The organism is Rhodococcus sp. NKCM2511, from assembly GCF_014905595.1.
GTDB classification, from domain to species: Bacteria; Actinomycetota; Actinomycetes; order Mycobacteriales; family Mycobacteriaceae; genus Rhodococcoides; species Rhodococcoides fascians.
On the sequence record NZ_BNHJ02000006.1, the window covers coordinates 1 to 56,543 of the forward strand.

Genomic DNA, 56,543 nt, shown 5'->3' on the forward strand with positions numbered 1-56,543 from the left:
GCTAAGCCCTCCAGCGCCGATGGTACTGCACTCGACAGGGTGTGGGAGAGTAGGACACCGCCGAACACAACATCCCAGAATGCCCCTGACCACTCCTGGTCAGGGGCATTTTGCATTCGAAACCACTATCCACACAACAGTATTCACCGCTCGCGCTGCTGAACGCGCAGGCATCGACACCTGCACCCCCAGTCCCATCATCGCCATACGGACCGCCCGTCCAGCCACACCCGGTCGCACACGCGAGCGCACTCGCCGGACGCGAGCAGAACAGCGACACCAGACTGCACGCACCCGACAAACGCGCGCGCATTCGCATAGCACCAGAGGTGCCGGCACCACGTCGCCTCCGGCAGTGCCGGACGTTCACTCGCAACACCCACCCCCCATCGCATACGCGAGCGCATCGCGCAGACAAAGGGGATCGGTGATCCCCAACCGTGTCGCCCGCTGCGGCGCGCCACCCCACCCCGTTCGCACACGCGAGCGCGTTCGCCACACACGAGCAGAACAGCGACACCAGACTGCGCGTACCTGACAAACGCGCGCGCGTTTGCGTATACCTGGAAGGTCTACCGACGGATCGAATCGGAGTAGTCGGGCCACACTCCACCACTCGTTCGAGTGCGCCCCTGGAACGCCCAGCTGCACAACAATTCTCGAGCGCCGAATTTAATCAGTGGAGTTCGATGCCTCGGCAGTGCATGATCGTCGTACGGGTACATCGCATCGATCGTGGAGGTGGACAATGGCAGCAAATTTCGAGCTCGCAGGCCGGGGCGTCGTCTACACGCGATCCGCGGCTATTGCCGATCACGCTCTCTGAGTAGAGCTTTCGCGCATCGAGGCCGATGAGCCTCGACAACGACGCGTCGACTATTTTGCGCGGCACGGCTGTGCTCCGTGTGAGGCGTCCATTCTTTCTGTAGGAGAACAGATGTACTACGAACATGTCTCGAGTGAACATCGACAACGGGTTGCCCGGGGTGTCGAGAACTACGAACGGCGTCGGGTAGCAGCCGAGCGGGCTGCGGAAAGTGTTGCGGCACAAGAACGAATCGAACCCGTTCAGGAATCGGTCGGGAAAACCACTGGGAACGACGAGGGAACACCCGGAAACGGTAACAGTTCTGAATCCGGTACCGGGTCCGGATTCGTCTCGGCAAATCGCTGACCGGTCAACGTTTGACCAGATGTGCATATCGATCGCCGGCTGCGTCGATGAAGTCGCGCACGAACCAGCACGCAGGGACCACTTCGAGGCCCTGTGTGCTGGTGTCGTCGAGAGCGTATTCGGTGAGCGCGGCGGCCAGCCCTCGGCCGCGGAACCGAGGCACTGTCACGGTGTGGTGGAAGGTTCGGACGCCGTTCGACTCGAAGTACTCGGAGTACCCGGCCGGCTCGGAGTCGACGTGAATCTCGAATCGGTGGGCGGCGGTGTCATGGGTGATCGTCACCGGCATTGCGGTACCTCCTGGCAGTGTTCGATGTCTCCACGGTAACCGGCAGCCGAACGGCGATCTTTCGGTAGTTACTCGAGCACGCATCGACGCAGTAGGCTGAGGGAAACCGAGTCGTGCGAGCGCCACCCGTCGCAACACCTCTCTTCATAAGTACGGGGCGCTCGAGGCTTAAGGCGGCAAACCGTGGAAGACACATCCGACCGGGGAATCAAGGCTTTCATCAGAACCGTCGCGCAGCGCGGTGGACGCGCGGAGCGTCTGACCACCTCGCGTCGTAATCCCGTTCAGGTCTGGTCGATGGACGGTAAGTCCTCGTGCATCGTGCGGGTGCGATCGAAGGTGACGGGCGACTGGAAAGCCCGCAGACAGGACGAGTCGCTCGAGAGCGACGACACGGGGTCGTCGTACTGGGTGTTCGTGGACCTGGCAACCGAGGAACCGCGGTTCTACATGGTGTCCTCCGAGGAGATGGCGTCGGATATTCGTGGAGAAGTGGATCTGTGGGTACAGGATTCGCCGCTGCGGACGCGAACCGGGCATCACGCCATTGCAGTCGACAGGGTGGCTCACGGCAGTGAGCGCTGGGAACTGCTGGGACTGAGCGCCACCCTGGACACGTCCGTCGACGTCGGACCCGAGCAGACGTGGGTTCGCACGCCCAGGGTCAAAGCAACGCGGAAGTCCAAGGTCGTCGTCGAAGAAGAAGTGATCGACAACCGGGTACGGGTGGTGGCCGATTGCGAGGGATACCGGCTCAGCGGGCGATTCGACCCGCAGACTCAGCGCCTGGAAATCACGGCCGGGCCGATGGAGGGTCGACGCTTCGACAACCCGTCCGTCGCCGCCAGTGCCGTCGCCACGCACATCAGCGGAGATGTCGAGGAGCGGGACGGCTGGCAGTTCTGGCAGTTGGACACTCCCGATCGCGCCCCTCTCGGTTCCTTTCAGTAAGAACTAGCAGGTGAACGCGGTGATTTTGTGAGCTTTCACCAACTTCGCGCAACGTGCGGAAACCGTCGAAGTGTCTGATTAACCTGGCGCTTGTACGACGAGCTCCCTGTTTCAATCGCTGGGTCGAATCGATGCTCGAGAGTTCGTCTGTGCATCGGGTTTCGGGTCTCAGCGAGCTCGACGGTCGACAGTGCGAGGGGTGCTGTCGACCGTGGGGAGAGGTATTCACCATGGAGCAGTCATACCGAGCGGCATCCGCTCATTCGTCCCGCTTCCTTTTTCTCATCGCACAGTTCGTCGACCGGAGAATTCCGGCGGAATTCTTCTCGACGCAGTTTCGAGAACTTCAGAACACGCGGGTGACGTACCTCGATGCAGAGGTGTCGTCGGTGATCGGGATGCTGTCGGTCGACGTCGGGGCGTATCTGGGAGACGTCGACCTTCGCGGCGTGGACTACATCGATGCGGAACAGCTGTGGCGTGCAGCCGGCCACGCGTTTCGTGACCTCATGACATTGCAGTCCGAGCAGTTCGAGCGCGAGGCCGGCTGATCGGCCGCCGCAGCCCGTCAGCGAAATCGATCACGGTGTCGCAGAAGGTCTTCCAGCCGGAAGCGTCGGTGGGTGCCACGCATTTCGATCGGTAGGTCTCCGGCGTCGGCCAAGCGCCGAACGTAGGTGTCGGAGACACCGAGTACCTCTGCCGCTTGCGAGGTCGTCAGCAGTTCTTCGACGGTTCCGATGGCCACAGCCCTGGCGGTGGCCAGCTGGGTGAGCAGTTCGAGCACCGCAGCGCGCGCGGAGTCGTCCAGGTCCACCGACACTCCGCCGAGACGGACATCGACGTCCGTGTCCGTGTTCTCGTGCAGTGCCGTCGTGATTCGTGCGGCGGAGCGCGAACTCAGCGCGCGGGTGACGAATCGGAAGTCCATCCGACCAGGATAGGAGCGTCCGGTTCGCCTAGGCTCGGGACACCCACCATCCGAGGAGTGTTTCAGTGCCGCAGTTGTTGCACCTGGATTCGTCTGCCGACCTGTCCCGTTCGATCAGCCGTCGGGTGACAGCCCACTTCTCGGACGCGTGGCACACCATCGGAACCGATCATTCGGTGATTCGCCGTGATCTGCACGTCAATGCATTGCCACATCTGCCGACCTCGGCACTGCATTGGGCACCGCACCTGCGGACTGCCGACGAGACCGTGGACGCGGCAGCCGAGGCTCTTCAAGTCGAGCTGATCGAGGAACTGATCTCCGCGGACGTCGTACTGATCGGTGCGCCGATGTACAACTGGTCGATCCCGTCGACGCTGAAGGCGTGGATCGACTACGTGCACGTTCCCGGCATCACGGTGCCGTTCGACGGCGACACAGCACCACTCGTCGGCAAGCCTGCGGTTGTGGTCACCAGTCGGGGGAACGAGTACACCCCGGGCTCGGAGGCAGCGTCGATCGACCACACCACGGGGCAGCTGCGGCAGGTTCTCGGTGCCGCACTGGGCATGGACGTGCATTTCGTCCCGATCGACCTGACCCTTGCCGAGCGGGTTGCCGGTCTGGCACCGAAGATTCCGCAGGCTCGGGCCAGCCTCGACGCGGCATTCTCGGCCGTCGACGAGCTCGCGCGGCGTCTGGGCACGATCTCGCCCGTGTGAGAGCCGAGTAGCCTGTCAGGGTGCAACCGAACGGCCCTGGTAGCGGCATCGAACGTGGACCGGGACGCCACCGGTTGGCGCGTCCGTCCGGCGACCACGCTGTTGCGCTGCGGATCGGCCGAGTGCTCGTTGCGACGGCGGCGGTGGCGTCCGTTGCAGTCAGTGGCGTCGGATTCGCGGTGTACCGGGAGGCAACCACCGGACTGACCACCTCCGATGCGCTCGACGGTATCGCGAACAACGATCCGGATGTCAACGGTGCCGACACCAACATTCTGCTGATCGGGCTCGACAGTCGTAAGGACATGGACGGCAACGATCTGCCGGCCGCGTTCGTCACCGACACCCTGCATGCCGGTGACAGCGACGTCGGGGGATACAACACCAATACGCTTCTGCTGGTGCATCTTCCGGCCGGCGGTGGACGAGCGACAGCGCTGTCGATACCGCGCGACGACTACGTCGACGTTCCCGGGTACGGCAAGCGCAAGATCAAGGAGGCCTACGGGCTCGCCAAGGCCGATGCCGACACCCAATTGCTCGACGAGGGTGTCACCGACGCGGCCGAGCGTGAGCGTCGAGCACGCGAGGCGGGGCGCCGCTCCACGCTGACGGCCGTTCGCGATCTCCTCGATGTGCCCATCGACCATTTCGCCGAAGTCAATCTTCTGGGCTTCTACGACGTGGCGACGGCAGTCGGCCCGATCCAGGTCTGCCTGAACAACCCGGTGCACGATACGTACTCGGGTGCGGACTTCCCTGCGGGTGCGCAGGAATTGAGCGCGACTCAGGCGTTGTCCTTCGTGCGTCAACGGCACGGACTCGACAACGGTGACCTCGACAGAACCAAGCGGCAGCAGGCGTTCGTGGCCGGGGTGATGGCCAAGCTCAGCGCATCCGGCGTGCTGGCGAACATCAGCGAATTGCGTGCGCTGATCGCGGGAACCAAGAACGACATCGTCATCGACGCAGGCCTCGACCCGATCGGCCTTGCCGGGGGAGCCGGTGCCGTCATGAAGGGTGATATCGACTTCTACACGCTGCCGATCACGGGCTACGACACCGTTGACGGTCAGGACGTCAATCTCGTCGACGTCGACGCCATCAGAGCCGAGGCAGCGCGATTGATCGGTCCCGCGCAGCCGGCACCCGCAGCCCTCGATCCGACGTCGGATCCGGCACCACCACCGCTCGAGGTAGCCATACCCGAGCCGTCCCAGGATCTACCGGCCGCCCCGGATCAGGGTGTGCACAGCAACGGCGGCATCCCCTGCGTCGACTGATCCCTGCATCGACTCGGTCAATGGTTCGGCGTGCTCGACAGAACATCCATCAACTGCTTCTCGACGGCGGCGAACTGTGGCGTCGTCACGATCTCGAGCTCCCGGGGTCGAGGCAGCGGTACGTCGACCTGCCGTCGAACGTGGGCGGGTCGTGGCGAGAGGACCACCACCCGATCGGACAGGTAGACCGCCTCGCGGATGTCGTGGGTGATCATCAGCACCGTCCACCTGAACTCCGACCAGACCTGCTGCAGCCAGGCCTGCATGTCACTACGGGTCAACGAGTCCAATGCCCCGAAGGGCTCGTCCAACAGCAACACCGACCGTCCCTGCACCACGGTGCGCAGCAGTGCTGCTCGTTGCCGCATGCCCCCGGACAGTTCGGACGGGCGAGCGGACTCGTACCCGTCGAGACCGAACACCGGGAACAACTCGCGTGCCCGCGCTCGTGCCTCCTTCTTGGCGACGCCTTGTACTTCGAGGCCGAGCGAGGTGTTGTCGAGCACCGATCGCCACGGGAACAACAGGTCCTTCTGCGGCATGTACGCGCACGGCGGAACTCGGACCGAGCCCGAATCGGGTGTATCGAGGCCGGCGAGCATGTTGAACACCGTGCTCTTGCCCGACCCGCTCGGACCGATGATCGACACGAATTCACCGGGCCGGACTCCGAACGACACGTCGTCGAGTACCGGTTTTCCGCCGAACGATTTTCTCAGGGCCGAGATGTCGATGCTGTGCTCGACGTCAGACATTGTGGGCTCGAGTTCAGACATTGTGGCCCGCCGACCCCTGACGTGCCCACGGGGCGACGACGCGTTCGACCACGAACGTCGAGACGAACAGGAGCACGCTGATCACCGCGGTGACGGCAACGGCTGCAAGTACCAGGTCGGTACGGAACGAATTCTTCTGCTGACTCATGTAGATACCGAGTCCTGCGGTGGCTCCGGCGTATTCGGCAAAGATTGCGCCGACGACGGCGTAGGTGATGCCGATGCGAAGCGAGGTGAAGAACCGAGGAAGTGCCGACGGCAGCCGTACGTACCGGAACTGCTGCCAGCGGCCGGCCCCCATGGTGGCCAGGAGGGCTCGCGCGTCGCGATCTGCGGCGGCGAACCCTTCGATGAGCCCGATGGCCATGGGAAAGAACGTTGCCAGTGCGATCACGAGAATCTTCGGCAACAGTCCGAACCCGAACCAGATGATGAGCAGCGGTGCGATGGCGATGATCGGCAGTGTCTGCGAGACGACGAACAAGGGTACGAACGCACGGCGCAGCCACGGCGAGAAGTCCACGGCGATGGCGAGCAGCCAGGCCAGCACGAGAGAGACCGCGAACCCGACGAGTGTCACCTGCAGTGTCGCTGCGGCATTCTCGGCAATCGCCTCGCGTTGGGCCCAGCCCTGCGTGAGAACGCGGCCGGGGGAGGGCAGTACCTGTGGCCTGATGCCGCTGACCTCGACATAGATCTGCCACACCGCGATCGACAGGACGACGACGGTCACCGCGGGCCATGCCCACCGCAACGAAGCTCGGACACCGCTGAGCGAGAACGTATCTCGCTCGGCGGTCACCGGCTCATCGATCGCCGAGGTAGTCATCGGTGAAATAGGTGGACCAGTCCGGTTCGGCGCTCAGCGGTGCACCGTTCTGATCGGTGAGTACCCCGCTGTCGTAGAGAAACTTCGAGTACGCGGTCCACGTGTCGATACTCTGTCGTCCGACCTCGCCCGCGGAATCCTTCATGTACTTCTCTGCGAGCATCTTCTGACTCTCGAACACCAACGATTCGTCGGTGAACGTACCGGGATTGGCGTCGATCAGATCCTGAGCCGCCTTGTCCGGATCGTCCGCTGCGAGTTGGTAGCCACGCTGCAGCGCCTGCACGAACTTCTTCGCCTCGTCCGGATGCGCAGCCAGCCACGGCTCGTTCCCGCTGATGGTGATGGCGTAGGCGTCGGGGAACCCGTAATCGGTGTAGTCGAAGTACTTCATCGGCGTTCCGCTGTGCTCTGCCTCGATGCCCTCCCATGCGAGGTAGGACACGGTGAAGTCCGCAGTGCCGGAGTACACCGCCTCGTAGGCAGATGTGCCGAGTACGACGGTCTCGTATTCGCCTGTGCCACCGTCGTTCTCGATGACCTGCCGGAGTCCGGCCTGCTCGCCGGATTCACCGAAACCGGCGTAGACCTTGCCGTCGAGTGCGCGTGGGCTCGCGATGTCGTCGCGATCCGCACGCACTCCGATGCCGGTGGCCCAGTGCTGCAGTGGTGCGAGGACGGACACGGTCCGGGCGCCGGCGGATCTCGCGAAGACCGTCGAACTCTGGGTGCTGATACCGAATTCGGCGTTGCCTGCATCGACGAGCGTGTCCGCGGCGGTGTTGTTGTACGGCAGTACTTCCACATCGAGCCCGGCGTCGGCGAAGTAACCCTCCTGAAGGGCGACGTAGAGGCCGGTGTGATTGGTGTTGGGAGTCCAGTCGAGGGCGAAACGGATGGTGTCGGAATCCGTCGACTGCGAGCAGCCGGCCATCACCGTGGTCGCGAGGACTGTCGCCACCATCACCGTGAGCAATCGAGACGTTCTCATGCGTGCACCGCGCTCTCGGTCGATGGCCACGGAGTGGGGTGTAATGCGCTGTCCCAGAACATCAATTCGTACCTCGACGCAACGACGAAGGCGTCGATCATCTGCTCACGCTGCAGTTCCGTCGCAGAGTCGGCCGCGTCGTCGACGAAGCCCTTGGCGGCATCGACGATGGCATGGAATTCGGGTGCGTCGTAGTTGGCCACCCACTGTGCGTAGGGATGACCGGGATCGCGTGCGAGCACGGCTTTCGCCGCTCCGGCGAGCGAGCGGCCGACGTCGGCGTAGATCCAGAAGCACGGCAGAACAGCTGCCGCCGCAACGGGATACGGCTCGGTCGCGGCGACGGCCGTCAGGTAGGAGGTGTAGCCGAGGCATGCCGGTGAAGGCGTCGGCGTCTCGGTGGAGGGCGGAAGAACGTCTCCGGTGAGCATGGCCTCGTGCGAGGCGGCCTCGTCCATCGCGCTCGCTGCAGCGCCGGCCCAGAAGGCTCCGGCCACCGGTGTCGGCGCGTGCGCTGCCAGCAGGGACAGCGACTTCACGTAGCCACCGAGATACAGCGAATCCTGTTCCAGATATCGACGGAACGCGTCGAGGGGAAGGGTTCCCGCACCGAGTCGGCGGAGGAATTCTAGATCGTCGATCGCGCGTCTGATGTGCGCGGATGCGTCCCAGAGTCGATCGGTGAAGCGGACCGGGTCCGCAGATACAACAGGCGTCATCGCCTTGACATCCCTTCGTCAGTATTACCTGCATCAGGTTCGGCGGGTTTGATCTCAGCATCCGCATCGGCGGACACACCCCGTGTCAGAACGTCAGTGACAGTAACACCGGTCACGATCTGCCGGTGTTACTGCCCCTTCACCTCGGTCTGGGTCTAGCCCAGCATGTCCTCGAGCTCCATGCCCTTGGTCTCACGGATGTTGGACTTGACGAAGAGGAACGACAGCGCAGCGAAGAGCGCGAAGCCGGCGTAGATGACCCACAATCCGACGGACGACGTCAGTGGTGGGAAGGCAAGCGTGACAGCGAAGTTGGCGATCCAGTTCGCAGCCGTACCGATACCGAGAGCCATGGCACGCATCCGGTTGGGGAACATCTCGCCGAGCATGACCCACATGATCGGCCCCCAGGTCGATGCGAAGAAGATGACGAAAAGATTCGCCCCGACCAACGCGATCGCACCCCACGGCGACGGCAGACTGACCTCGTCGCCGCTGCCGGTCGCCTGCGAGAAGGCGACGGATGCCATGACGAGTCCCACGAACATTCCGATGGACCCCGCCATCAGCAGCTTGCGCCTGCCGATGCGATCGACGAACAGAATCGCCACGAACGTCATGGCCACGTTGATGACCGCGGTGATGACCGAGGTGGTGAAAGACTGGTCCTCGGTGAACCCGACCGACCGCCACAGCGTCGTCGAGTAGTAGAAGATCGCATTGATGCCGACGAGCTGTTGCAGGACGGCCATCGTGATGCCCACCCAGACGATCGGCTGCAGACCGAACTTGGGGCCACGGATGTCGGCGAACGACGATCGGGCCTCCTTGCGCAGCGTCAGCCTGATCTCGTGCACTCGCTCGTCGGGATGCAGCTCGCCGGTGATGTTCGCCAGAACCGCGGCGGCTTCCTCGTCCAGATGCTGACCCACAAGGTAGCGGGGTGACTCCGGGATCAGGGTGGCCAGGATTCCGTAGACCAGAGCGGGGACCACACCGACGAGGAACATCCAGCGCCACGCCTCAACACCGAACCACAGGTCGTTGGAGGCTCCGTCGGCCGCACCCGCGAGAAGGGCGTCGGACAGCAGGGCAGCGAAGATACCGATGGTGATCGCCAATTGCTGCAGCGAGGCCAGCGCGCCACGCCATTTGGCGGGCGCGATTTCGGCGATGTAGGCCGGTGCGATGACCGACGCGATACCGATGCCGAGACCGCCGAGCACACGCCAGAGCATGAGATCGGGAACGCTGAACGCGAGCCCGGAGCCGACCGAGGAAATGACGAACAGGGCCGAGCCGAGCAGCATCACCTTCTTGCGGCCCCAGCGATCGGCGAGGCTACCGGCGAACCAGGCACCGATCGCGCAGCCGATCAGGGCGATCGCAACCACGAAGCCGGTGGTGAACGAGCCGAGAGAGAAGTGGTCTTCGATCGAATCGACAGCTCCGTTGATGACCGAACTGTCGAAGCCGAACAGGAAGCCGCCTACAGCGGCGGCGACGCTGACGCCGATGACCTTCGCTGTGTGACGGTCCGAGGTCTGATTCATGTGTGATGCACCTTCTGGCCGCGCGCGGGCGCCGGCCGCTGGGGAGACCGTACGGCAGGGATTGTCGTACCGTCCTGGGACATTACGCCTGGTCTTTCGCCGCGCGAACGACGCCGTCAGCGAAGGTCGAAATCGTCGTCCGAGACGGTGAAACCGTGGCCGACCTGATCGGTGCAGGTGACTCCGGTCTGCTCGTCGACGCTGCATCGAAGCCCGTTGGTGGATCCGCTACCCGCGACGGTGAGTTCTTCGCCGTACGGGAGTGCCGCCGCGGGTCCGTCGAATCGGTGGAACTTGGGATCGCCCAGGCTCTCGAACTTCGCGGGGGAGCCGGCGATGATCTGCACGGAATTGGGTTTCACCCGGTCGGAGGATGCACTGTCGGTCACCTCGGGGGCCGAGTCGGGCAGCGAGCCGTGGCAACCGGCGATCGACGTCTCTTGTACGGCTATACCGCACTCGAACTTGCCGCTGGGGCTCGTGAAGTAGTACCAGCCCGGAGCCTTGCCCGCGTACTGTGTCGGGTTCGCTTGCTGCGCAACGGCACTCGGCGTGGTCTTCGTGGTGCTGGACGGTGTGGTGCTGGACGGTGTCGTGGAGGACGGTGTGGAAGGCACACTGCTCGACGGCAGGCCACGGTCGGTGGTCGGAACCGCGGTGATCGGCTGGGGGCGGTCGGTGATGACCGTCGCCATGGGTCCGTCACCTCCGCCGCCCGAACCGCAGGCAGACAACAGGCACACTCCGACGACCGCCGCCAGGGCGGATCCAATTCTCTTCATGACTCGTTCCTCGGTTCGATGGGAGCGCTGCCGGGGGTTTCGAGGAGGCCGGCGTCGGGGATGGAGTTGGTACGTTGAGCAACGACCCGAAGGGAGGTGCGATGGACGACACCACGTCCGACTCCACCGTGCGTGTGAGCACGCCGTACGGCGACGTTCTCGGCTACCCGGTTGCGGCCGACGCATCGCCGACAGTCGCCTGGAGGGGTATTCCGTACGCGACGCCGCCGGTGGGTGAGTTGCGGTTTCGAGCACCGCGTCCCATGCAGCCGTGGAACGGCGTGCTCGACGGTCTGCACTTCGGTGCGATGGCACCGCAGGGCCGCGACAGCCCGGTCCCGATCGATCCGTCGTTGTCGATCTCCGAGGATTGCCTGTCGCTCAACGTGTGGGCACCACGGCCGGACGGCGAACTGCGTCCGGTGCTGGTGTGGATCCACGGCGGCGCGTATTCGCTCGGTTCGTCCGCGCAACAGGTGTACGACGGGCGACATCTGAGCGAGAACGGCGACGTGGTCGTGGTCTCGATCAACTTTCGTCTCGGCGCATTCGGCTTTCTCGATCTGTCGTCCTTCTCCACCGACGAACACGTCTTCGAGACCAATCTCGGCTTGCGCGACCAGATTGCGGCGCTGCACTGGGTCCGGGAGTGCATCTCCGCCTTCGGTGGGGACCCCGACGAGATCACCGTCTTCGGCGAGTCCTCCGGGGGCGCGTCGGTCACCACTCTGATGACCTCGCCCAAGGCCGAGGGGCTCTTCCATCGAGCGATCGTGCAAAGTGCCCCGGCCACGTCCGTGTACGGTCCCGAACGCGGCGCTGCGGTGGCCGCCCGGTTCCTCGAGCTCGTGGGGGTCGACCGCGAGGACGTCGGCGAGTTGCTCGAGATGCACTTCAGCAGACTGGTCACCGCGGGGGACACCCTCTGCTACGAGATTCCGACCACAGTGCCTGGGACGCTGGGGCTTTCGCCCGTCGTCGACGGAGACATCGTGCCCCGCTATCCGGTCGCGGCCTTCCAGAAAGGTCTGTCGCACAGAATTCCGTTGATCATCGGCACCAACCACGACGAGCCCTCGATCTTCCGGTTCATGAAGTCCCCGTTGATGCCGATCACGTCCGACACCGTCTCGGAGATGTTCAAGGCCATCGCGCACGATCACGCGGACATGCCCGCCTCGCGCATCGCGGAGATCATGGCCGCCTACCCGGACAGGAACAAACCCGCTGGGGCGCAGGCGATCTCGCGTGATGCAGGCTTCGTCATGCCGAGTCTGTGGATCGCCGACGGGCACAGTAGACATTCGCCGACCTGGATGTACCGTTTCGATCACGCGACGCCGATGCTCAAGGCCGCGCGAGTAGGGGCCGGCCACGCGACCGAACTGCCGTACGTGTTCGGCAATTTCGGAACTCTCAACCGAGATCCCACCTTCTGGCTGGGGGGTCGCAAACCGGCGATGGCGGTGTCGGCCCGGATGCAGCGGCGGTGGCTGGCCTTCGCGCGGTACGGAGTACCGGCCGCGCTGGACGCGTCCAAGCACTGGGCCCCGTACACCGAGAAGAATCGATGGACTCTGGTGATCGATACGTCCGACACGCTCGTCGACGATCCCGACGGAGACATGCGCGCTGCCTGGGGCGACCGGGTGGTGGGATTCAGCTGACCCGTCGCCGGCCCGCCGCCGGGTCGTTCCGCAGGCTTCACTCCTGCTCGGGACGTCACAGGCATGCATCGAACGTAACAGCAAGAACACCGGCCGCTGGAGTCACAGCGGTAACAATTGAATGTCAGGCAGGAGTGGAGCCTGCGGAATGACCCGGTTGGGTAGGCCAGTCGGTGGGTGCGGTTATGTTCGATGAGTGCTGATGTCCAGGATTGTCGAAACCTCTCGGGCCGTGGCCGCGACGCGTTCGCGCAAGGTCAAGATCGAGGTGCTCGGTGCTGTGCTGTCCGAGGCACAGGCGGGTGACATCGAACCGGCGGTGTCGTGGTTGTCGGGCGAATTGCCGCAGGGACGGATCGGGGTCGGCTGGCGCACACTCGCAGATCTGGATGTCCCGTCCGCATCGGAGTCGACACTGACCGTTGCCGAGGTGGACGAGAAGTTGTCCGAGGTGGCGGCGACGTCGGGCGCTGGTTCGGCTGCGCGACGTTCGGCCCTGCTGCTGGGCTTGTTCTCGCGGACCACGGCCGACGAGCGTGCGTTCGTCATCAGGTTGGTCACGGGCGAGCTGAGGCAAGGTGCGCTCGAGGGCATCATGGTCGACGCTGTCGCCGCTGCCACAGCTCTGCCGCAGGCGTCGGTGCGGCGGGCGTTCATGCTGTCCGGTCGATTGTCTGCCACTGCCGTCGCCGCCATGACCGGTGGTGTCGAGGCATTGAACGCCTTTCGACTCGAAGTCGGTCGGCCGGTTCGCCCGATGCTGGCGTCGCCGGCGGAGTCTCTTCGGGGTGCCTGGGAGCAGCTGGCGGGGGATGTGACGGTCGAGTACAAGCTGGACGGTGCCCGAATTCAGGTGCATCGCTCGGGATCCGACGTGAGCATCTACACCCGCACCCTGCGCGATATCACCGCCGGTGTGCCCGAGCTGGTGGAACTGGTCCGTGCACTTCCCTGCGAGTCGGTGGTCCTCGATGGCGAAACACTCGCACTGGACGACAGTGGCAGGCCGCGTCCGTTCCAGGAGACGATGAGCCGGTTCGGTGCCGAGAGCGCACACGAATTGTTGCTGCAGCCCTACTTCTTCGACTGTCTGCATCTCGACGGCGTCGATCTGCTCGACGCTCCACTCGAAGAGCGCCTCGCAGCGCTCGACAAGGTGGCGTCGGGCCATCGGATTCCGAGTGCCGTCCGGCCCGACGCCGACGGGGCGGCCGGCCACTTCGATGCTGCGCTCGATGCCGGGCACGAGGGAGTCATGCTCAAGGCCCTGAGCGCCCCGTATGCGGCAGGCCGGCGCGGAAAGAGTTGGCAGAAGGTCAAACCCGAACACACTCTCGATCTCGTTGTTCTCGGCGCGGAGTGGGGATACGGCCGACGTACGGGCTTTCTGTCCAACCTGCATCTGGGGGCCCGCGATCCCGACGGCGGTGAACCGATCATGGTCGGCAAGACGTTCAAAGGCCTGACCGATGTGCTGCTGCAGTGGCAGACGGAGGAATTCCCGAAGCACGAACGCGAGCGAGATCAGCACACCGTGTACCTGCGGCCCGAGTTGATAGTCGAAATCGAACTCGACGGAGTACAGGTCAGCTCGCGCTATCCGGGCGGGGTGGCGCTGCGTTTCGCCCGAGTGTTGCGATACCGACCGGACAAGAACCTTGCCACCGCGGACACCATCGATGCCGTCCGCGCGTTGTTGCCCAACTCGAACTCGTGAGTGCACCGAGAGCTGTGCACGATTAATACATACGAAACCGGACGAACGATCCCGTAACACGGCGCAAAATACCTTGAGGGTGCAAGCCAGCGAGAGATGGAGTGCCGATGATGTCCACAGTTCGAGCTGCGTTGGTCCAGAGCACGTGGACCGGTGACAAAGAATCGATGATCGAGGCACACGAGGGGTTCGCTCGGTCAGCCGCCGAGCAGGGCGCGAAAGTTGTCTGCTTTCAGGAGCTTTTCTACGGTCCGTACTTCTGCCAGCTCCAGGATGCGAAATTCTACGAGTACGCCGAATCCGTACCGGGCCCGACGGTCGACCGGTTCGCGGCGTTGGCGAAAGAGCTCGGGATCGTCATGATCCTGCCCGTCTACGAGCAGGAACAGCCCGGGTTGCTCTACAACACCGCTGCTGTGGTCGACGCAGACGGCACGTATCTCGGTAAATACCGCAAGCATCACATTCCCCACGTCAACGGATTCTGGGAGAAGTTCTATTTTCGCCCCGGCAACCTGGGGTGGCCGGTGTTCGATACCGCCGTCGGCCGCATCGGCGTCTACATCTGTTACGACCGGCATTTTCCCGAAGGCTGGCGTGCTCTCGGACTTGCCGGTGCCGAGATCGTCTTCAATCCCTCGGCAACCTCACGGGGTCTGTCGAATTATCTGTGGAAACTCGAGCAACCGGCCTCGGCCGTCGCGAACGAGTACTACGTGGGTGCGATCAACCGCGTCGGAATCGAATCCGAGTACGGCGACGACGATTTCTACGGCACCAGCTACTTCGTGGACCCCGAGGGCAAATTCGTCGGCGAGGTGGCGTCGGATTCCAAGTCCGAGATCGTCGTTCGAGACCTGGACATGGACCTGATCAAAGTGGTTCGTGACCGATGGGCGTTCTACCGTGACCGCAGACCCGACGCCTACGGCCCGCTGGTGCAACCCTGATGGCCACCACCTTCGTGCACGGCGGCACTGTCGTATCCACCACCGGCGCACAGGAACTGGATGTGCTCATCGACGGTGAGACCATCGTCGCAGTGCTGGCACCCAGCTCGGTGTCCTTGGCCGCAGATCTGAAGACATCGGCGGACGTCGTCATCGATGCCACCGGGAAGTACGTGATTCCGGGCGGCGTGGACGGACACACGCACATGGAGATGCCGTTCGGTGGCACGTTCGCCTCCGATACCTTCGAAACCGGGACGCGCGCAGCGGCGTGGGGTGGTACGACGACCATCGTGGATTTCGCCATCCAGACTCCCGGCCAACGCGTCCAGGACACTCTGGCGCAGTGGCACGACAAGGCCGCCGGTCGGTGCGCGATCGATTACGGGTTTCATCAGATCATCGGCGACGTCACCGATGATTCGCTGAAAGCCATGAGCGAGTTGGTCTCCGAGGGTGTCACCAGCTTCAAACTCTTCATGGCGTACCCGGGGGTCTTCTACTCCGACGACGGCAAGATCCTGCGCGCCATGCAGTCGGCGGCGGAAACGGGTGCGCTGTTGATGATGCACGCGGAGAACGGGATTGCCATCGATGTCCTCGTGGCCCAATCCATCGCACGCGGCGACACGGCCCCGTACTTCCACGGGACATCGCGTCCGTGGCAGCTGGAGGAAGAGGCGACGCATCGAGCGATCATGCTGGCCGACGTCACCGGAGCGCCGCTGTACGTCGTGCACGTATCGGCAAAGCAGGCTCTCGAACAGATCGCGCAGGCTCGGGGCAACGGGCAGAACGTGTTTGCCGAGACGTGTCCGCAGTACCTCTATCTCTCGCTCGAAGAACAACTCGGTGCACCCGGCTTCGAGGGGGCCAAATGGGTCTGCTCGACGCCCCTGCGGTCGCGAGCCGAGGGCCATCAGGACGAATTGTGGCGCTACCTGCGCACCGGTGACGTGGCAACCGTCAGTACCGACCACTGCCCGTTCTGCATGAAGGACCAGAAAGAAATGGGAATCGGCGATTTCTCCAAGATTCCCAACGGAATCGGTTCGGTGGAACATCGCATCGACTTGATGTTCCAGGGGGTCAAGAGCGGCCAGATCACCCTCGAGAAGTGGGTCGACGTCTGTTGCACCACCCCGGCCCGGATGTTCGGTATGTATCCGAGAAAGGGCGTCATCAGCCCGGGAGCAGATGCCGACATCGTGATCTACGACCCGAACGGGCACACCAGCATCGGGGTCGAGAAGACCCACCACATGAACATGGACTATTCGGCGTACGAGGGTTTCGAGATCGACGGGCACGTGGACACCGTGATGTCTCGCGGGCGCGTCATCGTCGACAGTGGATCCTATTCCGGCACTGCGGGACACGGCCGCTTCGTTCGCCGCGACCTGTCACAGAATCTGATCTGAGCATGGACATCGGGGTGGTGCTGCAGTGCAATCCGCCGGCGTCGCGGGTGATCGATCTGGCCAGACAGGCCGAGACACATGGGTTTTCGCACGTATGGACGTTCGATTCGCATCTGCTGTGGCAGGAACCGTACGTCATCTACAGTCAGATTCTGGCCGCGACCAGGCGTGTGACCGTGGGTCCGATGGTCACCAATCCGGCTACCCGCGATTGGACCGTGACGGCGTCGACGTTCGCGACACTCAACGACATGTTCGGCAATCGAACCGTCTGCGGCATCGGTCGGGGTGATTCCGCGGTCCGCGCTCTCGGAGGGAAGCCGACAACACTTGCCTCGCTTCGAGACTCGATCGAGGTGATCCGAAATCTGGCCAACGGGCGCAGCGCCCGGGTGGGTGAGACGACGGTGCAGTTCCCGTGGGCGGAGCATTCGACGCTGGAGGTGTGGGTCGCGGCGTACGGACCGAAAGCCCTCGAGCTCACCGGGCAGGTAGCGGACGGATTCATTCTGCAATTGGCAGATCCGGATATTGCTGCGTGGACGATCGGCCGAGTGCGTGCTGCGGCCGAGCAGGCGGGCCGAGATCCGGATTCGATCTCGATCTGCGTGGCAGCTCCCGCCTACGTCACCGACGGTACCGAGGCCGGGCTCGAACATGCCCGCCATCAATGTCGTTGGTTCGGTGGGATGGTCGGCAATCACGTCGCCGATATCGTCGCACGCTACGGCGGTGACGGCGGCGGTGTTCCGCAGGCACTCACCGACTACATCGCGGCGCGCAAAGGATATGACTACAACGAGCACGGTCGAGCCGGAAACTCGCACGCAGAATTCGTTCCGGACGAGGTGATCGACAGGTTCTGCCTACTGGGCACCCCGGCCGATCACATCGCCAAGCTGAAGGAGCTCGAGGCGCTCGGCGTCGACCAGTTCTCGGTGTACCTGCAGCACGACGCCAAGGCAGCGACGCTCGAAGCGTACGGAGAGAGCATCATCCCGCAGATTCGCACATCTGTCACGGCTACGTCGTGACGGGCGACGGGACTGTTGCCGTCGGCCAGTCGTACGCTCCGGTGAGTGTCACACCGAAGAAAGGCGGCAAGTAGATGGATCACGTGTTCTACTCCTGGTCGGCGCAGGCCGAACTGAACCCGATCACCGTCGAGGGTGCCGAGGGGTCGTGGTTCTGGGACGACAAGGGCAATCGGTACCTGGACTTCTCGTCCCAGTTGGTCAACGTCAATCTCGGGCATCAACACCCCGACGTGGTGGCCGCCATCGTCGAACAGGCCCAGGTTCTGACGACCATCTCTCCGACCGTGGCCAACAACAAGCGCAGTGAACTCGCCGCTCTGATCGCCGAACGCGCTCCGGGTGATCTGAAACGGGTGTTCTTCACGACGGGCGGTGCCGAAGCCGTCGAGCACGCGGTGCGGCTGGCGCGCCAGCACACCGGACGCACGAAGATGCTTGCCGCCTACCGCTCGTACCACGGCGGAACCGGAGTCGCTATCGGTCTCACCGGCGAGCCGCGGCGATGGGGTACCGAGCCGACCAACGTCGACGTCGTACGCTTCTTCGGGCCGTACCCGTACCGGTCGCCCTGGGGCACAACGACTCCCGAGGACGAGACAGCCGCAGCGCTGGCGCACCTCGAACAGGTCATCGTGCTCGAAGGCGCGCAGAACATCGCCGGGCTGATCCTGGAATCGGTCATCGGTACCAACGGTGTGCTCATCCCGCCGCCCGGATATCTGGCCGGCGTTCGAGCGCTGTGCGACAAGTACGGAATCGTCTACATCGCCGACGAAGTGATGGTCGGGTTCGGGCGAATCGGCGAATGGTTCGCGTGCCAGGCCTGGGATGTGACACCGGATCTGATCACCTTCGCCAAGGGCGTCAACTCCGGATACGTGCCCCTCGGCGGGGTCGTGATCTCGGAGAAGATCGCCTCGCAGTTCGACCACAAAGCCTATCCGGGCGGGTTGACCTACTCCGGCCACGTCCTCGGGTGCGCCGCGGGTGTGGCATCCATCGGAGTGTTCGAGCGCGACAAGATCCTTCCGCACGTGCGTCACGTCGGCGAGGACGTACTCGGTGCGGGCCTGTCCAAGCTGGCCGAATCTCACCCCAGCGTGGGCGAGGTGCGCGGCAAGGGATTCTTCTGGGCCGTCGAGTTGGTCAAGGACGGCACGACGCGGGAGCCGCTGGTGCCCTTCGCCGCGTCGGGCAAGGACGCGGCGGCGATGGGCACCGTGACCGCCGCGGCGAAGTCACGGGGTCTGTGGCCCTTCGTCGCAGGCAACCGTCTGCAGATCGCGCCGCCGCTGACGACGACCGAGGACGAGATTCGTCAGGGACTGGAAATCCTCGACGAGGTATTGACGGTGGCGGACGGGTTCACCGTCTGACTCGGGGTCGTGCGCGGAAACTCGACTCCTGCTACGAGGCAGGAGTGGAGCCTGCGGAACGACCCGAAAACACTGCGCGCACGTGCGGCGTCAGCCGCTCTGATCAGAGCACAGCACCGGGGTTGAGGATTCCGGCCGGATCGAGAGCGGTCTTGATTCGCCGGGTCAGTTCCATGACGTCTTCGCCGACTTGATCGGGTAGCCAGGCCTTTTTGAGGCGACCTACGCCGTGTTCCCCGGTGATGGTGCCGCCCAACGAAATTGCCAGATCCATGATGGCTCCGAATGCGACGTTGGCCCGGCGAGTCATGTCGGCGTCCTCGGGGTCGAACACGATCAGCGGGTGGGTGTTGCCGTCACCCGCGTGCGCGATGACGGCAACCAGCACGTCGTACTTCTTCGACAATTCGGCGATACCGTCGACGAGAGCCGGGAGGGCGGGTAGCGGAACGCCGACATCCTCGAGCAGCAGGCTGCCGAGTCGCTCGACCGCTGGGATGGCGAATCGTCGTGCGGCAGCGAAGGCCTCACCCTCGTCGGGGTCGTCAGTGGTGAAGACATCCGAGGCACCGGCCTCGGTGCATGCTGCGGCCATGATCTCGATCTCACGCCCTCGATCGGCACCGGGGGAGTCGGACCGAGCGATGAGCATCGCCGCTGCCTCGCGGTCGAGTCCCATGTTCATGGCGTCTTCGACGGCACCGATGGACGCACGGTCCATGAACTCGAGCATCGACGGTCGCAAGGTACGGGTGATGGCCAGAATGGCAGTCGTCGCATCGTGCACGGAGGCGAACGAAGCGACCACGGTGCTGGCCGGAGGTTGGGCCGGGATCAGCCGCAGAGTGATCTCGGTGATGATGCCCAGGGTGCCCTCGGATCCGACAAACAACTTCGCAAGAGACAGTCCCGCAACGTCTTTCAGGCGTGGACCGCCGAGTCGGACGGCCGTTCCGTCGGCCAGGACGACCTCGAGTCCGAGAACGTAATCGGTGGTGACGCCGTACTTCACGCAGCACAGACCGCCGGCGTTGGTCGCGGCATTGCCGCCGATGGAGCACATCTCGAACGACGACGGATCCGGGGGATACCACAGGCCGTGTTCGGCGACTGCCTTCTTGACTTCGGCGTTGAGCAACCCGGGTTGTACGACGGCTATGCGGGTCACCGGGTCGACGGTGATCTCGCGCATCAGCTCGGTGGTGAGCACGATCCCGCCGTCGACGGCCGTGGCACCACCGGACAGGCCCGAGCCGGCCCCGCGCGGGACGACCGCCACCGCGTGTTCGGTGGCCCACCGCATGACGGCTCTGACGTCGTCGGTGGACTGCGCGCGGACCACGGCCAATGGGATACCCGCGTCGGGGTCCTTGGCCCAGTCGCGTCGGTATCCCTCGGTGATGTCGGGGTCGGTGACCACGGCACCGGCGGGAAGCAGCGCTTCGAGCTCGTTCAGGTGGGCATCTGCATCGGTAGTCACCGACATCCGGTTCTCCTCACGTCGTACATGTGACCGTCGCCACTCGAGTCTGTCACGACTCGCAGTGGGGCGTGAACGAGGACGACTCCGAGAATGTCCGAGTCACATCAGTAACACCAGCCCCAGGCGTTACCAGATCGATGCGTCGTCGACACGCAATGTTGTAGTTCGCAGCGCTAGCGTCCAGCGCAGCGCATCTCGCACCCCATGCGGTGCGGGTCGACAAGGAGGCTGCACGATGATCGATCCCGGAAGTGACTCCTGGAACTATGTGGCGGCGATGTTCTCGTACGAATTTCTCGGGGGCGGAGTCGAATACGACACCATCGAGCGCATTCACCGCGGCGAGGTCGACGAGTGGGTGCACGCGTTGCTGCAATCCGGGATGTTCGAGAGCGCGACCGTCGCGGCCATCGCCGACTCGTGGCGTGCAGCACCCCGCCGATTGTTCGACATGCTCGTCCTCGATGCCGACGAAATGACTGCTCGGCGTTGCTCTCTCGCGTGGTCGTCCCTCGATCGGCTCGCGCCGCTCGCTCGGCTGGGCTGATCGCGGGTCACACGGATCGCAGGTCACGTGCCCAGAATTGTCGTCCCGGAGTGGTCGACCACGATTGCCTGGCTGTCGGTCAGTCCGTGAGTTTCGATTCCCTCGCGTCGCAGACGGCGCAGCGTCGCCCACCCCGAATCCTTCTCGTTTAGCACGGAATCGAGATGCGGGACGACGGAGAAGTCGACGAGACCGAGCCCGCTCCACATCGGATCGATGCCTGCGACCGGCCGTACCTCGTTCGGGTCGTCGGCATCCTCGACCCCGGCCAGCGACGGCGCAGCGACACACGCTCCCGCGCTGTACCCGCCGTAGGCGATGGTGTCGGCCCGAACGCGCCCGCGGATGACGTCGTCCGCACCGGAACGAGCCATCTGAGCGCGCAACACGAACGTGTTGCCACCGCGGACCCAGACTGCGTCGAACGCTGCCAGGGCGCGCTCGAATGCGGCCGGCCTCCCGGCGAAATCGCGCAGATCCAACTCCGACGGCCGGTATCCCAACGCGCGCAGGGGTCCGAACTCGCTGCGGAGCGAGGATTCGCGGGCGGTGGCGGGCCAGGCATCGGCCGCATTGGCGATGACCGCGAGATCGGCGGGCGGGCCGGTGAGGCGGGCGAACTCGTCGGAATGGCCGCCGAATCGATACGAAGACAAGAACAACCTCACGGGGTCTGCTCCCCGGCGACCCTGGCCATTCCGGATCGAATTGCCTCGGCCACCCGTTCGGGTTCACGCAGGCGACGGGTGACGAACCCCGCCGCGAACTTCAGCCGGTCGCGGTCCCAGCGCGGCACCACGTGCAGATGCAGGTGAAAGACGGTTTGGAATGCGGCGACGCCGTCGTTGATCACCAGGTTTGCACCGTCGGCGCGGAGGTCGGAGTCGCGCACTGCGCGCGCCAGCGTGTGCCCGACGCGGAAAACGTCGGCAGCTGTGTCCGGTCCGGTGGAGGTCAGGTCTGCGGAATGCTTGCGCGGAACCACCAGAACGTGGCCCCTGCTGATCGGTCGAATATCGAGAAAGGCGACGGTGTGCTCGTTCTCGAACACGCGGTGGGCAGGTGCGTCGCCGGCGACGATGGCACAGAAGATGCAAGATTCCACGATTGTCACTGTAAGGTCCGATCATCACGGATAGACCTGTATGGCGTGCATCACAATTGCTCGCCCTGTAGTCGCGAAATGTCGAAACGGACTCGATTCAGAACGAATCGGACTGTGTTCTGGGTTACCCGCGCTCCATTACCTGTGGCTACTATCAGGAACCTCGTGCCTTGTCGCATGGGTTCGTCCACTCGTCGCAGATTTCGAGCCATTGGCCGATCGGTGGGCACCATTCAACGCAGGAAGACGGAGATTTGGATACATCGCAGAGCACTGAAAAGGGTTCGGGATCCACGACGGTCGTCGGTGTGGTCCGCGAATCGGGGGAAGGTGAGCGACGTGTCGCTCTGGTCCCGAAGATCGTTGCCGCGCTCACGGGCAAGGGTGTCGAGGTCGTCGTGGAATCGGGTGCCGGACTCGGCGCTCTGATCCCGGACGAGCTCTATGTCGCAGCCGGGGCCACGATCGGCGATCCCTGGGGCTCGGAGGTCGTGGTCAAGGTCGCGCCACCCACCGACGCAGAGATCTCGAGGCTGAAGTCGGGCTCGACGCTCATCGGTTTCCTCGCCCCACGCAATGCCGAGAACAGCATCGGCGCGCTGAAGGCCGCCGGAGTACAGGCGTTCGCGGTCGAAGCCATTCCGCGTATCTCCCGCGCTCAGGTGATGGACGCCTTGTCTTCTCAGGCGAACGTCGCCGGGTACAAGGCCGTTCTGTTGGCCGCGTCGGAGTCCACGAGGTTCTTCCCGATGCTGACCACCGCCGCCGGAACGGTCAAGCCGGCGACTGTGCTCGTTCTCGGTGTCGGTGTGGCCGGCCTGCAAGCCCTGGCCACCGCGAAGCGTCTCGGTGGTCGACCCACCGGCTACGACGTGCGACCGGAGGTAGCCGACCAGGTCCGTTCCGTCGGCGCGCAGTGGCTCGATCTGGGGATCGATGCTGCCGGCGAAGGCGGCTACGCGCGTGAGCTGACCGAGGACGAACGCGTCCAGCAGCAGCGTGCCCTGGAAGAGGCCATCAAGGGATTCGACGTCGTGATCACCACGGCGTTGGTGCCCGGCCGTCCCGCACCGCGTCTGGTGACGGCCGCCGCAGTCGAGGGTATGAAGCCCGGCAGCGTCGTAATCGACCTGGCCGGTGAGACCGGCGGAAACTGCGAACTCACCGAGCCCGGCCAGACCGTCGTCAAGCACGACGTCACCATCTGCTCGCCGTTGAACCTGCCTGCCACGATGCCCGAGCACGCCAGCGAGCTGTACTCGAAGAACATCTCGGCTTTGCTCGAGCTCATGCTGGTCGACGGCGCACTCGCTCCGGATTTCTCCGACGAAGTGCTCGCCGGTGCCTGCGTGACACGTGAGAAGGAGAACTGATGTACACCCCGCTTCTCGCGAACATCGCGATCCTGGTGTTGTCCGGGTTCGTCGGTTTCGCGGTGATCTCCAAGGTGCCGAACACCTTGCACACCCCGCTGATGTCGGGAACCAACGCCATCCACGGCATCGTCGTGTTGGGTGCGTTGGTCGTCCTGGGGAAGGTGCACGATCCGTCCATCGGACTGCAGGTCATCCTGTTCGTCGCGCTGGTGTTCGGAACCGTCAACGTCATCGGTGGCTTCGTGGTCACCGACCGCATGCTCGGCATGTTCAAGTCCAAGCCGGTGCCCGCCAAGACCTCGAAGGGTGCTGACTCCTGATGGACAACCTTGTCAACATTCTCTACATCGTCGCCTTCGGCATGTTCATCTACGGTCTGATGGGTCTGACCGGACCGAAGACAGCCGTGCGGGGCAACCAGATCGCCGCGGTCGGCATGTTCATCGCCGTGGTGGCCACGCTGATATCCATTCGCGACACCGGTAACTGGATCCTGATCATCGTCGGACTCGTCGTCGGCGTGGCGCTGGGAATCCCGCCTGCGCGACGGGTGAAGATGACGGCGATGCCGCAGCTGGTGGCTCTGTTCAACGGCGTCGGCGGTGGCACGGTCGCACTGATCGCGTGGGCCGAGTTCCTCGACACGTCCGGATTCTCGAACTTCAACCACGGAGAGTCGCCGACGGTGCATATCGTCATCGGCTCACTCTTCGCGGCGATCATCGGTTCCATCTCGTTCTGGGGCTCTCTCATCGCCTTCTTGAAGCTGCAGGAAACTCTGCCCGGCTCGCCGATCACCATCGGTAAGTTGCAGCAGCCGCTCAACGCTCTGCTGCTGATCGGCGCTGTGGCCGCTGCAGTGGTCATCGGCATCAACGCCACTCCGGGCGGCGGCGTATCGCAGTGGTGGATCGTCGCGGTTCTCGTACTGGCAGGCATCCTCGGTCTCACGGTGGTACTGCCCATCGGCGGCGCGGACATGCCGGTCGTCATTTCGCTGCTCAATGCTCTGACCGGTCTGTCTGCTGCGGCTGCGGGTCTGGCGCTCAACAACACCGCGATGATCGTGGCGGGCATGATCGTCGGCGCGTCCGGCACGATCTTGACCAACCTCATGGCCAAGGCCATGAACAGGTCCATTCCGGCGATCGTCGCAGGTGGATTCGGCGGCGGCGACGCGGCTGCAGGCCCGGCCGGTGCAGGTGGGGGAACCGCCAAGGCGACCTCGGCGGCAGACGCAGCGATCCAGATGGCCTACGCCAACCAGGTCATCGTCGTGCCCGGCTACGGCCTTGCCGTCGCTCAGGCACAGCATGCCGTCAAGGACATGGCCAAGTTGCTGGAGTCCAAGGGCGTGGAGGTCAAGTACGCCATTCACCCCGTCGCCGGTCGCATGCCGGGACATATGAACGTGCTGCTCGCCGAGGCCGACGTCGCGTACGACGCGATGAAGGAAATGGACGATATCAACGACGAGTTCTCTCGCACCGACGTCACGTTGGTCATCGGAGCGAACGACGTGACCAACCCGGCGGCGCGCAACGATCCGTCGAGCCCGATTCACGGGATGCCGATTCTCAACGTCGATCAGTCGAAGTCGGTCATCGTCCTCAAGCGGTCGATGTCGTCCGGCTTCGCCGGAATCGAGAACCCACTGTTCTTCGCGGAAGGCACGTCGATGCTGTTCGGCGACGCAAAGAAGTCGGTGTCCGAGGTGACCGAGGAGCTCAAGGCCCTCTAGTCGGTCGCCATCTCGGCCCGGATGGGACGCTTCCGTGTCAACGGAAGCGTCCCATTCTGCGTTGGGCGACGAGGGCAGCGGTATCGAACGGGTTTCGAGCCTCGCGGGCAGCGGCTGCGGGTGAGAAGAGCATTACCACCGAGCACGCCGGCCACCACACGCCCGTGATCAGCAGTGCGCTGACAATCCCGACGGGGGAGACGGACCCGACGGCCAGTTGTGCCACTCCGACAGCGAGGGCGGCGACGGTCCCGAGTCCGAGGATCATCGGCCGCCACGTGGCCGATGCCACCATCGACGCGGCCCCCACGAGCGCTGTGACAGCGACGAGCTGCCCGCTCGGAAGGTCGGTGGCCGTTGTCGACGACGCCGCGAGGTGACGCACCAGAGCTGTGGTCACTTCCGCGCCGACGACGCAGGCAATCACCACCCCGATGCCGTAAGGCAGTTTTCGGACCAGGGCGACAACGGTGAGGGCGGCGAGGACGGTCAGCACTGCGGTGACGTCAATAGTGCTCAGTGCTCGCGAGGCCAGGGCGGCAGCCGGGCTCGTGGAGACGGGCCACACCGGTGCCATGTTCGGCACCCACATCAGTAGTACCGACAAGAGCGCCGCGCAGAGGCCCGACACCGTCAGCCGGGTGCGGATCGCCCGTCGGTGCGCTCGCTCGCTCGTGTTCGCCGAACGGCTCTCGTTGCCGGCTCCACGGGGTGACCGGATCGGTCCGCTGTCGAGACTCGGTGATCGCATGGACGCCAGACTGCCGCAGTCGGCTGAGCGTGAGGTGTGAGCATCGTGGGAGCCGGCTGAGCATCTGCGGTAACGGTCGGATCACGACGAAGAAGCGTCGATTCCTTGTTGTAGCCGCAACCTAGTAATGGCGATCTGTCAAATTCCTGGAGTCTGTAAACAGCCGAAAAACCGAACCGAAAGTAGAATTTGACCCTGCAACCAACCGATCGGTCGGAGTGCGTGGTCCAGTGCGGTGTAGGGGAGGCTACTCGACTGCGGCTCCAAGTAGTTGCTCTCGAGTGTCGCACCGCGCCTACCTGGACTTTTGTGCGGAGTTTGTCTCCTGTCACAGTATTTTGAAATGCGAACTATGAATTCGTTGCAAGTCGTTGATCGGATGGGCCGATCTGTGTGACTATGGTCACATAGTCCAGTTCACCCTGGGCGAGACCGTCGAAAAGGGCGTAGTTTCAGCCGCATCGGAAAACCGTATTCCCCCGTTACGGCCAAGTTGGTAACGATCTGAACACGGTCTGGTCGGCTCATCGCAACTCGTGAACGGGCATTCGGCACCAACAGAAGTCGGAAACTCGAAGGAGAAGAACATGACCACAATGTCGCAGGGGCAGCTCGATATGGTCCGCGCGTTCTTTTGCAACGAGTTCCAAGCGGACTCGCTGGACCGTACGGTGATGCCGGAGCCCACGGCCGATGCCGTTGCCGAATGGATCGACGCGCTGTCCACCAGTGGACTGTTCGCACCCGCGGAGGTGCACAACATCTCGTCCGTCTGGTGTGCTGAGCCCGAGTCGATGACCGCACTGCTCGTCGGCGAAATCGACGAAATTGCTGTCAAGCGGCACGAGGCCGCTGCCGTTGCTACTCCGGCGCTGATCTCCGCGTTCGGTCGCGCCAGCTGACCGTCTGTGCTCGTGCCACCGGCATCCGTTGGCACCGCTTCGTTACGATCACCCGAACCGGTGATGTCCGTCGGCAACGGTGCCGCACAACGAAGTGAGGGTTTTGTATGGGCGTGGTGGGCTTGGACGAAGATGCAGTGTCGACGTGGATCGCGGAGCTGGGGATAGGCGCAACATCGCCGCTCTCGTTTCAGCGCATCGGTAACGGCCAGTCCAACCTCACGTATGCGGTTCGCGACGCCGGTGGCAGTGCGTGGGTCCTTCGCCGGCCGCCGTTGGGCAAATTGTTGGCGTCGGCCCACGACGTCGTGCGCGAGCACCGGATTCTCTCCGGTCTGCAGAATTCGCCGGTCCCTGTGCCGAAAATGATTGCGATCACGCAGGATCCAGGCATTTCCGAGGTTCCGTTGGTCCTGATGAGTTTCGTCGACGGGGTCGTCGTCGACTCTGTGTCGGCTGCCGAACAGTTGGACCCCGATCAGCGTCGACGTGTCGGACTCGGTCTGACCGCGGCGTTGTCCGACATACACCGTGTCGACCTCGAGTCGTCGGGTCTTGCCGACCTCGCCGGCCGCAAGCCCTACGCTGCGCGTCAGATCGCGCGGTGGACCACGCAGTGGGACTCCTCCCGAACCCGGGAGGTTCCTGGAATCGACTCGCTCGCAGCACGATTGACGGCCAAGATCCCCGAGCAGCACGAGGTGACGCTGGTTCACGGCGACTTCCATCTGAGCAACGTCATCACCGCTCGAAACGACGGCCGCGTGGTTGCCGTCGTCGACTGGGAGTTGTGCACGCTCGGAGACCCGTTGGCGGATCTGGGTGGTCTGCTCGCCTACTGGCCTCAGGCGGACGACGGGGTTGCCGGTCCTTTCATGGCATCGACTCTGCCCGGTTTCCCTACCCGGGCGGAGCTGGTCGAGTCCTACGCGCACAACACGGGCCGCGATGTGACCGATGCCGGATTCTGGGAAGTGCTGGCGCTGTGGAAGTTGTCGATCATCGCCGAAGGCGTCATGCGCCGGATGGAAGCCGATTCACGCAACCGCGCCGTGGGCGGCGCGCCGACCACCACGCTGATCGACGACATCGTCACCCGAGCGCTGCAGCGCGCCGACGAAATCGGGCTCTAGATTCAGGCGTCTACTGACGTTCCGATCACCAAAGTGCGTGCCGCAGTTTCGATTTCGGAGGGAATGGGGACGGGGCGACGGGAGTTCGCGTCGACGTAGACGTGAACGAACCGTCCCCGAGCGGCCAATGTCAGTGCGTCGTCCTCGGCTTCTCGGAACAAGGCCAGCGAGTAGACGATGCTGCGGGTGCCCAGCTTCTCCACCGCAAGACCGACCTGAAGGCGATCGGGAAAACTGAGCTCGGACAGGTAGCGGCACGAGGTTTCGGCCACGACGCCGATCGCGGGCAGAGTCCTGATGTCCACACCCGTCGTTTCCATGAGCCACCCGTTCACTGCGGTGTCGAAGTATGCGTAATACGTCACGTTGTTGACGTGGCCGTAGTGGTCGTTGTCGTCCCATCGGGTCGACACCGGCCATAGCGCCGGGAAATCCGACGCATTCGACAATTCCACGCTGTCCTTCGGCGACTCCGTCATGGCACGACGCTAACCCGTCGCCACGTCGGCAACAAACGCGACCGGATTCGAGGCATCGGAGAGGCTGAGTCCGGGCGAATGCTTCCTCGGTATCGCCGTTGTGACGTAGTCTTTGGTTGGACCGGACCAGTCCGTACCGCTGGTTCTGCGAGTGATCGAAAGGCCGGCGCAGTGGTGATGCCCGTACACCTGAGGGACAGTCAGATCCCGAAGCACGAACAGCTACGCGCAATACTGTTGCACCGCTGCACCAAGGAGCTTTCGCCGGGGGATCTGATGCCGAGCGAGCGTCGGTTGATGGAGGACTACGGCGTCAGTCGCATCACGGTACGCGAGGCGATAGGACAGCTCGTCAACGACGGACATCTGGTTCGGGTACGTGGGAAAGGGACGTTCGTTGCTTCTCGTACCGTGCAGTCGCGGTTGCACCTGGCGTCGTTCTCCGAGGAGATGCGTGCCCAGGGGCTGACGCCGACGACGGTGGTCCTGTTCGCGCGACTCGAAAAGCCCTCGGCAGCAACGATTCGTGCTCTGGGCCTGGTCGACGGTGATCGGACGTACCACATCAAACGGCTACGGCTGGCCGATGCCGAGCCGGTCAGTGTCGACGACGGGTGGTACCGGGCCGAACTCCTTCCGGGGCTGATCGACCACGATCTGAGTCAGTCGGTGTACGAGGCCGTGCGCAACCACTACGGCCTGACCATCGATCGAGCCGAGCAGACCGTCAAAGCGACAGCCGCCGACAGTGACACCTCCACGCTGCTGGGGACCAAACGCGGCGCACCGGTGCTGTACTTCGACCGAGTGTCGTTCAGCGGCGACGAGCCGATCGAGCACACGGAGAGTTGGTACCGGTGCGACCGGTACCAACTCTCGATGGAGGTGCAGGGGGAGCGGCGCACCACGCAGCGCCGCTAGGCTCAGGGCAACACGAACAGCGAGTCACCCTGTGCCACCGACGTTCCGACGGCCGCGCTCGTGACGGCATCGGGCTCGGAGTCCATCAGGACCACGGGAATCACGTCGGAGTATCCGGCCTCCGCGATCGCCGCAGGGTCGTAGGTGATCACGAGATCGCCGGATTGAACCCGATCGCCCTCTGCTGCAACGAGTTCGAAACCCTGGCCCTTCATCTTCACGGTGTCGATGCCGATGTGCACCAGCACTCCCGCCTTGTCGTCGGTGAACACGACGAACGCATGTGGGTGGAGTTTGAGGATCTTGCCGGCTATCGGAGACCGCACCTCGACGGGCCCGCTACCGGCCGCCGGGCGCACGGCGACCCCGGAGCCCACCATCTGCGAAGAGAAGACCGGGTCGGGGACGTCGGCGAGCGAGATGACCTCACCGGCAACAGGACTGGAGATCGTCGAGGTCCCGCTCACAGAATGTCGCCGATGTCCTCGGCGAGGGTGTCGGCCTCCGGGCCGACGATGACCTGCACGGCTGTCCCCTTGTGGAACACTCCGTGCGCACCGGCTGCCTTGAGCGCAGCCTCGTCCACCAGCGACCCGTCCTTGACCTCGGTACGGAGCCGGGTGATGCACGCTTCGATCTCTACGATGTTGTCGGCACCGCCGAGGCCCTTCACGATCGCGTCCGCCTTGGCCATGTTCTGTTCCCGCTTCCTTCTCGTGTGCAGTGGTGTCGGCGAGGTCACATCTCCGGGTTGACATGTGGTCGTCACCTGGCCAAACTACAACTGGTAATGACCGGACAGTACCCCTGATGTCATCCGGTCACAACAGTAGAACTCCCTTGCCGGACCAGCCTCGAAGAGAAGGTCGCCATGACCCTGAAGAAGACGGACTCGGCCGAAGCCGAACCGAAGAAGGAATCCAGATCTCTCGCCGGGTTGCAGCGATTCGGGCGCAGTCTCATGCTGCCCATCGCGGTTCTTCCTGCGGCGGGAATCCTGTTGCGGCTGGGCCAGGACGACCTCCTCGGCAGATTCAGTGCTCTGGGCACCGCGGCGGCCGTCATCTCCGCTGCAGGACAGGCGGTGTTCACCTGGTTGCCCTTGATATTTGCCGTGGGCATCGCCATCGGCTGGGCCAAGAAATCGGACGGCTCGACCGCCCTCGCCGCCGTCGTCGGCTACATGGTGATGAACGGTGTCTTCACCGCGATGTCACCGGTGGTACTGGAAGGCAAAGTCGACGCGAACGGCGATCCGGCCGTGATCGACTACGGCGTGTTGGCCGGCATCGTCATCGGCTTGCTCTCCGCCATTCTGTGGCAGCGGTTCTACCGCCAGAAACTGCCGGATTACCTCGGCTTCTTCAGCGGACGACGTCTGGTTCCCATCCTGACCGCTGTCACCGGCCTCGTCGTCGCCGTCGTCATGTCGTTCGTCTATCCGCTCTTCTACAGCGCACTGAACTGGGTCGGAAACACCGTTGCCGATCACAGTGTGGTGGGTAGCGGGATCTACGGTTTCGCCAATCGCATGCTGATTCCGACGGGACTGCACCACATTCTCAATTCGGTCGTCTGGTTCCTCGTCGGTGATTATCAGGACGCGAGTGGTCAATTGGTGCGTGGCGATCTCAACCGATTCTTCGCGGGAGATCCGTCCGCGGGAGTCTTCATGACCGGCTTCTTCCCCATCATGATGTTCGCTCTGCCTGCCGCTGCATTCGCGATCTATCGCAACGCCAAGCCGTCGCAGAAGAAGATCGTCGGCGGAATCATGTTGTCCACCGGTCTGACTGCGTTCGTCACCGGCATCACCGAACCGCTCGAGTACTCGTTCATGTTCGTCGCCTGGCCGCTCTACATCATCCACGCCGTGCTGACCGGAACCTCCATGGCACTGACCAATGCCCTGGGAATCCATGACGGCTTTTTCTTCTCTGCCGGCGGTATCGACTATCTGTTGAACTACGGAATCGCCACGAAGGCATGGCTTCTCATTCCTATCGGCCTGGTGTATGCGGTGATCTACTACTTCCTGTTCAGCTTCGTCATCAAGAAGTGGAACCTGCGCACCCCCGGCCGCGAGGACGACGCGGTGCTCGAACCCGACCGGGCATGAGCGAATCCATCACGACGGCGCTCAGGGGGCGGGTCGTCACACCCGACGCGGTCATCGACGACGCCGTCGTGGCATTGTCCGGCGATCGAATCTCCTGGGTGGGTCCGGTGGTGGCGTGGCCCGACGAGGCTCCACCGCAATCGAATTCGACAATCCTGCCGGGCCTGGTCGATGTGCACTGCCACGGCGGCGGCGGGGCGTCGTTCCCGGATTCTGCCCGTGCCGATCTGATGACCGCGGTATGGCACCACCGTGGCCGCGGCACCACCACGATGCTCGCATCGCTGGTGTCGGCATCCCCTGGGCGACTGGTCGAGCAGACGTCGACGCTCGCCGATCTGTACGAGTCGGGGGACATCGCCGGGGTCCACCTCGAAGGGCCGTTCCTGTCTGTTGCCCGCTGCGGGGCGCAGGACCCCGCGTCACTCCGCGGCGGCGACACCGGTCTGCTGGCAGACATCATCGACGCCGGGCGGGGATCGGTACGGTCGATGACACTTGCTCCCGAAGTCGACGGCTTCACGGCCGTCGGACACATGTTGCGAGAGAACGGCATCGTCCCCAGCATCGGGCACACCGACGCCGACGCACGCACCACTCGCAGCGCAATCGACGCCCTCGGAGAGGGTGCCATCGGTGCCACGCACCTGTTCAACGGGATGCCCACCTGGCATCATCGGTCGCCGGGGCCGGTCAGCGAATGCTTGGCTGCCGCGGCGCGAGGGTCGATGGTGCTCGAATTGATCGGCGACGGAGTACATCTCGCCGACGAGACCGTGCGAGCGGTGTTCGATCTCGTCGGCGGTGGGAACATCGCGTTGGTGTCCGACGCGATGGCTGCAGCGGGAATGGCCGACGGCCGCTACCGGCTCGGGCCGCTGGATGTCACCGTGCACGATTCGGTCGCCCGCCTGTCGCGGGAGAACGATCCCGAGTCGGCCCCGATCGCGGGCGGCACGTCGAGTGTGCTCGACCTGGTACGCCGCGCAGTGCTCGACGCCGGCGTGCCATTGCTCGACGCAGTGCGTGCCGGGGCAACCACCCCGGCAGCATTGATCGGGATCGGGGCCGAAACCGGTTCTCTCGTCGCCGGATCGAGAGCGGACGTGCTGGTGGTCGACGCATCCTTCGAGCCGGTGCAGGTCATTCGCGGCGGACGCGCGATCGAGGAGGAAAGTTAGATGGAGATCGTCGTACTCCCTACAGCTACCGACGTGGACCGAACCGCGGCCGACGTCGTCGAGCGCGTCGTGCGAACCGACTCGGTCCCGGGATCGGGCCCCGTCCTCGGGTTGGCGACCGGGTCGAGTCCCGTCGGCACGTATCGCGAGCTGGCCCGCCGACATCGCGAGGAAGGGCTGTCCTTCGCTGGGTGTCGAGCGTTTCTGCTCGACGAATACATAGGGCTACCCAGAACTGCTGAGCAGTCGTATTTTTCGTTCATTCGCGAGAACTTCGTGGACCTCGTCGACCTAGACGATTCCGCGGTGTTCTCGCCGGACGGTGAAGCCGTCGACATCGCTGCCGAAGCGCGACGATACGACGCCGCGATCGGGGAGGCCGGTGGTATCGATGTGCAGATTCTCGGCATCGGCACCGACGGACACATCGGCTTCAACGAGCCCGGATCGTCACTTCGGTCGAGAACCCGGGTCAAGACGCTCACCGAACAGACTCGGGTCGACAATGCGCGCTTCTTCCCCTCGCCGGAGGAGGTGCCGCACCACGTGCTGACGCAAGGCCTCGGCACCATCGACGAGGCGCGTCATCTCGTGCTCATCGCTACCGGAGAATCCAAGGCAGACGCGGTGGCCGCGGCCGTCGAGGGGCCGTTGTCGGCACGCTGTCCTGCGTCCGCGATTCAGTGGCATCCACACGTGACGGTACTGGTGGACGAGGCAGCTGCCGTGTCCCTCGCTCTCACGGACTACTACCGCCACGCCTACGCGAACAAGCCCGCGTGGCAACGCCTGTGAGTCAGCGACGGGAGAATTCCGACGCCCGCTGGATCTGATCGTCGGACGGGCGAACTCCGGTGTAGAGAACGAACTGTTCTGCTGCCTGCAGGGCAATGACCTGAGCGCCGGTGATCACCGGTTTGTTCGCCGCACGCGCCGCGGTGATCAGCGGTGTCTCCGACGGCATCGCGACCACGTCGAACACTGCCTGTGCCGCATGGATCTGCGACTCGGTGAAGGGAGTCGAATCGGCAGCGGGGCCGCCCGCCATTCCCACCGGGGTGACGTTCACCAGCAAGTCGGCTTCGACGGACTCGGCCGACCAGTCGTATCCGTACGCCTCGGCGAGAGCCGGACCGGTCGACGTGTTGCGGGCAACCACGGTGCCGCGGGTGAAACCCGAATCCCGCAGTGCGGCAACGACTGCCTTGGCCATACCGCCGCTGCCGGTCACGGCCACCGAACAGTCGGTCGAGATATCGCTCGACGCGAGCAGATCGGCCACAGCCTGGTAGTCGGTGTTGTAGGCGTGCAGCACGCCCGCCTCGTTGACTATGGTGTTGACCGATGCGATCGCGCTCGCAGATTCGTGCATGACGTCGACCAGCTCGATCACGTCTTCCTTGAACGGCATGGAGACCGCGCATCCCCTGATACCGAGTGCACGGACTCCACCGACCGCGGCCGCGAGATCGGTGGTGGTGAACGCCTTGTAGACGAAGTTCAATCCCAGTTCGTCGTACAGGTAGTTGTGGAAGCGGGTTCCGATATTGCTCGGCCTTCCCGACAGAGACATGCAGAGCTGGGTGTCACGGTCGAGAAAGCTGCGCGACGACGTCGTTGCCATTGGCCAGACTTTACCGCCCGCGTTCGCATCGCTGGATCAGCAGCCGGGGGCCACCGAAGCGAGGGCGCGGCGGTCGGCCTCGGTGATCGGCAGCTCGTACTGGGCCGCCACCGACAGATATTTGCCCGCGTAGAAACAGTGGTACGCCGCGTTCGGCGGCATCCACTGCGACGGCGTCTTGTCGCTCTTGCTCTGGTTGTCCGGCCCGTTGACCGCCAGCAGATTGAACGCGATGTCGTTCGCGAAACGAATGCGCTTGTCCGCTGCCCAGCTGTCGGCACCCATGTCCCAGGCGGCAGACAACGGATAGACGTGATCGATCTGGATCTTGCCGGCGTCGGACTTGGTGAACTGCAACCGTTCACCGGAGTAGGGGTCGTCCAGGGAGCCCGAGAGCACCACGCAGTCTCGGGTGCCGGCCTTGAACTCGACTTCGGTCATCGACAGTGCCAGCACGTTGTCGCGGGTTCCACACCCGTCGTGCCCGCCCGGTCCGTCGTAGTCGTCCGTCCACGCCGGTCCGAACACGCACCCTTCACCGCTCTTGCATCCGCGCTCGTACCCACGAGGATCGGGTCGTGCGGCGACGACGGCCACCCGATCCAACAGCGTTTCGATCTGGGCGCGGGTGGGGCTGCCCGGAGCCGGGGGCGGGGGAGCCAATCCCGGTATGTCGGACCGGTCACAGGATTCGAACGTCGCCATGACGATCGCGGCGATCACCAACGCCGCCGCTACCCACAGCTTCTTCACACACGCCCCATCGTGAAACTTCGATCTTGCCGACTCTCGTACCTCGCGACAGCAGTGTGCCGGACGGTACCGACACCGCCCGACACGGTCGGGTGTCAGCGGACCTCGATGACGACCTTGCCGAGTGCGTGCCCGTTCTCCACGAGCGCAAGAGCCTCGCCTGCGCGGTCGAGTGGAAACGTGTGATCGATGCGTGGACGAAGGACGCCCGTCACGACCAGATCGGCCAATCGGGTGAACGCCGCAGTGGTGCGCTCGCGCACTGCTCCAGACCCACCCCACTGGGCGGCGAGCACCGGGTCGGCCACGCTGACGATCGGAGCGCCGGTCTTCGCAGCGGCCGCGCGAAGAGTGTCGCCGCCGACCAGATCGACGATGCCGTGCACCGGCCGCGATATCGAACCGACGTACTCGGGTCCGGACTCGACGAACTCCGCACCGAGGCTCTCGATCCACTCCCGCTTGCCCGAGCTCGCCACCCCGAGAACGTCGATACCGTCGGCACGCGCCAGCTGCAGAACCGAAGAACCCACACCGCCGCCTGCGCCGAGAACGAGAACCGTGTCGCCTGCAGTCAGCGCCAACCCTCGCAGTGCGTCGAAGGCGGTCCCGGCCGCCACCGGCAGTGTCGCCGCGACCGACCAGGACACGGCCTCGGGCTTGTGTGCCGTACCGGCCGCGTTGAGCAGCGTGTACTGCGCATAGCCGCCGTGACCCGACGCCGTTGCCCCGAAGACCTCGTCACCGACCGAGAACCCGTCCACTCCCGAGCCGACGCCCACAACAGTGCCCGACACCTCCCGCCCCAGCACCGCAGGCAAAGTGATCTGCACGGTGTCCTTGCGATTACCCGCCCGCACCTTCCAATCTGCGGGATTCACCCCCGCGGCATGTACCGCCACGAGAAGCTGCCCCGATCCCGGTTCCGTCACGGGGAGGTCCAGAAATGTCTCGGTGTCGGGGCCGCCGTATTCGTCGAAGCCGTACGCGATCATGGGACCACTGTGCCTCATCGATGACACATCGGTGCCTCATCGAAGACACATCGGCGCCGGGTATGTCGGTGCGTGCTGGTTGGATGGACCGATGCTGCACGGTCTCTGGTCTCCCGGTGCCGGATTGCTGCTCTGGGACGACGAGATCAGCACCGGAGACGAACCCGACCTACCGGCGACACACTCGCACGTGCTCACCCGCACGTTCCGGCATCGCGCCCGAGTGACGTTTCCCGACTCCACTCGACGCGCCACCCCTCGGGATCCGGTCGAACTGCCGGCGATCGCGCTGGCTCCGCACGATGCGGCCGACCTGTTGCTCCGCACCCCGTCGACCCACCCGCTGATCTCCGGAGACCTCCGGTTCCTGGGCCACGTCGCCCAGGGCATCGAACGGTGGGTCCGAGCCGGACGAGTGGTGCCGGCACTGAAATTGATGGACGGCCAGTGGTGGCCGCGTTGGCGGCTGGTCGGCGGCGAGCGTCAACGCGCGTGGCTCAGCGAGCTCGCTGTTGCGATGCCGTCGGTGCAGCGGGCGAACGAACGGCCGAAGAAGCTTCTGGACGACATGGTCGAGGAGCTCACCGACCCGATCGTCAGATCGGTGCTCGGCAAGCCCGACTCCGAGCATCCGTTGCTGTCGGCCCTCGTGCGTGACGATCCGTATCTCGATGGGACGCAGAAGATCTCGACGCTGTTCGACAATTGGCGCGCCAGCCTCACCGTCGACGAACCGGCGCTGGTGCTGCGCCTGCTCGAACCGGACGACCAGGACGGCGAGACGGGTGATGCCGACGGTGCCGCGGACGATGCCGTCGAGTCGTTCTGGACACTTCAGGTGTGCCTGCGCGCGGACGGGGAGGCGCCGCGTCCGGTCCCGATGAGCCGCAAGGTCGACGCGACCTTGCTGTCGACGGCAGTGCGCAAACTCGGCGAGGCCGTGGCTGCCTACCCGAGGCTGCGTGATCTGCCCACCCAGGAGGGCACCCTCGACCTGTTGTTGCCGACGTCGGTGGTCATCGATCTCGTCGAACACGGTGCCACTGCGCTGCAGGCCACCGGCACGACGGTCCTGCTGCCGAGGGCCTGGACCAGGTTGGATCCGTCGATGCGGTTGCGGGTCGAGTCACCCGCGGTGACCAAAGCTGCGGCCGATCGTGCCGTCGGGATGGACGAGCTGGTGTCGTACGACTGGCAACTGCAGCTGGGCGACATGGTGCTCACCGAGGCGGAGATGAACCGGCTTGCCGTCTCGAAGGGCGACCTCGTCCGGCTGCGCGGGCAATGGGTGCTCGCCGACGGGGGACAGCTGGCGCGGGCCGCGAAGTACGTCGCCGAGCATCACGGTGACGGGACTGCGCTCAGCACGTTGATGCGTGAGATGACGTTGGCCGATCCGCCTCCGGCTCCGGTCCAGGACATCCGCGCCACCGGCTGGGCGGCTACGTTGCTCGAACCCGGGGCGGTTCCGGAAACTATCCCGGTGCCCGACGGTGTCCGGGCGACTCTGCGGCCCTATCAGCAACGCGGTCTCGACTGGCTCGCGTTCATGAGCCGGCTCGGTCTCGGTGCCGTGCTCGCCGACGACATGGGCCTGGGCAAGACACTGCAGGTGCTCACGCTGCTCGCCCACGAGAACAGTGCGACTCCGACGCTGTTGGTGGCCCCGATGTCGGTGGTCGGTAACTGGCAACGTGAGGCCGCGAAATTCACTCCTGCACTGCGTGTTCTGGTGCACCACGGTCCGACGCGGTTACGCGACGAGGAGCTCGATCGAGCGATCGCGGAGCACGACCTGATAGTTACCACGTACGCATTGATGGCCAAGGACCGCGCGCAGTTGGCCGCACAGACGTGGCGCCGTGTGGTTCTCGACGAGGCGCAGCACATCAAGAATGCAGGCACCGTGCAGGCGAAGGCGGCGCTGGCCATTCCGGCCGATCACAAACTGGCGCTCACCGGGACGCCGGTGGAGAACCGGCTGGACGAGCTGAGGTCCATTCTGGATTTCGCGAACCCGGGCATGCTGGGACGGCCGTCGGACTTCAGGAAGCGGTTCTCGGTGCCTATCGAGCGGGAGAACGACGAGAACGCGGTCTCGCGGCTGCGTGCCATCACGTCTCCGTTCATTCTGCGTCGCGTCAAGACCGATCCCACGGTCATCTCTGATCTGCCGGAGAAGAACGAAATGACCGTGCGCGCCAACCTCACTGCCGAGCAGGCGGCGTTGTACAAGGCGGTCGTCGACGAGATGATGGCGCAGATCGCCGACGCGAAGGGCATGAAACGCAAGGGTGCGGTGCTCTCGGCCCTCACTCGCCTCAAACAGGTGTGCAATCACCCCGCGCATTTCCTGTCCGACGGCTCGTCGGTACTCAAGCGAGGTCAGCACCGTTCCGGAAAGATCGGATTGGTGGAGGACATGCTCGATTCCGTTCTCGGTGACAACGAGAAGGCGTTGTTGTTCACGCAGTTTCGAGAGTTCGGTGAGCTCGTGGCACCGTACTTCGCCGAGCGTTTCGGAGTTCAGGTGCCGTTCCTGCACGGCGGCGTGAGCAAGGGCAAGCGCGACGAGATGGTCGAGAAGTTCCAGAGCGACGACGGTCCGCCGATCATGATGCTCTCGCTCAAGGCCGGTGGTACCGGGCTCAATCTCACTGCCGCCAATCATGTTGTGCACCTCGATCGTTGGTGGAATCCGGCGGTGGAGAACCAGGCGACCGACCGCGCTTTCCGTATCGGCCAGCGCAAGAATGTGATGGTGCGCAAGCTGCTGTGTGTGGGCACCGTGGAGGAACGCATCGATTCGATGCTGGTGTCGAAGCAGGATCTGGCGGATCTGGCGGTGGGCACCGGTGAGAGCTGGGTGACCGAGATGGACACTGCGGAACTGCAGGAACTGTTTCGTCTCAGCGAAGACGCGGTGGGGGAGTGATGGCCGACTTCTCGCAGTACGGTAAGCGTCGACAAGCCAAGGGCGGCATCGAGTCTCGTAACAAGCGCGGAGCCTTCGGGCAGACGTGGTGGGGCAGGCACTTCGTGGCCGCGATGGAGGATCTGGCCGACCCGGGCCGGATCGCACGGGGCCGGACCTATGCCCGCCAGGGTCAGGTGCTCACTCTCGGCGTCGAACGCGGGCAGATCTACGGCGAGGTGCAGGGCAGTCAACTCGAACCGTTCTCGGCGTCGGTCAGCGTGGAGCCGCTCACCGAAGGCGAGGTGGCCGCGCTCGTCGGCCGAGTGCGATCCAACCCCGGCATGCTGGCGGAACTCGCGTCCAACGCGATTCCTCAGGCGCTGGCGTCGGTGCTGCTTCCCCACGACAAGGGGCAACTGGATTTCGACTGTTCGTGCCCCGACGACGGGTGGCCGTGCAAACACGCGGCAGCGCTGATGTACATCGCCGCCGAGCACATCGACGCGTCCGCGGGGACGATCCTGACGCTGCGCGGTGTCGATCTGGATCAGTTGATCGAGGGGGTCGGCGACAGCGACGAGGAGTTCGACCCGGACGACTGGTTCGGCGATCGTGCGGCGTTCCCCGAACTTCCGAAAGTGTCGTTCGCTCCGGCGACGGACGATCTCGATCCGCTGATCCTGCGCAGAATCTTTCGCGCCGACGGTTCGACGGAGGCGGAAGTCAGCCGGGCCTGCGCTGATCTGCGCGCGTTCTACGACCGAATGTAACCGCTCCTGGACTTACATGGACATCCGACTATAGGATGAGCGTACTTAATTCCACGCTCGAGGACGGACACCCATGGCTCGCGAACTCACGCACTTCATCGGCGGCAAGCATGTCGCCGGCACCTCCGGACAGTTCGGGGATGTGTTCGATCCCAATACCGGTGAGGTGCAGGCCCGGGTGCCCCTGGCCGACGTATCCGAGGTCGAGGCCGCCATCGCCGACGCCGAGCAGGCGCAGCGTGAGTGGGCGAAGTGGAACCCGCAGCGACGCGCTCGGGTGCTGATGAAGTTCCTCGCGCTCGTCACCCGCGACACCGAAGAACTCGCGCGGCTGCTCTCGTCGGAGCACGGCAAGACCATCGCCGACGCCAAGGGCGACATCCAGCGTGGCGTCGAGGTCGTCGAGTTCGCCGTCGGTGTTCCGCACCTGCTCAAGGGTGAGTACACCGAGGGTGCGGGTGGCGGTATCGACGTCTATTCGATGCGTCAGCCGCTCGGTGTCGTTGCCGGCATCACCCCGTTCAACTTCCCGGCCATGATTCCGCTGTGGAAGGCCGGCCCGGCCATCGCCTGCGGTAACGCCTTCATTCTCAAGCCGTCAGAGCGAGACCCGTCCGTACCCCTCAAGCTCGCCGAGCTGTTCCTCGAGGCAGGTCTACCGCCGGGCGTGTTCAACGTGGTCAACGGCGGCAAGGACGCGGTCGACGTGCTGCTCACCGACGATCGCGTCAAGGCGATCGGCTTCGTCGGATCGACGCCCATCGCGCAGTACATCTACGAGACGGCGGCGCAGCACGGCAAGCGCGCGCAGTGCTTCGGTGGAGCGAAGAACCACGCTTTGGTGATGCCCGATGCCGATCTCGACGAGGTCGCCGACGCTCTGCTCGGAGCTGCATACGGTTCGGCCGGCGAGCGGTGCATGGCGATTTCCGTCGCGGTTCCCGTCGGTGAGGAGACCGCCGACGCGTTGGTCGCCAAACTGACCGAGCGAGTGGCGAAACTGAAGATCGGCCGCAGCGACGACGAGAACGCGGACTTCGGCCCGCTCGTCGGTAGCGATGCGTTGAAGCGCGTGAACGACTACACCCAGATCGGTGTGGACGAGGGTGCCGAGTTGGTCGTCGATGGACGCGGATTCAGTCTCGAGGGCCACGAGGGCGGATTCTTCGCCGGCGCAACGCTGTTCGACAAGGTGACCACCGACATGCGCATCTACAAGGAAGAGATCTTCGGTCCGGTGCTGATCGTCGTGCGCGCGAAGGACTACGAGGACGCACTGCGTCTGCCGTCCGAACACGAGTACGGCAACGGCGTCTCGATCTTCACCCGCGACGGCGACACCGCTCGCGATTTCTGCTCCCGCGTCCAGGTGGGCATGGTGGGAGTCAACGTGCCGATTCCGGTGCCGATCGCGTACCACACGTTCGGTGGTTGGAAGCGTTCGGGATTCGGCGATCTCAACCAGCACGGACCGGATTCCATCCGCTTCTACACCAAGACCAAGACCGTCACTCAGCGTTGGCCGTCGGGCACCAAGGAAGCAGCTGCGCAGAATCACTTCGTCATTCCGAACATGGACTGATCGACGATGTTCACGTTGAACGAGGACGAGCGTGCCATCAACGACACTGCTCGTGATTTCGCGGACGAGTTCCTCGCACCGAACGCCGTCGAATGGGATCAGCAGAAGCACTTTCCGGTGGACGTGTTGCGCAAGGCTGCTGCTCTCGGGATGGGCGGCATCTACATTCGTGAAGACGTGGGCGGATCGGGCCTGACCCGCGTCGACGCGGTGCGCATCTTCGAGCAACTCGCCACCGGTGACCCGTCCATCGCGGCCTACATCTCGATCCACAACATGGTCGCCTGGATGATCGACACGTACGGCGACGACGAGCAACGGCAGCGCTGGCTTCCGGGGCTGTGCTCGATGGACCAGCTCGGTAGCTACTGCCTCACCGAACCCGGCGCTGGATCCGATGCGGCAAAGCTCGGTACCAAGGCCGTCCGCGACGGTGACGAGTACGTGCTGGACGGCGTCAAGCAGTTCATCTCCGGCGCAGGCACTTCCGAGGTGTACGTCGTCATGGCCCGCACCGGAGCGCCGGGTCCCCGCGGCATCTCGGCGTTCATCGTGCCGAAGGACACGGCGGGACTGTCGTTCGGAGCGAACGAGAAGAAGATGGGATGGAACGCTCAACCCACCCGCCAGGTGATCTTCGAAGGTGCCCGCGTTCCTGCTGCCAACTTGCTCGGCGGCGAGGGCGACGGATTTCGGATCGCGATGAACGGGCTCAACGGCGGACGCATCAACATCGCCGCATGCTCGATCGGCGGCGCACAGTCCGCTCTCGACAAGGCCGTGTCCTACCTCGCCGACCGCAACGCATTCGGCGCCAGGTTGCTCGACTCGCAGGCCCTGCAGTTTCGACTGGCAGATTTCAAGACCGAGCTCGAAGCTGCCCGAACTCTGCTGTGGCGAGCAGCGGACGGGTTGCAGAACAATGCAGCCGACAAGGTCGAGATGTGCGCGATGGCCAAACGTTTCGGTACCGATACCGGCTTCGAGGTCGCCAACGGGGCGCTGCAGTTGCTCGGCGGATACGGTTATCTCGCCGAGTACGGTGTCGAGAAAATCGTTCGCGACCTTCGGGTCCACCAGATTCTGGAAGGTACCAACGAGATCATGCGCGTGGTCGTAGCTCGCTCCATCGTGGGTGCAGCATGAGCGATGTCCTACTGGAGGTTTCGGGCGGGATCGGTCGCATCACTCTGAACCGCCCCAAAGCGATCAACGCACTCTCGCATGCGATGGTGCAGCAGATAGCTCCGGCGTTGGCGCAGTGGGCATCCGACGACAGCGTCGACGTAGTCCTGTTGACCGGAGCCGGCGAGCGCGGATTGTGCGCGGGCGGCGACATAGTCTCGATCTACCACGACGCCAAGGACGGCGGCAGCGGGAGCAAAGACTTCTGGCGCGACGAGTACGTGCTCAACGCCGCGATCGCCCGCTTCCCGAAGCCCTTCGTCGCGATCATGGACGGCATCGTCATGGGCGGTGGCGTCGGGCTCTCGGCCCACGCGAACACCCGCATCGTGACCGAACGTTCGAAGATCGCGATGCCCGAGGTCGGCATCGGATTCATTCCCGATGTCGGTGGCACCTACCTTCTTTCGCGTGCGCCCGGCGAAACCGGTACCCACTTCGCGCTCACCACGGCGCGGATGAATGCGGCCGACGCCATCGCGGTCGGATTCGCCGATCACTACATTCCGTCGGACAAGCTCGAGGAGTTCTACACCGCCCTCGAGACGGTCAGCGTCGGGGAGGCCGTCGACGCGTTCAGCGAGTCGGCTCCGGAATCCACCGTCGCGGCTCAGCAAGAATGGATCGACGAGTGCTACGCAGGTGACGACATCCAGGGCATCGTCGACGCTCTGGCTGCATCGCCGGTGCCGGAGGCGCAGCAGGCCGCAAAGGACATCGCGTCCAAATCGCCAGTGTCTCTTGCGGTGACGCTGCGGTCGCTGCGACGGGCGGCGACGCTGCCCTCCCTCGAGGCCGTGCTCGACGAGGAGTACCGCGTGTCGGTCGCGTCGCTGAGCAGTCACGATCTGGTCGAGGGAATTCGGGCGCAGGTCGTCGACAAGGATCGCAACCCCCAGTGGCAGCCGGCCACGTCGGCGGATGTCACTGCCGAGGATGTCGACCGATACTTCGCGCCCCTGGGCGACGCCGAACTCGGTCTGTCGAAAGCACTTACAGAAGGTGAGCAGTCATGAGCGAGAAGACGATCGGATTCATCGGCCTCGGGCACATGGGTGGACCGATGGCCGCCAACCTGGCTGCGGCCGGGTACACGGTGCAGGGCTTCGATCTTGTTCCCGCGGCGCTGGAGCAGGCCACGAAGGACGGCGTCACTGTGGTGGAGTCCGCGGTTGCGGCCGTCGCCGGAGCCGACATCGTGATCACGATGTTGCCGAACGGGAAACTGGTGCTCGGGCTGTACGGGGACCTGCTTCCGGCCGCGGCACCGGGGACGTTGTTCATCGATTCGTCGACCATCGACGTCGCCGACGCGCATGCCGCGCACCGGCTGGTGCACGAGGCCGGACACCGTAGCCTCGACGCTCCGGTCTCGGGCGGTGTCGGGGGAGCGGCCGCAGGCACGCTCACGTTCATGGTCGGTGGTTCGGAGGACGATTTCGCCTCCGCCGCTGCCGTTCTCGATGTCATGGGCCGCAAGGTCGTGCACTGTGGACCGGCGGGCAACGGTCAGGCCGCCAAGATCTGCAACAACATGATTCTCGGCGTATCGATGATCGCCATCAGCGAGGCCTTCGTGTTGGGCGAGAAGCTCGGCCTGAGCAATCAGGCGCTCTTCGACGTGGCATCGACTGCGTCCGGCCAATGCTGGGCGTTGACGACCAATTGCCCGGTGCCCGGTCCGGTTCCGACGAGCCCGGCGAACAACGAGTACAAGCCCGGATTCGCGGCGGCCCTCATGGACAAGGATCTGGGTCTGGCTGCGAATGCACTGCGCGACAACGGGGTCGAGGGAGTACTCGGACTTCGCGCAGCCGAGCTCTACGCTCGGTTCAAGGAAACGTCCGGCGGCGGAACCGACGTGGACTTCTCCGGCATCATCAACGACATCCGCGAACGCTCGAACGGAGCTGCTCAGTGACCGACTACGAAACCATCCTGCTCGAACGCCGGGGACGCGTCGGCATCATCACGCTGAACCGTCCGAAAGCATTGAACGCGCTGAACTCTCAGTTGATGCGTGAGGTCGTTTCGGTGGTCGAGGAACTCGATGCAGATTCCGAGATCGGTGCCATTCTGATCACCGGATCCGAACGGGCCTTCGCGGCCGGGGCCGACATCAAGGAAATGCAGCCCAAGTCGTACATGGACGTGTACCTCGACGACTTCTTCGCGGCGTGGGATCGACTGGCCGCGGCGCGGACGCCCCTCATCGCCGCGGTCTCCGGTTATGCACTCGGTGGCGGCTGCGAACTCGCGATGCTGTGTGATGTGCTGATCGCCTCCGACACCGCGGTATTCGGACAACCCGAGATCAAGCTCGGCGTCATTCCGGGAATCGGTGGCTCGCAGCGCCTGACGCGTGCGGTGGGCAAGGCCAAGGCCATGGAGATGTGCCTGACCGGCCGGAACATGAAGGTCGAGGAAGCCGAGCGAGCAGGATTGGTCTCGCGCATCGTGCCGGTCGCGGATTTCCTCGACGACGCCATCGCAACCGCGACCACGATCGCCGAGATGTCGCTACCGGTTGCCATGATGGCGAAGGAAGCAGTGAACCGATCGTTCGAGTCGAGCCTTCGTGAGGGAGTTCTGTTCGAGCGCCGCGTGTTTCATTCGACGTTCGCCACGGAGGATCAGAAGGAAGGCATGTCGGCTTTCATCGAGAAGCGCACGCCCAACTTTCAGCACCGGTAAAGCTGGCCGCTCTTTCGTGTCGTTCCGCGGGCTCCACTCGCGTGCTTTCGGGTCGTTCCGCAGGCTCCACTCGTGCTTTCGGGTCGTTCCGCAGGCTCCACTCGTGCTTTCGGGTCGTTCCGCAGGCTCGACTCCCGGGGCCGTCCTACCTGTCGGGGGACAGGAGGGCGGCCCCGCGGGCCGAGACCAGCTCGGGCATCGTCGGCACCAGGGTCGTCAGGCCGGTCCGCAGTTCGAGAGACCGCGCTATCGAGGCGATGTTCGCGCCGCCGCCGACCACGACGATGGACTGCGGTCTGGCACCGGACAGTTCGATGGTCTGCTCCACCAGCATGCCCGCGTAACGGACGGGTCCCGCGATCAGATCGTCGAAGTCGCGCCGTGTCAGCACATGCCGTGCAGTGCCGGCTGGGTCCGTGGTGCTGACGACGGAATCGATGCTCAGTTGCTCCTTGATGGACCGGCTGGCGTCGATTCCGACGCGAACGCCGTTGGACGAGAGCAACCGGCGCACCGAGTGATCGAGATCGTCGCCGCAGAACGTGGCAGTGCGCCGCGTCATCAGGGTGCGAGTGGACGCGAGATCGATGACGGTGACCGTGGTCCCGGTACTACCGATGTCGCACAGCACGGTGACGCCGTGATTGGGGACCAGCCCGATGAATCGTAGAAACCTCACTTGCGCAGCGGTTTCCGGAACGAGTGAGGCAGTGCGAGCGGTACCTCGGGTGGCGACCGTGCCAGGATCGGTGGCCACCCGGTAGGCAATCGCAGAGAACTGGACCGGGAGCGCCATCGTCGCGGCGATGGCATGGATGGCGTCGACGCCGGTGGCGATCGTGGTGGCCAGCGACTGCCCGGGAGCGCGGCGCACCGTCCGCGACACGATGGGTGTGCGGTGGGGGCTGTCCAGATACGTCAGAATTGCGCGTGCACCGTGCGCACCCGCTCCGACCCCCAACACCAGCACCCCGCCCCGCCCTTCAGCAGACCGACTCCGACCTGTTCCCGGAGCAATTGGACCACGAACGGTACGGCTGTGCCATTGTCTTGTGACGAGTCACCATCGAACTCAGAACGATGTGGTGATGTCATCACTGTCGAAATCGCCTGCATCCGAACGCAGTTCCGCGAGGATGCGCACCAGCGCCATCAGCTTGTCGCGCGCGAGCCCGGGCTTGGCGAACACCAGCGTGTTCAGGCGCTCGGTGGCTTCGACCGCCAACGTGCGCCCCTGCTCGGTGATTTCGACCAGGGTTGTCCGTCGATCGCTGGGATGGGGAATGCGGCGCACGTAGCCGACCGATTCGAGGCGGTCCACCGCGTTGGTCACACTGGTGGGGTGCACTTGCAGTCGGGCACTGGCCTTCGCCATCGGTAGCGCGCCGTTCTTGGTGAACGTCAACAACGTCAGCAACTCGTAGCGCGAAAACGTCAGTCCCGTCGGCTTGAGCGCTTCCTCGACCCGCGCCAGCATGATCTGCTGCGCGCGCATGAGCGAGGTGACCGCGGCCATACCGTCGGCGGCATCGGACCACCCGTGCTTGGTCCACTGACGGTGGGCCTCTGCAATGGGGTCGAGGGGAAGCGGCGACGGTGCTGGCATACACACCATCCTCCCACGGTGCCCGGTTCGAGCGTCTACCGAATGACGGTGCGAAGTACCGCGAGTGGTACCCGATCGGTGATCGCTGCTCGAGTCCGCGAAATCTGCTCGCGGGCATCGGCTGTGCGCGCGCTGTCGGTCTCGTCGACGGTCAGGGCGGCGTCCAACAGGCTCAATTGCGCCAGCACGGCGTCGACATCGTCGGTGGAGCGCGCCGCGCGGCCGACCCTCTCGGCGAGACGAATTCCGGCCTGGACCACCATAGGACTGCCGGTCCCGTAGATGCGCACCGCATCGAGCGCATGGTCGATCAGGATCGAGACGGGCACCCGCCGCACGATCAGTCGTACCTCTCCGTCGGTTCCACGCCGTCCGCGTGACGGTGCCGGCCGTTGGACCAGTGCAACGAGTCCGACGGAAAGATCGTCGATGGCGTTACGCGCCGTGTAGGGATCCTTGACCCCGGTGGACAGCGCCCGGACCGCCATTTCCGTCATCTGCTCGACGGCGAACGCGATGTCGTGGCGCGGCGTCCTACTGGTACCGATGTCGAAGGATGAGCGGACTCGGTCGATCGATGCGTCGGAGATGTCGGCCGAGCGATCGGCGAGAATGTCGACGAGCGGCTCGCCGGAGACGATGTGCTCGCCCGAGACCCGATGAATCTCGATCAGCGTGCCGTTGTCGCTCGCGATGCCCAGCAGTGCGTCCTCGTCGATGTCGATGATCACCCCGGATGTCTCGGCCAGGACTGTCACGTAGACAGGTGGTTTCGAGATGCCGTCGATCGAAGCGGCGTCGTCGGGACGATCGGTCGGGTAGAGGGAGTCGACGGATTCCGACAACTCGTCGCGGACTCTCGCGGACAGGGTGGCCACTTGAATCGACTGCGCGATGTGGTGGATGAAGTAGACGAGCACGCCCACGTCGACGACGGCGAGCGCGACTGCCACGTTGACGGCGATGTCCGGGACGAACACCGAACCATCGGATTCGATCGAACGAATCGACCGCAGCACCATCAGCGAGTACAGGAACGTCGCCCCGAAGATACCCAGAACCACCTGATTCCCGCGGTCCGCCATGAAGTTTCGCACCAGGCGGGGGCCGTACGAGGAACTGGCCGTGGCGAGGACGGAGATGGTGATGGAGAAGGACGTGGCGGCCACCCCCAGCATCGAGCCACCGATCGCCCCGAGGATGTCCCGGCTGCCACTCGCTCCGACGTGATAGAGCAACGAACCCGTCAGGTCCACGCGGGTGTCGAGTAGGTAGCGATCGAGGGTGACGAGCGCCTGCGCCAGTAGGAGTGCGAGAACTCCGAGGACGGCGGGAATGAACCAGAACGACTCCCGCAACCGCGCTATGTGTTCCTTCATGAGCGACAGTCTTCCCGCCCAGGAACGAATCGACACCCGCACTTGGAATCGCGGCGCTCGCTTCGTTCGAACGAGGCCTGCCGGCACAGGCCGGTCTCGTTTCGTCTCAAGCGAGCAGAGCAGACTTTCGTGCCACGGTGACGGCCCAGTCCGCGTCGGCGCGCCAGGGCCGCAGGTCCCAGGTGGAGAATCGATGTTCGACGAAAAATCCGACGGCAGTGAGATCCTCGTGGAGTTCGTCGGCTGTGTATGCCCGGTCGGTGGCGAAGCCGGTGACGAACACTCCGCCGTCCTTCAGATGTGCCCAGATGCGTTCGAGCGCAGCATGTTCGGTGCCGGGCTCCAGAAAAACCAACACGTTGCCGGCCGCGACGACCGCGTCGAACGTGCGATTCAACTCGAGCGTGGTCAGATCCGCGAGATGCACGTCGAGTTCGGGGTGACTACGCGCCTTCTCGACCAGAATCGGATCGAGATCCACGGCGGTGACGTGGTGGCCACGTCGCGCCAGTTCGGCACCGAGTCTGCCCGTACCGCAGCCGGCGTCGAGAATGTCCGACGCGGGGGAGACCACCGCGTCGACCATGCGGGCCTCACCGTGCAGATCCACGCCGCGTTCGGCCAGACGATCGAATCGCTCGATGTACCGGGCGGAGTCGTCGGCGGAGTTCTCGGCTTGCCAGCGTGTGGTCATGCCGCCAGGGTAGGTCAGCTCGGTTCGTCGAGGGCCGACCGGGCTTCGGTCACGCGTGCCCGCGCCGTCTCGAGTGCCTCGGCTGCCGACTCGGCCTGTTCGACGCTTTTTCTCTCCGCGGCCCGCGCTGCCTTCGCTGTGGCTCTCGCGGCCTCCAGTTCGGCTTCGAGTCTCTCGACTTCTGCTGTCGCGCTGCGTCGTTCGGACGCAGCGCGCTCCGTGCCCTGGTCGGCAGCGTCGGCCGCATCACGTGCGGCATCGAATGCGGTTTCGGCAGAGTCGAGTTCGGCGACCAGCCGATCGTGTTCGGCCTGGCGCAGCCGCTGGGCTTCGGAGGTGTCTTCGGCATCCGGCTCTGCAGCGGACTCGGGCGCGTCATCGGTACCGTCCGGTTCGGCTTCCGTCTCGGCATCGGCATCGTCGACCGTGTCAGGAACCAGCGAGAGCAGCGCGGGGCCGAAGCCGCTGTATGTCTCGGCCACCACCGTTCGGCCCGCACGAACCCGGTCGCGGATCTCCGGATCGGCCATTGCAGCATTGAGGGTGTTGGAAACCTCGCGCGCCGCGTTGTCGCCGACGGTCACGCCACGTTCGAGACCCAATGCAACGGCTCGATCGGTGAGCGCGCGTATCGAAGCGCTTCGAGCGGTGGACAACTCACGCAGTCGATGTCCGTCGCCGCGTTGCTGAGCCCGTTCGAGTTCGGCACCGAGGTCGAACAACTCGGCGACCGCGGATTCGTCCTGACGAGCGAGTGTGTTCACCAACCAGGCCACGACAGTGGGTTTACGGAGTCCGCCGATACGAGTGGCACCGGACTTGTCTCCGGCCTTCTTGAACCGGGTCACATACGCCGATCGGTGCGACACGAAGTCGGCGGGTGCCAGTGAATACAGGTCGTCGATGACGATGTCGATATCGGGGAGATCCTCGGACATGTGAACAGTCCGTCTCGTTCGAGCAGTCACCTCGGGGAAGTGACATGCGTGAAAGATGTGTGCCCCCGGCAGGATTCGAACCTGCGGCCTTTCGCTCCGGAGGCGAACGCTCTATCCCCTGAGCTACGGGGGCGCACCGGCTTCAGCCGGCGTGCCTGTTGGGCTGTACGAAAGACTAGCGCATGTGCGACGCGAGTCGAAATCACCCCTCGGGCAGCGGCTGCGCACCCTTCGCCGCGAGCATCTGCTTCATCAGAGTCGACTCACTCGTCTGCGTTGCCACCATGGACTTCGCCAGGTTGATCACCGCAGGAGACTGCGCGTGCGTCTGGGCGTATTCCATCATCGCCAGGCCGCCCTCGTGGTGACGCAGCATCAGCTGCAAGAACATGACGTCGACGTCGGTTCCGGTCGCTTGGCGTAGTGCGGCGAGCTCCGCGGAGCTGGCCATGCCGGGCATGGCCCTGGTGGGATCGGAGGATCCCGGTTCCATCGACATGCCGCCCATCGAATGGCCGTGAGAGTCGTCGGCCGTCATCCAGGTCATGTAGCCGTCGGTCGATATCGGCGCGCGGTCCCACAACGCGAGCCAGCCCTGCATCTGGCCCACCTGATTCTGTTGCGAGGTGAGCATGTCGAACGCCAGGCTCTTGACGGCCTGATCGGGCGCGTTGGTCAACGCGACCGCGGCCATTTCGATGGCCTGGTTGTGGTGCACCGTCATGTCCTGGGCAAATCCGACGTCGACCGAATCTGCTGCGGGGGAGTTGTCACCGTTGCGGAACGGATTCTGCGCCAGGAAGCCCAGCGCGAATCCGATCGCAATTACGGCGATCACGGCCAAGGCGACCAGCGCAGTGCGCTGGCTCCGCTTGGTCTCGGGGACGCCGTTGACCGAGTCGACTGTCGATTCGGTCATCAGCTTGCGGGCACCTGGAGATCGCTGGGCAGCTGCGCTCCGCCGGGCAACTGGGCACCGCCGGGTAGGCCGCTCGGCATTCCGCCTGCGCCGCTGGTCTCGCTGGCGTCGGGAGTGATGCCTGCGCCGTCCATCGGAACGGCGTCCGCACCCGGGGCCGAAGCGTCGAACAGCGGCGGGTTGTCGGGATCGAACGCGTTGTCACCGACTCCGGGCACGGATGCGCAGCTGGCACCGACCTCCGGGTAGGCGAATCGATTGAGGCGCAGAGCCGAGATGAACTGACCGATGCGCTCGTCGTCGACGCTGTCGAGCTTGAGCTGGTGACCCCAGGACTGCAGCGAGACGGGAGTGTCGAGGCCCGGGTACGGCGACATCATCATCTGCGTTTCCCCGTCGACGCGGTCGGCGAGGGACTGAATCTGGTCTTCGTTCAGGTCGTCGGGGTTGTACGTCACCCAGACCGCTCCGTGTTCGAGGGAGTGCACGGCGTTCTCGGTGCGGATGGCCTCGGGGTAGACGATGCCGGTGCAAGTGGCCCACACCGCATCGTGCGGTCCGCCGAACGGCGGCGTCTGGTCGTAGGCGACGCGTTGCGCGCGCCCGACGTGCAGGGCTGCCGGGTATTCCTTGATGGTGACGCCGTCGATTCCCGTCGACGGATCCTGATTGCTCTCGCTGGGCGCGAATTTCTGCGCCTCGGCGCGGTCCTGGTACTTGGGGTAGAGGTTGACCCCGAGGCCCACGACGAGTCCGACGACCACAACGACACCGGCAACCGTCAGCCAGGGAATCTGTCTGCCCTTGGCGGCGGGGACACCGCCCTGCTTCTTGCGAGCTGACTTCTTGTTGGCTGCACTGATGGCTTTGTCTGCCTTCGCAGCCGACTTGTTCTGACTGCCTTTGTCGGGACCCGTTGGCATCGCTGTGGTTGCTCTCTCAGTCGAGGAAAAGTGGGTGGTCGGTAGCGCTGGTGGTACGTATCTGCTGGTGACGGCCGTACTCGACGGTCGTCCGCGCAGAGCGCCCCTACTGTACGTTCTCTGTCTGAGAGCGTGCTCAGAGCCCGTGTGGACCGCATCGGCCAGGTGGCCCCGCGCTCGGACGGGCAGTGGATGCGAGTATGCCGCACACCAGCCAATAGGATGGCTACCTGTGACTCCCGCCGATCTTGCCGAATTGCTTCACGCGACCGCCGCCAAGGTGCTTGCCGACCGCGGCCTGGACGCATCCGTTCTCCCTGCGAAGCTCACGGTCGAGCGTCCCCGCAATCCCGAGCACGGTGACTACGCCACCAACGTGGCGCTGCAGGTGGCGAAGAAGGCCGGAGCCAATCCCCGTGATTTCGCCGGCTGGCTCGCCGAGGCGCTCGCGGCCGACGCCGCGATCGCCAGTGCCGACGTCGCGGGCCCCGGCTTTCTGAACATCAGGCTGGCTGCCGCAGCGCAGGGCGAGATCGTTGCCCGCGTGCTGGCCGCCGGTGCCGAGTTCGGCAACGGATCCTCGATGGCAGGCAAGAAGGTCAACCTCGAGTTCGTCTCGGCCAACCCCACCGGACCGGTGCACCTCGGTGGAACCCGATGGGCTGCCGTCGGCGATGCCCTCGGACGCATCCTGACCGCGCACGGAGCCGAGGTCACTCGCGAGTACTACTTCAACGATCACGGCGCTCAGATCGATCGCTTCAGCCGGTCGCTCATCGCCGCGGCAAAGGGGGAGCCTGCCCCGGAGAACGGGTATGCGGGCGAGTACATCGCCGAGATCGCACAGCAGGTGCTGGCGAAGGAGCCCGAAGCGCTGGCGCTGGCACCCGAGGCGCAGGACGAGACCTTCCGGTCGATCGGTACCCAGCTGATGTTCGACCGCATCAAGGCGAACCTGCACGAATTCGGTGTCGATTTCGACGTCTACTTCCACGAGAACTCACTCTTCGAGTCCGGTGCCGTCGAAAAATCGGTCGACTACCTCAAGGGCTCGGGGAGCCTGTACGAGGAAGACGGTGCATGGTGGCTTCGGTCCACCGAGTACGGCGACGACAAGGATCGCGTCGTCATCAAGAGCGACGGTAATGCTGCCTACATTGCAGGCGACATCGCGTACTTCCAGAACAAGCGGCAGCGCGGTTTCGACCTGTGCATCTACATGCTCGGAGCAGACCACCACGGCTACATCGGTCGACTCAAGGCCGCCGCCGCTGCATTCGGCGACGACCCCGAGACCGTCGAGGTACTGATCGGGCAGATGGTCAACCTCGTTCGCGACGGCGTCGCGGTGAAGATGAGCAAGCGGGCAGGCACCGTCATCACGCTCGACGATCTGGTCGAAGCCATCGGCGTCGACGCGTCGCGCTACGTCATGATCCGGTCGTCCGTCGACTCGAGCATCGACATCGACCTCGCCCTGTGGGCCAGCGCCAGCAACGAGAACCCGGTGTACTACGTCCAGTACGCCCACGCCCGGTTGGCATCGCTCGCGCGCAATGCCGCCGAACTGGGGATCTCGGGCGACGATCCCGATCTGAGCCTGCTGACGCACGAGCAGGAGGGCGAATTGATCAGGACGATCGGCGAGTACCCGCGGGTGGTGGCCAGTGCCGCCGAACTTCGCGAACCACACCGGATCGCCCGCTACCTCGAAGAACTGGCGGGGGCCTACCACCGGTTCTACGGCGCGTGTCGAGTACTTCCCCAAGGAGACGAGGAGCCCGGACCTGTGAACACCGCGCGACTGGCATTGGGCAACGCAACCCGGCAGGTTCTGGCCAACGGCCTCGAACTGCTCGGTGTCAGCGCACCGGAGCGCATGTGAGCGCACATCCGGCAGGGCCCAAGCACGCCGATGCCCCAGCCAAGCAGTCGATGTCCGAGCGTCCGAGCGCCGCGTCGGACATGACGACGCTTCCCGAACAGGTGTGGCCACGCAACGCGGCACGCGGCGACGACGGTACGGTTCGGCTCGCGGGGGTGTCGGTCACCGACCTCGCGGCGCAGTACGGCACCCCACTGTTCGTCGTGGACGAGGACGACTTCCGCGCACGCTGCCGCGAGATGGCCGCTGCGTTCGGAGCACCCGAACGAGTTCACTACGCCTCCAAGGCATTTCTGTGTGGAGAGATCGCTCGTTGGGTGGCCGACGAGGGTCTCTCGCTCGACATCTGCTCGGGCGGTGAGCTGGCCATCGCCCTTGCTGCCGGATTCCCGGCGGATCGAATTGCGATGCACGGCAACAACAAATCCGTGGCCGAGCTCGAGGCCGGAGTGAGTGCCGGAGTCGAGCACGTCGTACTCGACTCCAATATCGAGATCGACCGTCTCGACGCCGTGGCCGGTTCGGCCGGTGTGGTGCAGGACGTGCTGATTCGTATCACCGTCGGCGTCGAGGCACACACGCACGAGTTCATCGCGACCGCTCACGAGGATCAGAAGTTCGGCTTCTCGCTCGCCGACGGCTCGGCGATCGAAGCCGTCCGTCGGGTGTTCGCCGCAGACAACCTTCGTCTCGTGGGGCTGCACAGTCACATCGGCTCGCAGATCTTCGAGGTCGACGGTTTCGAGCTGGCTGCGCACAAGGTCATCGGGCTGCTGCGCGACATCGTCGCCGAGTTCGGCGTGGACAAGACCTCGCAGATCTCGACGCTCGATCTCGGTGGCGGCATGGGTATTTCGTACGTACCGAGTGACGATCCGCCGCCCGTCGACCAATTGGCGGCCAAGCTGGCGAGCATCGTCGAGACGGAGTCGGCCGCGGCCGGTTTGCCGGTTCCGACCATTGCCGTCGAGCCGGGTCGAGCCATCGCCGGTCCGGGCACCGTGACGCTCTACGAGGTGGGCACCGTCAAGGACGTCACCGTCGACAACGCCACCCGCAGGCGGTACATCAGCGTCGACGGCGGTATGAGCGACAACATTCGTACGTCGCTGTATCAGGCCGAGTACGACTGCCGCCTGGTCTCGCGTACCAGCGACGCCGACGCCGTGATGGCTCGCGTGGTCGGAAAGCACTGTGAGAGCGGCGATATCGTCATCAAGAACACGTGGATGCCGGCCGACGTCGGGCCCGGTGATCTGCTCGCCGTCGCAGCCACCGGCGCTTACTGCTACTCCATGTCCAGCCGCTACAACCTGCTGACGCGGCCCGCTGTGGTCGCGGTCAAGGACGGGCGTTCGCGCCTGATCCTGCGGCGGGAAACCATCGAAGATCTGCTCAGCTTGGAGGTTCAGCCATGACATCGAAGCCGATAGGCGTCGCCGTACTCGGACTCGGAAACGTCGGTAGCGAGGTCGTCCGGATCCTCACCGAGAATGCAGCGGACTTCGAGGCCAGAATCGGTGCGCCACTGGAGATTCGGGGAATCGCGGTCCGTCGGATCGACGGCGATCGCGGAGTACCGGCCGAACTGCTCACCGACGACCCGGCCGAATTGGTCGGTCGCGACGACGTGGACATCGTCGTCGAGGTGCTCGGCGGTATCGACATCCCACGCAAGCTGGTGTTGTCGGCGCTCGAGAACGGCAAGTCCGTCATCACTGCGAACAAGGCCCTGCTCGCCGAATACACCGGAGAGTTGGCCGACGCGGCCGAGAAGTCGCGCGCCGATCTGTATTTCGAGGCAGCTGTCGCCGGAGCCATTCCGGTCGTGCGGCCGTTGATGCAGTCGTTGGCAGGCGACCGCGTCAACAAGGTGGCGGGCATCGTCAACGGCACCACCAACTTCATCCTGTCGGCCATGGACGAGACCGGTGCCGATTACGCCGAAACCCTCGCCGAGGCAGGCCGATTGGGATACGCCGAGGCCGATCCGACCGCCGATGTCGAGGGTTACGACGCCGCGTCCAAGGCGGCCATCCTCGCCTCGATCGCGTTCCACACTCGGGTCACGGCCGGCGACGTCTACCGCGAGGGCATCAGCAAGATCACTGCAGACGACCTCGAGACCGCGAAGTCTCTCGACTGCACCATCAAGTTGCTGGCGATCTGCGAGCGCATCACCACGCCCAAGGGCAAGGAGCGCATCTCGGCCCGGGTCTACCCGGCACTCGTTCCGCTCGATCACCCGTTGGCATCGGTGAACGGCGCATTCAACGCCGTCGTCGTCGAGGCCGAGGCTGCAGGCCGGTTGATGTTCTACGGCCAGGGTGCGGGCGGCGCGCCGACGGCGTCCGCCGTGCTCGGCGACCTGGTGATGGCCGCGCGCAACAAGTTCTACGGTGGCCGCGGCCCGCTCGAGTCCAAGTACGCCAAGCTCAAGGTGGCCCCGATGGGTGACATCCTCACCCGGTACTACGTCAGCATGCAGGTGGCCGACAAGCCCGGCGTTCTCGCTACCGTGGCCGCCGAATTCTCCAAGCGCGACGTCAGCATCTCCACCGTGCGCCAGCACGGCGCCGGTGACGGGGCCAGGCTCGTCGTGGTCACTCACCTCGCGGCCGATTCCGCACTGTCCGACACCGTTGCATCCCTCGAGCAGTTGGACGTGGTCGTCCACGTCGCCAGCGTTCTCAGATTGGAAGGCACCACAGTATGAGCGTCCACACCCCCTGGCCCGGTCTGATCGAGGCGTACCGGTCGCGTCTGGCGATCG

56 protein-coding genes, 1 tRNA gene and 1 riboswitch (1 of these 58 running past the window's edge) are annotated in these 56,543 nt (G+C 64.5%); of the genes, 31 read left to right on the forward strand and 26 right to left on the reverse strand.

Translation table 11 applies throughout. The annotated features are described in order from the left end of the window. Positions 1–1,178: 1,178 nt before the first annotated feature. Positions 1,179–1,457, reverse strand: coding sequence for a GNAT family N-acetyltransferase (locus tag JLZ96_RS24460; protein WP_374758069.1), 279 nt, complete (start codon positions 1,455–1,457; stop codon positions 1,179–1,181). 189 nt (positions 1,458–1,646) lie between these two features. Between JLZ96_RS24460 and JLZ96_RS24465 the strand changes: the two genes are divergently transcribed. Continuing rightward, on the forward strand, positions 1,647–2,414 hold the full coding sequence (locus JLZ96_RS24465; protein WP_032368807.1) for a hypothetical protein: 768 nt from the start codon (positions 1,647–1,649) through the stop codon (positions 2,412–2,414). 230 nt (positions 2,415–2,644) lie between these two features. Then, the gene (locus JLZ96_RS24470; RefSeq protein ID WP_027497963.1) at positions 2,645–2,965 is read left to right on the forward strand and encodes a colicin immunity domain-containing protein; all 321 of its coding nucleotides are present in this window, start codon (positions 2,645–2,647) and stop codon (positions 2,963–2,965) included. 17 nt (positions 2,966–2,982) lie between these two features. Here JLZ96_RS24470 and JLZ96_RS24475 read toward each other — a convergent pair whose 3' ends face one another. Next, positions 2,983–3,345, reverse strand: a complete 363-nt coding sequence (locus tag JLZ96_RS24475) for a helix-turn-helix domain-containing protein (protein ID WP_032365543.1) — start codon at positions 3,343–3,345, stop codon at positions 2,983–2,985. Between the two features lie 65 nt (positions 3,346–3,410). On the opposite strand from JLZ96_RS24475, the gene JLZ96_RS24480 reads away from it, so the two are divergent. Both JLZ96_RS24480 and JLZ96_RS24485 read left to right on the forward strand, forming a co-directional pair. After that, complete coding sequence (locus JLZ96_RS24480) at positions 3,411–4,067, forward strand: FMN-dependent NADH-azoreductase (protein ID WP_027497962.1); 657 nt, start codon at positions 3,411–3,413, stop codon at positions 4,065–4,067. Positions 4,068–4,087: 20 nt separating this feature from the next. After that, positions 4,088–5,350, forward strand: a complete 1,263-nt coding sequence (locus tag JLZ96_RS24485) for an LCP family protein (RefSeq protein ID WP_201011531.1) — start codon at positions 4,088–4,090, stop codon at positions 5,348–5,350. 17 nt (positions 5,351–5,367) lie between these two features. On the opposite strand, the gene JLZ96_RS24490 is transcribed toward JLZ96_RS24485, so the two are convergent. From JLZ96_RS24490 to JLZ96_RS24515, 6 genes are all read right to left on the reverse strand, one after another. Further along, complete coding sequence (locus JLZ96_RS24490) at positions 5,368–6,105, reverse strand: ABC transporter ATP-binding protein (RefSeq protein WP_032374005.1); 738 nt, start codon at positions 6,103–6,105, stop codon at positions 5,368–5,370. 13 nt (positions 6,106–6,118) lie between these two features. Continuing rightward, complete coding sequence (locus JLZ96_RS24495; RefSeq protein ID WP_027497959.1) at positions 6,119–6,955, reverse strand: ABC transporter permease; 837 nt, start codon at positions 6,953–6,955, stop codon at positions 6,119–6,121. Continuing rightward, on the reverse strand, positions 6,933–7,919 hold the full coding sequence (locus JLZ96_RS24500; RefSeq protein WP_052066997.1) for an ABC transporter substrate-binding protein: 987 nt from the start codon (positions 7,917–7,919) through the stop codon (positions 6,933–6,935). The genes JLZ96_RS24495 and JLZ96_RS24500 overlap by 23 nt, the downstream gene beginning before the upstream one ends. 23 nt (positions 7,920–7,942) lie before the next feature. Next, the gene (locus JLZ96_RS24505; RefSeq protein ID WP_032389981.1) at positions 7,943–8,665 is read right to left on the reverse strand and encodes a TenA family protein; all 723 of its coding nucleotides are present in this window, start codon (positions 8,663–8,665) and stop codon (positions 7,943–7,945) included. Next, positions 8,659–8,758, reverse strand: a riboswitch (TPP riboswitch). (Overlaps the previous gene by 7 nt.) A gap of 62 nt (positions 8,759–8,820) precedes the next feature. Continuing rightward, positions 8,821–10,218 carry a sugar porter family MFS transporter gene (locus JLZ96_RS24510; protein WP_027497956.1) on the reverse strand — a complete coding sequence of 466 codons (1,398 nt, stop codon included), beginning with the start codon at positions 10,216–10,218 and terminating at the stop codon, positions 8,821–8,823. A gap of 116 nt (positions 10,219–10,334) precedes the next feature. Then, complete coding sequence (locus JLZ96_RS24515; RefSeq protein ID WP_201011532.1) at positions 10,335–11,000, reverse strand: hypothetical protein; 666 nt, start codon at positions 10,998–11,000, stop codon at positions 10,335–10,337. Positions 11,001–11,101: 101 nt separating this feature from the next. On the opposite strand from JLZ96_RS24515, the gene JLZ96_RS24520 reads away from it, so the two are divergent. The 6 genes from JLZ96_RS24520 (at position 11,102) to JLZ96_RS24545 (ending at position 19,168) form a co-directional block, all read left to right on the forward strand. Then, complete coding sequence (locus tag JLZ96_RS24520; protein WP_045840963.1) at positions 11,102–12,667, forward strand: carboxylesterase/lipase family protein; 1,566 nt, start codon at positions 11,102–11,104, stop codon at positions 12,665–12,667. Positions 12,668–12,863: 196 nt separating this feature from the next. Further along, entirely contained in the window at positions 12,864–14,384 is a 1,521-nt protein-coding gene (locus tag JLZ96_RS24525; protein ID WP_201011533.1) for an ATP-dependent DNA ligase, read from the forward strand. Between the two features lie 110 nt (positions 14,385–14,494). Then, positions 14,495–15,334 (forward strand): nitrilase-related carbon-nitrogen hydrolase, encoded by an 840-nt coding sequence (locus tag JLZ96_RS24530; protein WP_201011551.1) that lies wholly within the window; start codon positions 14,495–14,497, stop codon positions 15,332–15,334. Beyond that, a complete protein-coding gene (gene hydA, locus JLZ96_RS24535; protein WP_201011534.1) occupies positions 15,334–16,755 on the forward strand; it encodes a dihydropyrimidinase in 1,422 nt (473 codons plus the stop codon). The genes JLZ96_RS24530 and hydA overlap by 1 nt, the downstream gene beginning before the upstream one ends. A 2-nt stretch (positions 16,756–16,757) precedes the next feature. Next, positions 16,758–17,789, forward strand: coding sequence for a TIGR03842 family LLM class F420-dependent oxidoreductase (locus tag JLZ96_RS24540; protein WP_201011535.1), 1,032 nt, complete (start codon positions 16,758–16,760; stop codon positions 17,787–17,789). 74 nt (positions 17,790–17,863) lie between these two features. Next, positions 17,864–19,168, forward strand: a complete 1,305-nt coding sequence (locus JLZ96_RS24545) for an aspartate aminotransferase family protein (protein ID WP_057473190.1) — start codon at positions 17,864–17,866, stop codon at positions 19,166–19,168. Between the two features lie 103 nt (positions 19,169–19,271). On the opposite strand, the gene JLZ96_RS24550 is transcribed toward JLZ96_RS24545, so the two are convergent. Next, entirely contained in the window at positions 19,272–20,654 is a 1,383-nt protein-coding gene (locus JLZ96_RS24550; RefSeq protein ID WP_135047488.1) for an FAD-binding oxidoreductase, read from the reverse strand. 232 nt (positions 20,655–20,886) lie between these two features. Between JLZ96_RS24550 and JLZ96_RS24555 the strand changes: the two genes are divergently transcribed. After that, a complete protein-coding gene (locus tag JLZ96_RS24555) occupies positions 20,887–21,198 on the forward strand; it encodes a hypothetical protein (RefSeq protein ID WP_032401262.1) in 312 nt (103 codons plus the stop codon). A 23-nt stretch (positions 21,199–21,221) separates the two neighbouring features. Here JLZ96_RS24555 and JLZ96_RS24560 read toward each other — a convergent pair whose 3' ends face one another. Continuing rightward, on the reverse strand, positions 21,222–21,866 hold the full coding sequence (locus JLZ96_RS24560; RefSeq protein WP_201011536.1) for a Type 1 glutamine amidotransferase-like domain-containing protein: 645 nt from the start codon (positions 21,864–21,866) through the stop codon (positions 21,222–21,224). After that, complete coding sequence (locus tag JLZ96_RS24565) at positions 21,863–22,303, reverse strand: HIT family protein (protein WP_201011537.1); 441 nt, start codon at positions 22,301–22,303, stop codon at positions 21,863–21,865. The genes JLZ96_RS24560 and JLZ96_RS24565 overlap by 4 nt, the downstream gene beginning before the upstream one ends. A 254-nt stretch (positions 22,304–22,557) precedes the next feature. Here JLZ96_RS24565 and JLZ96_RS24570 point away from each other — a divergent pair, with 254 nt between their 5' ends. The 3 genes from JLZ96_RS24570 to JLZ96_RS24580 are packed head-to-tail and all read left to right on the forward strand — an operon-like array spanning position 22,558 to position 25,420. Beyond that, positions 22,558–23,676, forward strand: a complete 1,119-nt coding sequence (locus JLZ96_RS24570) for a Re/Si-specific NAD(P)(+) transhydrogenase subunit alpha (RefSeq protein ID WP_032391964.1) — start codon at positions 22,558–22,560, stop codon at positions 23,674–23,676. Then, positions 23,676–23,999, forward strand: coding sequence for an NAD(P) transhydrogenase subunit alpha (locus JLZ96_RS24575; protein WP_027497943.1), 324 nt, complete (start codon positions 23,676–23,678; stop codon positions 23,997–23,999). The genes JLZ96_RS24570 and JLZ96_RS24575 overlap by 1 nt, the downstream gene beginning before the upstream one ends. After that, positions 23,999–25,420 (forward strand): NAD(P)(+) transhydrogenase (Re/Si-specific) subunit beta, encoded by a 1,422-nt coding sequence (locus JLZ96_RS24580; RefSeq protein ID WP_027497942.1) that lies wholly within the window; start codon positions 23,999–24,001, stop codon positions 25,418–25,420. Before JLZ96_RS24575 ends, JLZ96_RS24580 begins: the two co-directional genes overlap by 1 nt. Positions 25,421–25,457: 37 nt before the next feature. Here JLZ96_RS24580 and JLZ96_RS24585 read toward each other — a convergent pair whose 3' ends face one another. After that, the gene (locus tag JLZ96_RS24585; RefSeq protein WP_155291244.1) at positions 25,458–26,171 is read right to left on the reverse strand and encodes a hypothetical protein; all 714 of its coding nucleotides are present in this window, start codon (positions 26,169–26,171) and stop codon (positions 25,458–25,460) included. A 587-nt stretch (positions 26,172–26,758) separates the two neighbouring features. Between JLZ96_RS24585 and JLZ96_RS24590 the strand changes: the two genes are divergently transcribed. After that, a complete protein-coding gene (locus JLZ96_RS24590; RefSeq protein ID WP_141214498.1) occupies positions 26,759–27,073 on the forward strand; it encodes a hypothetical protein in 315 nt (104 codons plus the stop codon). A gap of 107 nt (positions 27,074–27,180) precedes the next feature. Continuing rightward, complete coding sequence (locus JLZ96_RS24595; RefSeq protein ID WP_201011538.1) at positions 27,181–28,206, forward strand: phosphotransferase family protein; 1,026 nt, start codon at positions 27,181–27,183, stop codon at positions 28,204–28,206. A 2-nt stretch (positions 28,207–28,208) separates the two neighbouring features. Here JLZ96_RS24595 and JLZ96_RS24600 read toward each other — a convergent pair whose 3' ends face one another. Next, positions 28,209–28,685: a thioesterase family protein gene (locus JLZ96_RS24600; protein ID WP_027497940.1), complete on the reverse strand. Its 477-nt coding sequence runs from the start codon at positions 28,683–28,685 to the stop codon at positions 28,209–28,211. A gap of 174 nt (positions 28,686–28,859) precedes the next feature. On the opposite strand from JLZ96_RS24600, the gene JLZ96_RS24605 reads away from it, so the two are divergent. Continuing rightward, entirely contained in the window at positions 28,860–29,606 is a 747-nt protein-coding gene (locus JLZ96_RS24605; protein WP_027497939.1) for a GntR family transcriptional regulator, read from the forward strand. A 2-nt stretch (positions 29,607–29,608) separates the two neighbouring features. Here JLZ96_RS24605 and JLZ96_RS24610 read toward each other — a convergent pair whose 3' ends face one another. Together JLZ96_RS24610 and JLZ96_RS24615 are read right to left on the reverse strand one after the other, a co-directional pair. Next, a complete protein-coding gene (locus JLZ96_RS24610; RefSeq protein WP_201011539.1) occupies positions 29,609–30,073 on the reverse strand; it encodes a PTS glucose transporter subunit IIA in 465 nt (154 codons plus the stop codon). Further along, positions 30,070–30,300 carry a glucose PTS transporter subunit EIIB gene (locus JLZ96_RS24615; protein ID WP_027497937.1) on the reverse strand — a complete coding sequence of 77 codons (231 nt, stop codon included), beginning with the start codon at positions 30,298–30,300 and terminating at the stop codon, positions 30,070–30,072. Before JLZ96_RS24615 ends, JLZ96_RS24610 begins: the two co-directional genes overlap by 4 nt. A 177-nt stretch (positions 30,301–30,477) precedes the next feature. Here JLZ96_RS24615 and JLZ96_RS24620 point away from each other — a divergent pair, with 177 nt between their 5' ends. From JLZ96_RS24620 to nagB, 3 genes are read left to right on the forward strand one after another with little or no spacing between them, the layout of a single operon-like run. Then, the gene (locus tag JLZ96_RS24620) at positions 30,478–31,725 is read left to right on the forward strand and encodes a PTS transporter subunit EIIC (protein ID WP_032365561.1); all 1,248 of its coding nucleotides are present in this window, start codon (positions 30,478–30,480) and stop codon (positions 31,723–31,725) included. Further along, a complete protein-coding gene (locus JLZ96_RS24625; protein ID WP_201011540.1) occupies positions 31,722–32,906 on the forward strand; it encodes an N-acetylglucosamine-6-phosphate deacetylase in 1,185 nt (394 codons plus the stop codon). Before JLZ96_RS24620 ends, JLZ96_RS24625 begins: the two co-directional genes overlap by 4 nt. Continuing rightward, positions 32,907–33,701 (forward strand): glucosamine-6-phosphate deaminase, encoded by a 795-nt coding sequence (gene nagB, locus JLZ96_RS24630; RefSeq protein WP_032406299.1) that lies wholly within the window; start codon positions 32,907–32,909, stop codon positions 33,699–33,701. A gap of 1 nt (position 33,702) precedes the next feature. On the opposite strand, the gene JLZ96_RS24635 is transcribed toward nagB, so the two are convergent. From JLZ96_RS24635 to JLZ96_RS24645, 3 genes are all read right to left on the reverse strand, one after another. After that, complete coding sequence (locus JLZ96_RS24635; RefSeq protein WP_032373985.1) at positions 33,703–34,530, reverse strand: shikimate 5-dehydrogenase; 828 nt, start codon at positions 34,528–34,530, stop codon at positions 33,703–33,705. Positions 34,531–34,566: 36 nt separating this feature from the next. After that, positions 34,567–35,283 (reverse strand): HNH endonuclease family protein, encoded by a 717-nt coding sequence (locus JLZ96_RS24640; protein ID WP_032406298.1) that lies wholly within the window; start codon positions 35,281–35,283, stop codon positions 34,567–34,569. Between the two features lie 95 nt (positions 35,284–35,378). Beyond that, positions 35,379–36,278, reverse strand: a complete 900-nt coding sequence (locus JLZ96_RS24645; RefSeq protein ID WP_201011541.1) for an NADP-dependent oxidoreductase — start codon at positions 36,276–36,278, stop codon at positions 35,379–35,381. 91 nt (positions 36,279–36,369) lie between these two features. On the opposite strand from JLZ96_RS24645, the gene JLZ96_RS24650 reads away from it, so the two are divergent. From JLZ96_RS24650 to JLZ96_RS24680, 7 genes are all read left to right on the forward strand, one after another. Next, positions 36,370–39,213, forward strand: a complete 2,844-nt coding sequence (locus tag JLZ96_RS24650; protein ID WP_032365567.1) for a DEAD/DEAH box helicase — start codon at positions 36,370–36,372, stop codon at positions 39,211–39,213. Next, complete coding sequence (locus JLZ96_RS24655; RefSeq protein ID WP_032368786.1) at positions 39,213–39,965, forward strand: SWIM zinc finger family protein; 753 nt, start codon at positions 39,213–39,215, stop codon at positions 39,963–39,965. Before JLZ96_RS24650 ends, JLZ96_RS24655 begins: the two co-directional genes overlap by 1 nt. Before the next feature lie 73 nt (positions 39,966–40,038). After that, a complete protein-coding gene (locus JLZ96_RS24660; RefSeq protein WP_032365569.1) occupies positions 40,039–41,547 on the forward strand; it encodes a CoA-acylating methylmalonate-semialdehyde dehydrogenase in 1,509 nt (502 codons plus the stop codon). Between the two features lie 6 nt (positions 41,548–41,553). Further along, a complete protein-coding gene (locus JLZ96_RS24665) occupies positions 41,554–42,693 on the forward strand; it encodes an isobutyryl-CoA dehydrogenase (RefSeq protein WP_032383699.1) in 1,140 nt (379 codons plus the stop codon). Next, on the forward strand, positions 42,690–43,748 hold the full coding sequence (locus JLZ96_RS24670; RefSeq protein WP_048320670.1) for an enoyl-CoA hydratase/isomerase family protein: 1,059 nt from the start codon (positions 42,690–42,692) through the stop codon (positions 43,746–43,748). The genes JLZ96_RS24665 and JLZ96_RS24670 overlap by 4 nt, the downstream gene beginning before the upstream one ends. Continuing rightward, positions 43,745–44,653 (forward strand): 3-hydroxyisobutyrate dehydrogenase, encoded by a 909-nt coding sequence (mmsB, locus tag JLZ96_RS24675; RefSeq protein ID WP_027497925.1) that lies wholly within the window; start codon positions 43,745–43,747, stop codon positions 44,651–44,653. Before JLZ96_RS24670 ends, mmsB begins: the two co-directional genes overlap by 4 nt. Beyond that, positions 44,650–45,426 carry an enoyl-CoA hydratase gene (locus JLZ96_RS24680; protein ID WP_201011542.1) on the forward strand — a complete coding sequence of 259 codons (777 nt, stop codon included), beginning with the start codon at positions 44,650–44,652 and terminating at the stop codon, positions 45,424–45,426. The genes mmsB and JLZ96_RS24680 overlap by 4 nt, the downstream gene beginning before the upstream one ends. 145 nt (positions 45,427–45,571) lie before the next feature. On the opposite strand, the gene JLZ96_RS24685 is transcribed toward JLZ96_RS24680, so the two are convergent. From JLZ96_RS24685 to JLZ96_RS24720, 8 genes are all read right to left on the reverse strand, one after another. Continuing rightward, positions 45,572–46,396: a hypothetical protein gene (locus JLZ96_RS24685; protein WP_201011543.1), complete on the reverse strand. Its 825-nt coding sequence runs from the start codon at positions 46,394–46,396 to the stop codon at positions 45,572–45,574. 102 nt (positions 46,397–46,498) lie between these two features. Further along, positions 46,499–47,032, reverse strand: a complete 534-nt coding sequence (locus JLZ96_RS24690) for a MarR family winged helix-turn-helix transcriptional regulator (RefSeq protein WP_032365573.1) — start codon at positions 47,030–47,032, stop codon at positions 46,499–46,501. 35 nt (positions 47,033–47,067) lie between these two features. Then, complete coding sequence (locus tag JLZ96_RS24695; RefSeq protein WP_201011544.1) at positions 47,068–48,411, reverse strand: DUF2254 domain-containing protein; 1,344 nt, start codon at positions 48,409–48,411, stop codon at positions 47,068–47,070. 106 nt (positions 48,412–48,517) lie between these two features. Then, positions 48,518–49,105 (reverse strand): class I SAM-dependent methyltransferase, encoded by a 588-nt coding sequence (locus JLZ96_RS24700; protein ID WP_201011545.1) that lies wholly within the window; start codon positions 49,103–49,105, stop codon positions 48,518–48,520. A gap of 14 nt (positions 49,106–49,119) precedes the next feature. Then, positions 49,120–50,043: a hypothetical protein gene (locus JLZ96_RS24705; RefSeq protein WP_201011546.1), complete on the reverse strand. Its 924-nt coding sequence runs from the start codon at positions 50,041–50,043 to the stop codon at positions 49,120–49,122. A gap of 60 nt (positions 50,044–50,103) precedes the next feature. Continuing rightward, positions 50,104–50,176 (reverse strand) — tRNA-Arg (locus JLZ96_RS24710). Between the two features lie 69 nt (positions 50,177–50,245). Further along, positions 50,246–50,962, reverse strand: coding sequence for a DUF305 domain-containing protein (locus JLZ96_RS24715; protein WP_201011547.1), 717 nt, complete (start codon positions 50,960–50,962; stop codon positions 50,246–50,248). Next, positions 50,962–51,885: a DUF3105 domain-containing protein gene (locus tag JLZ96_RS24720; RefSeq protein WP_027497918.1), complete on the reverse strand. Its 924-nt coding sequence runs from the start codon at positions 51,883–51,885 to the stop codon at positions 50,962–50,964. Before JLZ96_RS24720 ends, JLZ96_RS24715 begins: the two co-directional genes overlap by 1 nt. A 232-nt stretch (positions 51,886–52,117) precedes the next feature. Here JLZ96_RS24720 and argS point away from each other — a divergent pair, with 232 nt between their 5' ends. The 4 genes in view from argS to thrC are tightly spaced (each overlapping or abutting the next) and all read left to right on the forward strand, a layout consistent with a single transcriptional unit that may run on beyond the window. Next, the gene (gene argS, locus JLZ96_RS24725) at positions 52,118–53,770 is read left to right on the forward strand and encodes an arginine--tRNA ligase (protein WP_201011548.1); all 1,653 of its coding nucleotides are present in this window, start codon (positions 52,118–52,120) and stop codon (positions 53,768–53,770) included. Then, on the forward strand, positions 53,767–55,188 hold the full coding sequence (gene lysA / locus JLZ96_RS24730; protein ID WP_027497916.1) for a diaminopimelate decarboxylase: 1,422 nt from the start codon (positions 53,767–53,769) through the stop codon (positions 55,186–55,188). The genes argS and lysA overlap by 4 nt, the downstream gene beginning before the upstream one ends. Further along, complete coding sequence (locus tag JLZ96_RS24735; protein ID WP_032368776.1) at positions 55,185–56,486, forward strand: homoserine dehydrogenase; 1,302 nt, start codon at positions 55,185–55,187, stop codon at positions 56,484–56,486. Before lysA ends, JLZ96_RS24735 begins: the two co-directional genes overlap by 4 nt. Beyond that, positions 56,483–56,543: the start of a threonine synthase gene (gene thrC, locus JLZ96_RS24740; protein WP_027497914.1), read on the forward strand. 1,007 nt of this gene lie beyond the right edge of the window; the window shows 61 of its 1,068 coding nt (coding positions 1–61); its start codon is at positions 56,483–56,485; the stop codon falls past the right edge of the window. The genes JLZ96_RS24735 and thrC overlap by 4 nt, the downstream gene beginning before the upstream one ends.

Bases quoted from the DNA above. Each gene is read 5' to 3' on its own strand.
- JLZ96_RS24555 (WP_032401262.1), top strand. From the start codon at position 20,887: ATGATCGATCCCGGAAGTGACTCCTGGAACTATGTGGCGGCGATGTTC.
- JLZ96_RS24595 (WP_201011538.1), top strand. From the start codon at position 27,181: ATGGGCGTGGTGGGCTTGGACGAAGATGCAGTGTCGACGTGGATCGCG.
- JLZ96_RS24590 (WP_141214498.1), top strand. From the start codon at position 26,759: ATGACCACAATGTCGCAGGGGCAGCTCGATATGGTCCGCGCGTTCTTT.
- JLZ96_RS24670 (WP_048320670.1), top strand. From the start codon at position 42,690: ATGAGCGATGTCCTACTGGAGGTTTCGGGCGGGATCGGTCGCATCACT.
- JLZ96_RS24625 (WP_201011540.1), top strand. From the start codon at position 31,722: ATGAGCGAATCCATCACGACGGCGCTCAGGGGGCGGGTCGTCACACCC.
- JLZ96_RS24520 (WP_045840963.1), top strand. From the start codon at position 11,102: ATGGACGACACCACGTCCGACTCCACCGTGCGTGTGAGCACGCCGTAC.
- JLZ96_RS24635 (WP_032373985.1), bottom strand. From the start codon at position 34,530: ATGGCAACGACGTCGTCGCGCAGCTTTCTCGACCGTGACACCCAGCTC.
- JLZ96_RS24650 (WP_032365567.1), top strand. From the start codon at position 36,370: ATGCTGCACGGTCTCTGGTCTCCCGGTGCCGGATTGCTGCTCTGGGAC.
- JLZ96_RS24500 (WP_052066997.1), bottom strand. From the start codon at position 7,919: ATGGTGGCGACAGTCCTCGCGACCACGGTGATGGCCGGCTGCTCGCAG.
- JLZ96_RS24530 (WP_201011551.1), top strand. From the start codon at position 14,495: ATGTCCACAGTTCGAGCTGCGTTGGTCCAGAGCACGTGGACCGGTGAC.
- JLZ96_RS24735 (WP_032368776.1), top strand. From the start codon at position 55,185: ATGACATCGAAGCCGATAGGCGTCGCCGTACTCGGACTCGGAAACGTC.
- JLZ96_RS24510 (WP_027497956.1), bottom strand. From the start codon at position 10,218: ATGAATCAGACCTCGGACCGTCACACAGCGAAGGTCATCGGCGTCAGC.
- JLZ96_RS24515 (WP_201011532.1), bottom strand. From the start codon at position 11,000: ATGAAGAGAATTGGATCCGCCCTGGCGGCGGTCGTCGGAGTGTGCCTG.
- JLZ96_RS24505 (WP_032389981.1), bottom strand. From the start codon at position 8,665: ATGACGCCTGTTGTATCTGCGGACCCGGTCCGCTTCACCGATCGACTC.
- JLZ96_RS24620 (WP_032365561.1), top strand. From the start codon at position 30,478: ATGACCCTGAAGAAGACGGACTCGGCCGAAGCCGAACCGAAGAAGGAA.
- JLZ96_RS24690 (WP_032365573.1), bottom strand. From the start codon at position 47,032: ATGCCAGCACCGTCGCCGCTTCCCCTCGACCCCATTGCAGAGGCCCAC.
- JLZ96_RS24720 (WP_027497918.1), bottom strand. From the start codon at position 51,885: ATGCCAACGGGTCCCGACAAAGGCAGTCAGAACAAGTCGGCTGCGAAG.
- JLZ96_RS24495 (WP_027497959.1), bottom strand. From the start codon at position 6,955: ATGACTACCTCGGCGATCGATGAGCCGGTGACCGCCGAGCGAGATACG.
- JLZ96_RS24470 (WP_027497963.1), top strand. From the start codon at position 2,645: ATGGAGCAGTCATACCGAGCGGCATCCGCTCATTCGTCCCGCTTCCTT.
- JLZ96_RS24695 (WP_201011544.1), bottom strand. From the start codon at position 48,411: ATGAAGGAACACATAGCGCGGTTGCGGGAGTCGTTCTGGTTCATTCCC.
- JLZ96_RS24700 (WP_201011545.1), bottom strand. From the start codon at position 49,105: ATGACCACACGCTGGCAAGCCGAGAACTCCGCCGACGACTCCGCCCGG.
- JLZ96_RS24715 (WP_201011547.1), bottom strand. From the start codon at position 50,962: ATGACCGAATCGACAGTCGACTCGGTCAACGGCGTCCCCGAGACCAAG.
- JLZ96_RS24490 (WP_032374005.1), bottom strand. From the start codon at position 6,105: ATGTCTGACGTCGAGCACAGCATCGACATCTCGGCCCTGAGAAAATCG.
- JLZ96_RS24655 (WP_032368786.1), top strand. From the start codon at position 39,213: ATGGCCGACTTCTCGCAGTACGGTAAGCGTCGACAAGCCAAGGGCGGC.
- JLZ96_RS24580 (WP_027497942.1), top strand. From the start codon at position 23,999: ATGGACAACCTTGTCAACATTCTCTACATCGTCGCCTTCGGCATGTTC.
- JLZ96_RS24475 (WP_032365543.1), bottom strand. From the start codon at position 3,345: ATGGACTTCCGATTCGTCACCCGCGCGCTGAGTTCGCGCTCCGCCGCA.
- JLZ96_RS24600 (WP_027497940.1), bottom strand. From the start codon at position 28,685: ATGACGGAGTCGCCGAAGGACAGCGTGGAATTGTCGAATGCGTCGGAT.
- JLZ96_RS24550 (WP_135047488.1), bottom strand. From the start codon at position 20,654: ATGTCGGTGACTACCGATGCAGATGCCCACCTGAACGAGCTCGAAGCG.
- JLZ96_RS24575 (WP_027497943.1), top strand. From the start codon at position 23,676: ATGTACACCCCGCTTCTCGCGAACATCGCGATCCTGGTGTTGTCCGGG.
- hydA (WP_201011534.1), top strand. From the start codon at position 15,334: ATGGCCACCACCTTCGTGCACGGCGGCACTGTCGTATCCACCACCGGC.
- nagB (WP_032406299.1), top strand. From the start codon at position 32,907: ATGGAGATCGTCGTACTCCCTACAGCTACCGACGTGGACCGAACCGCG.
- JLZ96_RS24615 (WP_027497937.1), bottom strand. From the start codon at position 30,300: ATGGCCAAGGCGGACGCGATCGTGAAGGGCCTCGGCGGTGCCGACAAC.
- JLZ96_RS24585 (WP_155291244.1), bottom strand. From the start codon at position 26,171: ATGCGATCACCGAGTCTCGACAGCGGACCGATCCGGTCACCCCGTGGA.
- JLZ96_RS24540 (WP_201011535.1), top strand. From the start codon at position 16,758: ATGGACATCGGGGTGGTGCTGCAGTGCAATCCGCCGGCGTCGCGGGTG.
- JLZ96_RS24645 (WP_201011541.1), bottom strand. From the start codon at position 36,278: ATGATCGCGTACGGCTTCGACGAATACGGCGGCCCCGACACCGAGACA.
- JLZ96_RS24665 (WP_032383699.1), top strand. From the start codon at position 41,554: ATGTTCACGTTGAACGAGGACGAGCGTGCCATCAACGACACTGCTCGT.
- JLZ96_RS24545 (WP_057473190.1), top strand. From the start codon at position 17,864: ATGGATCACGTGTTCTACTCCTGGTCGGCGCAGGCCGAACTGAACCCG.
- mmsB (WP_027497925.1), top strand. From the start codon at position 43,745: ATGAGCGAGAAGACGATCGGATTCATCGGCCTCGGGCACATGGGTGGA.
- JLZ96_RS24660 (WP_032365569.1), top strand. From the start codon at position 40,039: ATGGCTCGCGAACTCACGCACTTCATCGGCGGCAAGCATGTCGCCGGC.
- JLZ96_RS24705 (WP_201011546.1), bottom strand. From the start codon at position 50,043: ATGTCCGAGGATCTCCCCGATATCGACATCGTCATCGACGACCTGTAT.